The sequence below is a fragment of the Ruegeria sp. AA6 genome (genome assembly GCF_056542865.1).
Genome location: NZ_JBQGAN010000028.1, coordinates 1 through 46,422 on the forward strand (window position 1 = coordinate 1; position 46,422 = coordinate 46,422).

Below are 46,422 nucleotides of genomic sequence, written 5' to 3' on the forward strand. Positions count from 1 at the left end.
AACGCTGTAGTTTTCATAGAAACCGGCATCCGCCGTTTCTATCTCTACATCCGTAAAGGGTTCGGGTACCGACATTCTTTCCTCCGTGTTGACGGTATGCGTTGGGTTGAGCCCGCCTAACGGCAGGATCCCAATTCTGGTCTTTCCTTCGACCCGATCCTTGGTGTAGCGCACCATTCCTCCGTCGGAGCAGGTCCCTGAAAGCTATACCGAGCATTGCACTCGGCATGCCGCAACAACACGGCATCTGTTGGTTTGCTTGCCTATACTGACGATTTCACGTTGATCAGGTCAGAACCGACGCATTCTGTAAAATTACGACACTGCCTAATAAACGTGCGCGCCAAATACACCTTCTGCGCATCCCGCGCGGCCTTCAACCGCATAGTCCTAACACTCAGATGAGCCACACTCACCTGCAGCAGACGGCAACTCTCGAACCATCATTTCCAGACACCGTTGCAACCGCCCGCCACTACCCACTTTGTCTGCTTTTGAAACTGCCGCGTCGCGTCTGAGCCTCAAAACCGCCGCCGAAAAACTTTTGGTCGCGGCGAGCGAAGTCGTCCCGCGAATCTACACACTTTAGGGCGCCCTTGATAGCACGCTATCATCCGTACTGGCCAAAGTGACCGTCGCCAACGGCCAGCAGATCAAGCGCAAAAAAGTCCTGCCATGCTTGCCAAGAAAAAGCGGTCGGGGTTTTACGCCGACTGGATCGATGACTTGTTCAGTAGGGATGTGCCCGAGGAGGTCGTTGCGAAGCCAGTCGACTTTTTGGGCACGCGCCCGTTGATTTTGCTCGGCAAAGACGCGAAATTCGGTGCCCACCAATACATCTGCGTCACCGCGGGATGATACCGACTGACACCTCACGCTCGATCGGTGACGCAATTCATCGCCCCTATCAAAGCTTGTGCCAGAGCCTGATGGGGGCGCCGCGCGCCATTCCTGCAGTGCGCGCTAACCTTCACGAATTTGGATATACGTGCCAGTGTTTCCACGGACAACTTCAGATGACGATCTTCGCAAAGAAGACTTGTCGCAACGGTTCGGACAAGGACGTCAATACGCAAGGGACAACTGCGCTTGGCGACCACGCATGGTATTCAAGTATGAAGATGGCATGGCCCAGCCCTGCCTCGAACACTACTAACCTGTGACCACCTATGGCGGAGTCCGCGAAGATGACCACAATTTTAACCCTCACCCTGTTGGTCCTCGCCCTTATTGCAGGCATGAACCTGTGGACCCGGAAACTGACCCGCCAAGGCCTCGAACGGGTGCCACAATTAGGAAGCGTCGTCCCGGTCAATGGCGGTAGCATCCACTACGTGCAGAAGGGGGATCCATCGAAACAGGCCATCGTCATGATCCACGGTCTGACTGGGCAGTTACAGCACTTCACCTATGCGTTGGTCGATTTGCTGGCCGATGACTACCACGTCATAGCCGTCGATCGCCCCGGATGCGGTTACTCAACCCGCGACAGTGCCGAATTGGGCCGCCTGCCGGGGCAGGCTCGGATGATTCAGGAATTTCTGGATATCAAGGGTGTCGAAGATGCGGTATTGGTTGGGCATTCGCTAGGGGGCGCAGTCGCGCTCGCTATGGCGCTGGACCATCCTGAAAAGACCAAGGCGCTGGCCCTGCTGTCACCTTTGACGCAAGAGTTGCCCTCCACACCGCAAGTTTTCAAACCGTTGGAGATTCGATCAGAGTGGCTGCGAAGCATGATCGCGAACACACTCGCTGTTCCCCTGGCTGCTAAAACCGCACCGTACGCCTTGGGTGCCGTTTTCGATCCGGAACCGGCACCCGCGGACTTTTTGGACCGCGCTGGTGGCGCACTCGGTCTAAGACCCTCTGCCTTCATTGCCGGCTCACAGGATGTTGTAGGTGTCGATGCCTCCATCGCAGCGCAAGTGGCGCGCTATGACCGGTTGAGCGTGCCCGGTGGAATTCTTTTCGGCTCACAGGACGCGATCCTGCCCCCAGACCTGCAGGGCGATCCCATGCAACAGTTCGGACTTACCAACGAGCTGCTTGTGGGGGCTGGCCACATGATATTGATCACCGCTCCGGACGCCTGTGCCGCCTTCATCCGCCGTGTGGCCGAAGCCGACAACCCCAAGCCCGCGACGGCCTAATTCCCGCGCAAAATAATCTGCCTTTGACCGTCTTTTCCCTCTTGACCCGCCCCAGCCCCTCCCTTAAATCGCCTCTCACTCATGGCGGAGTAGCTCAGTTGGTTAGAGCAGCGGAATCATAATCCGCGTGTCGGGGGTTCAAGTCCCTCCTCCGCTACCACCCCCCCAAACAATGACAGATTTGATCTCTAGTTCGACCAGAGCTGATGCGTTTTGCTTTGGATGCTGAGCTTTCGCAATCGATAACAGCGCACAGTGATGTCGCTGACACCAGTCTAACTAGAATGGGAGATCTGGCGCATCGCGAGTGGCATCATGTGTCCGCACTCCGGTGGTGTGATCAAGACGGATCATAAGCTTTTCGGCTTTTGGAAAGTGGTCGAAATACGCAAGGCGGATTGCCTCGACAACTTCCACATTTTGGCACTCAATTTGATAATCAGCCAGAAATTCGGCGTGATATTCTTGATCTGCTTCCGTTCCTTGCCCCAAACCTTCGGTCTGCATCGTAACGTTTGCAGCCGTCGTCAGACACGCCGCCTCTTCGGGTAGCAGAAATAGGTCAAGAGGTTTGGACAAATCGGAAATCGCTCTGGCAACCAAAGTCCGGTCCTCATCGCTGTCCGCAGGTTTTTCAAAGCCAAGGATATCCACAGCAGGTACAGCCAGCGACAAAGAAAGCGAAGCCTCGGAAACCAGGACATCCAGGCGCCCTGTTCCATGCACATGCGCGATTTCTTTTTCTGTTTGGGACAATACGCCCCCCGGGATCAGGATCAATGCGAGGGCCGCGCGTCTCATCAACAAGAATTGCCTACTGGGAATCATCTTTCATATTTTAAAGGGATTCGATTCCCGCGCAATCGCTGTACCAGACGGCTCCCCCCCACCAATAATGGGGAGGAACAGCGCCGCAATATTTCCCGACTATAAAACTCAGGTTGACATAATTGAGTAATTCACTCAGTTATTTGCCATAAGCGTCGTGCCGACGGCGCCTGTAAATAGTTTCTGACAGGAAAGCGTCACCTAAATGACCAACTACTTTGCCGCTACCAGCGTCCTTACCTTGGGCATCGCAACCTCCGCTATTGCGGGTGATGTCCCTTCAAAAGCGGATGTTCTGAACACCTATGCGAACATTGCCGAAGCGAAATACGATGACAGCCTGATCGCAGCGAAGGCGCTGCAAGACGCTGTAAATGCTCTGATCACCGAGCCTTCAGACGCCACTCTGAACGCAGCTCGCTCTGCGTGGATCGCTGCGCGTGTGCCCTACCAACAGACCGAGGTCTACCGCTTCGGCAATGCCATCGTTGACGACTGGGAGGGCAAAGTGAACGCTTGGCCGCTGGACGAAGGTCTCATCGACTATGTCGACGCGACGTACGGCGGTCCGACCGATGAAAACGAATTCGCAGCGCTGAACGTCATCGCCAACCCAAGCTTCGATCTGTCGAGGAAGACCATCGACGCCAGCGAAATCACGCCGGAACTGCTGGGTGAAACCCTGCACGAGGCCGACGGAATTGAAGCCAACGTCGCCACCGGATACCACGCCATTGAATTCCTGCTGTGGGGTCAGGACTTGAATGGCCACAGATCAGGCGCGGGCAGCCGTCCTTACTCCGACTATGTTCAGGGCGATGACTGCACCAACGGCAATTGCGACCGCCGCGCCCAATACCTGAGCGCCGCGACAGCGTTGCTGATCAACGATCTGGAATGGATGGCCGATCAGTGGAAAGACGGCGGCGAGGCACGCGCTGCCTTGACCGCGGATGAGACCGCAGGTGTCAGCGCCATTCTGACTGGCATGGGATCGCTGTCCTATGGCGAACAGGCGGGCGAGCGCATGCGCCTGGGCCTAATGCTGAATGACCCCGAGGAAGAGCATGACTGCTTCTCGGACAACACCCACAACAGCCACTATTACGATGGTTTGGGTATTCAGAATGTCTATCTGGGTAGCTACACCCGTATTGACGGCACCCCGGTTTCCGGCGCATCGCTGTCGGACCTGGTCATCGCAACGGACCCGTCGCTGGACGTCGAGATGAAGGTCAAACTGGCCAACACCATGCAGGCCCTGGGTCGCTTAAAATCCACCGCCGAGGCCGGTTTCGCCTATGACCAGATGCTGGAACGCGGCAACGAAGGTGGCGAACTTCTGATCATGGGCGGTGTAAACGGCTTGGTTGACCAGACCAAAACCATCGAACGCATCGTAACCGCGCTGGACCTAGATCAGATATACTTTGAAGGGTCCGACAGCCTGGATAACCCTGACGCTGTCTTCCATTAAGCAAAAACGAGGCCGGAGGCGTGCGCAATTTCACGCCTCTGGCAAGCTTGATTGCGCCGAATTTTGACTATTGGCTGGACCTGATCAAAATAACCAACTAAATAAGTAGGAAATCTATCGAGTATCGAATCGCCATGATCGTCTGCCACTGCACAAACATAACGGACCATGATATCCGCGCCGTAATCGACTGGATACGAACATCGGATTCACAAGCGATCGTCACCCCCGGCAAGATTTACCATGCCCTTGGAAAATCAGCGGATTGTGGCGGATGCATGCCTCTTTTTCTGGACACAATGAGATCGAACGATAATCTGGAAGTACCCATGCAGCTCCGTGCGTTACGCACCGGAGAAACTCAGGAGAAAGCAGATGAAGGGCGATCCCAAGGTCATCGAATATCTCAACAAATCTCTGCGGCATGAGCTGACGGCCGTCAGCCAGTATTGGCTTCACTACCGCTTGCAAGAGGACTGGGGCCTGGCCCATATGGCCAAGAAAAGCCGCGAGGAAAGCATCGAGGAGATGGGCCACGCGGACAAGCTGATCGAGCGGATCATTTTTCTGGAAGGCCACCCCAACCTGCAAAAACTCGATCCACTGAGAATTGGTCAGAACCCCAAGGAAACACTCGAATGCGATCTGGCGGCGGAAATAGACGCGCGCACGCTGTACGTCGAAGCCCGGGAATACTGCCGCGAGGCTGGCGACTATGTCTCGATGTCGCTGTTTGAGGAATTGATCAGCGATGAAGAAGGCCATATCGACTTCCTCGAAACGCAGCTTGATCTGTATGAAAGGATTGGCGAAGCCAATTATGCGCAACTCAACGCCGCGAAAATGGACGCCGAGGAATAACCTTCTGGCGCTCATGGTGGCCACATGTGTGGCCACCCCCTCCCTGTCAGATGAACTGCAGGACCTGCATCTTCACATAACCCCTCGCACCGACGATGAACGTGCCCGTGTTACGGCCGTGACCGCTGTGCCTCTGGATTTCAGCGCACCTCAGCCGTTCGAAGAGTTGTCTGCCGGGGCAGCCACCGTTCGGGTACGCAACGACGCGGATGCGTTTTCGCAGCCCTCGGGCAACCTGAGTTTCGAGCAGGAATTGGATTTCAAGGTCGGCAACGGCTTGTTCAAGAAAATTTGGGTATCTTCTCCGGCTTCGACATTGGCCTCAGACGGTCTTGGGCCGCTCTATAACGCACGCTCATGCCAACGCTGCCACATTAAGGACGGGCGCGGGCATACACCCAACGGGCCGGATGACAACGCGATCTCGATGTTTCTTCGGGTCTCGATCCCCGTTGGCGAAGGGTATGATGAGATCGAGGACTACATCGCAACCCAGCCCGACCCGAATTACGGAGGCCAGATGCAGGATCTGGCGCTGCCAGGTCATCCGGCAGAATACCGGCTGGACATCGCGTACGAAGACGTACGGGTCGCCCTTTCGGGCGGTGAAACTGTCACCCTGCGCAGACCGACATACGCTGCAACTGACCTTGGCTACGGGCCACTACACCCGGACGCCATGCTCAGCCCGCGCGTGGCACCGCAGATGATTGGCCTTGGCTTGCTTGAAGCGATCCCGGTCGAGGATCTTTTGGCCAACGCGGACCCCGACGATACGGACGGTGACGGCATTTCTGGCCGTCCGAACATTGTATGGGCGATAGAACATGGCGCACCGATGATGGGCCGGTTCGGGCACAAGGCCGGAATGCCCACGATCATGGAGCAATCAGCAGCAGCCTTTGCGGGCGATATTGGCATCTCAAGTCCGCTTTACCCTGCGGCCCACGGTGACTGCACCCAGGCGCAGACTGATTGTGTAAACGCCCCGCATGGCGACGGCGATGACCGAGTGTTCGAGATCGACCAGATCGGCATGGACCTTGTTGCCTTCTACAGCCGCAATCTAGGCGTTCCGGCGCGGCGCGATGTTGACGACCCACAGGTCCTGCGCGGCAAACAGGTGTTCCACGACACTGGCTGCGCCTCGTGCCACACGCCGTCGTTTGTCACCCACCGCATGCAGGATCGGCCAGAGCACAGTTTTCAACTGATCTGGCCATATTCTGACCTTTTGCTGCATGACATGGGCGAAGGGCTGGCCGACAATCGCCCCGAAGCCCGCGCAACCGGGCGCGAATGGCGCACACCGCCGCTATGGGGGATTGGGCTGACCGAACAAGTCTCGGGCCATACGCAATTTCTGCACGACGGTCGCGCGCAATCGCTGTTGGAAGCCGTCCTCTGGCACGGCGGCGAAGCGCAGGCGGTCCGCGATACCGTCGTTGCCATGCCCAAGCCGGATCGGGACGCTTTGATCCGTTTTCTGGAAAGTCTCTGATTTATGCGTACCCTTGCCTATGCCGTTGCTTTGACCCTGCCATTCTTTGCGCTGGCGCAAGACCGCGAACCAATCCTGTCGGATGCTGTCGAAAAGCACATCCTGCCCGGTTTCGCCGCCCTGTCTGACGCGACCAAAGCTTTAAGGCAGGCCGCGCAATCCGAATGCACCGCTGGCTCGCCCGAGTTGCGTGCGGCCTATCATGCGGCCTTTGACGACTGGATTTCGGTTAGCCACCTACGCTTTGGCCCGTCCGAGGTTGATGACCGCGCATTTGCACTGGCCTTCTGGCCGGATACCAAAGGCTTCACCTCCAAGGCGCTGACCGGCATGCTTGCAGCCGAAGACGCGGCCGTCGAATCCCCAGAAGAATTTGCCGAGACATCCATCGCAAGTCGGGGCTTCTTTGCGCTGGAACAGATGCTTTACGAACCGCGCTTTGCGGATCAGGGCAGCGCTACCTATCGCTGCGCTTTGATACAGGCCATGACTGTTGATATTGACGGGAACGCGCGTGCGATGGACGCGGATTGGCGAACCTATGCGCTGGCTCTGACACAACCGGGTGAGAACAGCCCCTATCGGTCCGGCGACGAAGCCATTCAGGAACTTTACAAAGCCCTGATAACCGGGCTGGAATTCACCGGTGACACACGCCTTGGCCGTCCGATGGGCACGCTCGACCGCCCCCGCCCCAATCGGGCCGAGGCGCGGCGCTCCGAACGCTCGATGCACCATGTGGAATTGTCCCTGATCGCCCTGCGCGATCTGGCGGCGCACCTGTCGGCGAACCACCCCGAAATTGCCACCGATCTGGATACCGCCTTCGACAAGGCCATCACACGGGCACGGTCACTGGACGATCCGACACTGGCTGGCGTAGCCACGCCCGAGGGCCGGTTCCGGGTCGAAGCTCTGCAACAGTCGATCAACGATATCCGCATGATTGCCGCGACCAAGCTTGGGCCGACGCTGGGCATCAGCGCCGGTTTCAACTCGCTTGACGGAGACTGACCCATGCCCAGCCGCCGCCAGTTTCTGACCGGCCTGTTTGCCGCCAGCCTTACTCCTGTACGAGGCTGGGCAGCGGTTGGTGCGCCGGACTATCTTGCAGCGGCCCTGTTCCCCGATGGCAGCTACCGGCTGGCAGGACTGACCGCGGGTGGTGACATCCTGTTTTCACGCCCCTTGCCCGCCCGTGGTCACGCGGCGGCAGCCCATCCCCATCTTGCGCAGGCCGTGGCCTTTGCCCGTCGACCCGGCACTTTCGCGACGGTCATTGACTGCGCAACGGGGACCGAGATCAAACGGTTAGACGCCCCCGAGGGCCGTCACTTCTATGGCCACGGCGTGTTTTCTTCCGATGGCACACGGCTGTTTACAACCGAAAACGACTATGAGGCCGGGGACGGCGTGATCGGCGTTTGGGACACAACCAATTACTCACGTCTGGGCGAGTTTCCTTCGGGCGGAATTGGTCCCCATGACATGCGAGTGATGCCCGATGGTCAGTCTCTGATCATCGCCAATGGAGGGATCGAAACCCACCCCGACATGGGCCGCACCAAGCTGAACCTGCCAACGATGCAACCGCGCCTGTCTTATCTGGATTTGACAGGCAAGGTTCTGGAACAGGTGGAACTGCCGCACAGCCTGCACAAGAACTCGATCCGCCATCTGGCCGTGCGTCCCGACGGGCTGATAGCGTTCGCAATGCAATGGCAAGGAGAAAAGTCGCAACACCCACCTCTGATGGGTCTGCACCACAGGGGAAAAACCCCGCGCTTACTGTCTGCGCCGGACGTTGAACAGAGCACCCTGCAAGGCTATGCAGGCAGCATCGCCTTTTCCGGTGAGGGAACCTCCGTCGCGATCACCTGCCCGCGTGGCAATGCGCTGCACCGGTTCGACGTTGCAGATGGGCGATGGACAGGCGTTTTCCAACTTGAAGACGTCTGCGGTCTGGCCTCTGGACCCAATGGCTTCGTCTTTACCACCGGCACCGGGGTTGTCGGCGAACTGGCCCCAAAGGCGCGCGTTTCCGCCCGACCGGACTGCCAGTGGGACAATCATCTAATCCCAATTCATACTTTTGTATAAATTCGGCAATCCCCGTCACATAGATTACACTTGGAAGAATCAAACTGCTGCCGTATTTGCGGGCGCTAAACTGGCACCCCTACGTTAAGGACTGACTTGATTGAAACAGACGCCCGACGCACCGCATTCCATCTACGGGGTTGAGAAATGGGGCAAAGGCCTCGTTGAGGTGACGGAGCAGGGCGAGATCGGTCTGCGCAATCCTCTGGTGCCAGAGGCGGCGGCAATCAGCCTGCCGGGCATCCTCAGCGATCTGGATGACCGGGGCATCAAGGCCCCGATGGTCTTGCGGGTGACATCCTACCTGGAACACGAGATTGCCCACCTGAACGAAAGCTTCGCCGATGCCATCGCGCGCGTGGGCTACAAAGGCCCCTATCGCGGTGTTTTTCCGATCAAGGTGAACCAGCAGGCGCAGGTGGTTGACCGTATCGTCGAGTTCGGGAAGAAGTACAACTACGGGCTTGAGGCCGGATCGAAACCCGAACTGGTGGTCGCCTTGGCCCACCGTTTGGCCCCCGAAGCGCTGATCGTCTGCAATGGCGTCAAGGATGCCGAGTTCATTCAGCTCGCTATCCTTAGCCGCAAGATCGGCTTCAACACCGTCATCGTGCTGGAAAGCCCGAAAGAGGCCGACACGGTGATCGAGGTTTATAACGAGCTGGGCATCGAACCCCTGATCGGCGTGCGGGTGAAACTGACCAACCAGATCAGCGGCAAATGGGAAGAAAGCTCAGGCGACCGTTCAGCCTTTGGCATGAACACCGACCAACTGGTCGCGACAGTGGACAAATTGCAGGCGGCAGGGTTGTTGCATTGTCTCAAGCTTCAGCATTCGCATCTGGGCAGCCAGGTACAGGACGTCAACGATGTGCGCCGCGCGGTCGGCGAGGCTTGCCGGTACTATACCGAACTCACCCGTGAAGGCGTACCGCTGACCCACCTGGACCTCGGCGGTGGCATGGGGGTGGACTACACGGGTGAAAAAAAGGCGGCAGAAAACTCGATCAACTACACAGTCGAAGAGTACTGCGCCAACGTGGTCGAAACCGTGGCCTACGCCATGGATGAGGCCGAGATCGACCACCCCACGCTGGTAACCGAAAGCGGGCGCGCCGTGGTAGCGACCTCTTCGATGCTCGTGTTCAACGTGCTCGAAAGCACCCTCTATGATGCGCCCGACGCCCCCGAGGTTGAACCCGACGATCACCATTTGGTTTCAGACCTCGCCGCGGTCAACGGGTACCTCTCCAGCGACCGCCTGCAGGAATGCTGGAACGACGCCACGTTCTACCGAAACGAGCTACGCGCCCTATTCCGCCGAGGTTACGTAGACCTGCGCCAGATGGCCCGCGCCGAGCGCATCTACCTGTCGCTCATGGCCCGTCTCAAGGCACTGGCTGCAAGCGATGAGCTGGACACAGATGTCGACGAGCAGCTTGAGAAGGTGGCCGATATCTACCACTGCAACTTTTCATTGTTCCAATCCCTGCCCGATGTCTGGGCCATTGACCAGTTGCATCCCATCGTGCCGCTACAGGGGCTGAACCAGACCCCCGACCGCCGCGCGGTGCTGTCTGACATAACCTGTGACAGCGACGGCAAGATCGACCGGTTCATTCTGGCCGATGGCGTCTCGCCCAGCCTGCCGGTACATTCCCTGCCCGAAGACCAGGAATACCTGATGGGCGTCTTCTTCGTCGGCGCCTATCAGGAAACGCTGGGGGATCTTCACAACCTGTTCGGCGACACCAACGTGGTCACCATCGACCTGCGCGCCGATGGCGGCTTTGACCTGCTGCACGAACAAGAGGGCGACACGATTTCTGAAGTCCTGTCTTACGTGGAATTCGACCCGCAGGATTGCGTCGCCGCCTTCCGCAAAATGGTGGACGAGGCGATTTCGACCGGTACTCTGCAAGCCAAAGACCGCAAAACCCTGATGAGCGCTTATCGCGACTCGATCAACGGCTACACCTATTACGAATAACCCCAGAGAGGAGATTACCCCCATGGGAACTTTGAGTGGCAAAACACTGGTTGTCGGCGCGGGCGGCGTATCCCACGCTGCCGTGCACAAGATGGCAATGAATTCGGACATATTCACCGAAATCACCCTGGCCAGCCGGACGAAATCGAAATGCGACGCCATCGCCAAAGCGGTGAAAGAGCGTGTAGGTGTTGATATCGCCACAGCCGAACTCGATGCCTATAAGGTCGAAGACACAGTCAAGCTGATCAAGGAAACAGGAGCGGAGATCCTAGTGAACCTCGCTCTACCTTATCAGGATCTGGTGCTGATGGATGCGTGCCTTGAGGCGGGTATTCACTACCTCGACACCGCAAACTACGAGCCCGAGGACGAGGCCAAGTTCGAATACCACTGGCAGTGGGCTTATCAGGAGCGGTTCAAAGAGGCTGGCCTGACAGCCATCCTCGGCTCGGGCTTTGACCCGGGCGTGACCAGCGTCTTCGCCAAATGGCTGAAGAAGCACAAGCTGGACACGATCCGACAGATCGACGTGTTGGACGCAAATGGCGGCAGCAACGATCAGGAATTCGCCACCAACTTCAACCCGGAAATCAACCTGCGCGAAGTGCTGGCAGAAGTGCGCCACTGGGAAGGTGGCGAGTGGAAACACTCCCCCGCCATGACCCATAAGGTCGAGTTCGACTTCCCCGCCATCGGCCCCAAGAACATGTACCTGATGTATCACGAGGAACTGGAGTCGCTCAGCACCCACTTCCCCGAGATCGAGCGCGCCCGCTTCTGGATGACCTTCGGCGACGCCTATATCACCCACGCCAAGGTGCTGGAGAATGTGGGCATGACCCGCATCGACCCGGTGATGCATGACGGCAAGGAAATCATCCCGATCCAGTTCCTTAAAACCCTGCTGCCTGATCCCGGTGATCTGGGCGCGGAAACCAAGGGCAAAGCTTGCATCGGCGACATCGCCACGGGTCAGGCCAAGGACGGCTCAGGCGAGAAGACCTATTACATCTACAACATCTGCGACCACGAAGAATGCTACGCCGAGGTCGGCAGCCAAGCTGTCAGCTACACCACCGGCGTCCCTGCGATGATCGGCGCGGCACAGGTGCTGAAAGGCAATTGGACTGAGCCGGGTGTGTGGAACATGGAACAGCTGGACCCGGATGACTTCATGGACATGCTGAACACCCACGGCCTGCCGTGGCAGGTCCACGAACTCGACGGTCCGGTCGAATTCTGATCCGCTTTAGCTTCATCTGGCTATAAATACCTCGGGGGTCCGGGGGCAGAGCCCCCGGCCTCTCCACTAAACGGAGACGCCGGTATGTCCGACATGATGACCACACAAGCTGGCGACGCCGGAGCCTTCCGCGACTTCGACCTGAGCCGCGTGCCAACCCCTTGCTTCTTGGTCGATGAAAAATCGGTCGAGCGCAACCTGACAATCCTTGCTGACATCGGCACCCGATCCGGGGCGCATGTGCTCAGCGCGCTCAAGGCGTTTTCGATGTTCTCGCTGGCCCCATTGGTACGCCAGCACCTCGGCGGCACCTGCGCCAGTGGCATCTACGAGGCCCGGCTTGGCCGCGAAGAATATGGTGGTGAGGTCGCCACCTTCTGCGCAGGGTACAAAGACTCCGACATGGACGAAATTCTGTCTCTGTCCGACCACATCATCTTCAATTCGCCCGCCCAAAAGGATCGCTTCCTCACCAAAGCCCAAGCCGCGGGCGTACAAGTCGGCCTGCGTATCAACCCGGAACATTCCGAAGGCGAAGTTGCCAAATACGACCCCTGCGCTCCGTGCTCGCGCCTTGGCACACCCGTAAGCCAACTGACCGCCGAGGCTCTGACCGGCGTGGACGGGTTGCATATGCACACCCTTTGCGAACAAGGGTTCGAACCCCTTCACCGCACATGGGAAGCTGTCGAACCAAAGCTCAAACCTTTCATAGGCCAGCTGAAGTGGCTGAACTTTGGTGGGGGGCATCACATCACCCGCGACGATTACGACCGCGACGGTCTCGTGTCCTTCATCAAAACCATCCGCGAAACATACGGCATCGATGTCTATCTCGAACCCGGTGAAGCCGTTGCTCTGGACGCAGGTATTCTGGTCGGCGAAATCCTCGACCTGCCCACCAATGGCATGAACCTCGCCATCACTGATATCTCTGCCACCTGCCATATGCCTGACGTGATCGAAGCCCCCTATCGCCCCGCCCTGATGGACGAGGCCGAGGCCGGCCATACCTATCGCCTTGGCGGCCCGTCCTGTCTGGCCGGTGACGTGATCGGCGACTACACATGGGACCAGCCGCTTGAGATCGGCCAGCGCTTCGCTTTCCTCGATCAAGCACATTACTCGATGGTCAAAACCAACACGTTCAACGGTGTCCCCCTGCCCACCATCGCCCTGTGGAACAGCGAAACAGACGAGCTGAAAATCATCAAACAGTTCAGCTATGACGACTTTAAGGACAGACTCTCATGAGCATATTCCTCGACAGTGAACTGACGGCTGCTGAGCGGACCGAAGACGCCCGGTTCCGCGTGATCCCCGTGCCGCTGGAACGCACCGTTTCATATGGGTCTGGCACCGCCAAGGGCCCCGAGGCGATCATCGCGGCCAGCAACGAGCTGGAACGCATCACCGGGCACGCTGAACCTTGCGTCGAAGGCATCTTTACCGAAGAACCCTTGGATTGTGACGCCGCATTGCCTGAAATCATGGAACGCCTTGCCCAACGCACCGAGGCCGCTGTGCGTGCAGGCAAAGTACCTGTGACCTTAGGCGGCGAACACTCACTCAGTTATGGCGCGGTGATGGGTGTAGCACGCGCCTTGAACCAACCGATTGGCATCGTCCAGATTGACGCCCATGCCGACCTGCGCAACGCCTATCAGGGCGAAAAACACTCGCACGCGTCGGTCATGCACCTGTTAGCTGAAGAAGGCGTTCGCCTCGCCCAATTCGGCGTTCGTGCGTTTTCTACAGAAGAAGCCAAAAGCCGCCTGAGAAACCACGTCTTCCACGTGGATGCCGAGGAACTGGTAACCGGCAACATCCACGCCGTCGACCTGCCCGAGAATTTCCCCGAGCTGGTCTATGTCAGCTTTGACGTCGACGGTCTGGACCCGTCCCAAATGCCCGCCACCGGCACTCCGGTGCCCGGCGGGCTGGGCTATTATCAGGCGCTGCGGCTGGTGGAGCATGCGTTAAAGGGCCGCAAATGCGTGGGCTTCGACGTGGTTGAACTGGCCCCGGACGGCAATGCCGCCTGGGACTTTACCGCCGCGCAGATCGTCTATCGCCTGATGGCCGCCTGTTAAACTTCGGAGGTTTCGTTCAGTTCCATGTGGCCTTCGCCCTTGTTCAGAACTCGGCGCAGCATGGGCTCAAAGAACGCAAGAGGTTTGGTCGGATAATCCGGGTCGAACGCCTTCTGATCGTATTCATGGCAGAAATAGCGGCAGTCTTCCCAATAGGGGCTGTCGCGGTACTTATAGCGGGCGTTGCGGTCGCCGCCCAGATGGTGGTTGTAGTAGTAGCCCTGAAACACGCAGTGATGTTTCAAGATCCAATATGTCTTTTCGCTGACATAGGGTTTCATCATCGCCGCCGACAGCTCACCGTGGTTATAGGGCGACAGGATATCGCCGGTGTCGTGGATCAGCGCAGCAACCACCAATTCCTCATCCGCGCCATCCTCATATGCGCGCGTGGCGGCCTGCAAGCTGTGCTGGTAGCGATTGACCGGATAGGGCGTCCAGTCCTCATCCAAGGACCGGATTGCGTCCAGAATCCGGTCGGGCAGAGCGGCGTTGTACGCCTCTTCGTACTCCATAACGGCGTCCCAGTCGGCCTTTGTGGCTTCTTCAAAACTGGTCCAGGTGGGTTTGTGGCTTTTGTCCAGCATGGCGCGATCCTTTGGCTAAGCGGTTGGCCACAGACTAAAGCAACTCCGATGGTCAAAAAAATGAATTGATTTTATCATAACAATCAAAAAATACTTTCGATATGCAGATCAAAGCAATCGAGACATTTCTTTGTGTAGCCGAAACCGGAGGGTTCCACGCCGCCGCGCGCCAACTCAACGTGACCCAAACAGCGGTCAGCGCTCGCATTCGCTTGATCGAGGAGGAGACCGGCAGATCGCTGTTCACGCGCGGCGCCGGAGGCACCAGTCTGACCGAATTTGGTCGACAATTCCGCCCCTATGCCGAACAGATGTTGTCGCTGTGGTCCTTTGCCTCACGTGATCTTCCAGCGCAAACGCAGAATCGGGTTGCCCTGCGCCTTGGCGCGCAGCTCAGCATCTGGGATCCCCTGCTCGTCGATCTTGCTGTACAGTTTGAACAGCGCTTTGGTCAGTTGCTGCTGACGCTGAACTATGATCACGACCTGAATATGGTCGATGCGGTTGCCACCCATGTTCTGGATGCAGCCCTAACCCATGAACAGCCCAAAGACCCGCGCATACAGTCACATGAGTTGAACGCGGAACGATTGGTACTTGTTGAAACCCTAGCGTCGGACGATCCGGTCTTTGTCAATCTGGAGTTAGGAGAGCTTTATCAGGACCACGTCCGTTCCACCGCGCGGCAAGCGGCAGGACAGACAGTGTTTCTGGGTAACTGCCTGATGGCGCTGCGCTATGTTCTACGGCGGGGTGGGACTGGATACTTTCCGGAATATGTCATTCGCGATCACCTGCAATCCGGCGATTTGGTCCCGGTGGACGGAGCAATCGATCTGATGTTGCCGTTGTACCTGGTGACCCGCAAGGGCACCGCCACATCCGACGATATTTTGACCTGCGTGACTGATCTGCGCGCGGCGGATTAGGCTTGCGGTAACGCGTTCGTCGCACCGCGGTTCCGTCTACCCATCAAAGGTCGTCCGGCGACCAGAAGGAACAGCCCCGAGATTGCAATGCCGATAGTTGCTGGGAGGTATAGCAGCACCCAAAGCTTAGGATCGGCGATCACAACCGGGGAAACAAAACCGCGCACACCCTCAAGCAGGATCAGTATCGTAAAAGCGCCCAATATCTGCGGCCACAAACCAAAACGAGAAAAGCTGCCCAACATCAGTGTTGAGAACCCGGCCAAAGCCACCGCGATGCAAATCGCGATCCAGGAAAAGCGCTGATGCAATTCGTCGGTCAGTTCCCCTACGGTAAAGCCGTCGGCCGCACTGATGGCATCCCGATCCCGCAGCAATTCGATCGTGGGAATGGCTTCAAGGCTTCGCTCTGCGATAGTGCCCGTATCTGTGAGCGCAGAAATGTCATAGGACGCATCCGCAAAAAGGGTCGAAGACAGCGTTCTGCCTTGCTGATCCAAACGCAATGCAACCCCGTCCAACATCACAAGATGAACGCCTGTCTCATTATTGACCAGATAGGCCGTCGCCGAAGAGTAGCTGACCGGGTTTAGGTTATCCCGACGGTCCGACACAAATACCTCTGATAACGTGCCGTCCAGATCGATATCGCCGATATAGACCGTAACTTCGTCGGCAGGATGCAGAAACTCTCCTTCGTTCAGCAGCTGCGCGGTCACGTCTCCGGCCACCTCAGCCTGGCGTTGTTCAAGCTGTTCAACCGAAGCCGGGCGCAAAAAGACGCTTATGACTGCCATCATCAGACCAGCCACAAGCCCGAACAGGAAGACGGCGCGCGACAATCGCCACGGGCTGGAACCGGTTGCCAACATCACAGTCATCTCGCTTTCCCGGCTCAGGCGATTGGTGGCGTAGACTGCCGCAGCGAACACCGCCATCGGCATCACCGTACGGATCAGCGTCGGCAGAGTCAGCGCGGTAAATTCCAGAAAAACCATGGCTGATTGGCCGCCGCTGATAACCCGGTCAAACAGGCTGACGGACCGCGTGATCCAGAACACGCCGACCAGAACCAGGGTGAAAAAGCCGAACAGAATCAGCAATTGCCGCAGGAAGTATCCATCAAAGCGCGACATGTGTCCTCTTACGCGTGTCCGTGGTGAGCCGGACATTATGTCATTCCGTCGCCTTAGGAAACCAAGCTTTCACCAAATCGGCCCATCGCTGATCCGGATCAGGCCTAAAGAAACCTTAACTTCACGCTCAGGCGGGGTTCAGTCGCACTACCAATCTCTCCTTTAGAAACAGCCGATCAAGCAAAGGAGGGTGCTATGATGGCCTATGCAGACTACATCACCGGGAAGGGTCTCTTTTCCAATCTCTTTGCGTCCGCCGAGGACCGGAAGGCAAAACGCGAAAAGAAAGCGCTGTACAAAAGACAGCAACGTGAAATCGACATGATGTCCGAGCGAGAGCTCAAAGAACTCGGTTATTGCCGGGGGGATTTGCAAGAGATGGTCTACCGGCATCACTTTGGCGGTTAAGCTCTGAACCCTGTGCAATGATGCGCCCGTCATGACATCCTCAAATAAGCGTCATGATCGGGCGCAACCTACGTTCGGCCACCAAGATTGGCCACTCAATCCGGCAGGATGTGGATCGCCAGATAGCACAGCAGCTGAAATCCACCCTGCACCATATGGTTTTCTTCCAGATCAAAATTCATGACCACCTGATCCGACAAAAAGAAAGCAAGCCAGAGGCCTAATGATACGACGAAAGCGATATCCATACGCTTCATCCAAACGTCTTTTTGCGTATAGGGCGTGATCGCGGTGAAAAAAAACAGTGCTGCGGATAGCAAAGCCCACAGGATGATTCCAACAAACAACGCGATATCGACTGCGGTGGTTGCGCCGAATGGCTCCAGCGTCTTTTCAAGAAACGGATAGTTGTGACCGTCAAACCAAGGGGTTGAGGTCCAACCCAATAATTCCAGCCCACCAATGAAATCCGTTAAAAATGCAATGGCCCACCACAAGCACCAGAACGCTACTAAACCCTGCTTGAACAAAATGCGCATTGATCACCCCGGGCAAATCTCAAAAACTTTTTACGTCAGAGCATTATGATACGCATGTTCCGAAAAAACTAAAATCCTGGTTAGGCAACGCGGAATGCCAAGGACGCAATCCACGTGTTCGGTACTGATTTCCTGGAGAATGGCAGGGGCAGCAGGGTTCGAACCCGCGACCTACGGTTTTGGAGTTCGTGGGTCTTAAATATCCGAGGATACATCTACATATGTAATCATATGTAATTGAAAGAATTATTTAACCCAGTATATTCGGAAGTATCACCACCTAACGCACAAAACGCACAAAAAACGCACAAAAAACGCACGAAAAAATGAAGATCCGATTGAACGAACGCAAAGCGGCAGACCTTAAGGCCAAGGACAAGGGGTACGAGGTACGCGACGAAATTGTGCGGGGGTTGGTGCTGCGGGTAGGCAAGCGGGGACAAAAAGTCTGGGAGGTTGTGATTTCACGTGGCAAGCGCCGCCAGAGAGAGCGACTAGGCACGTTTCCACATGTTCCCGTGAAGGAAGCGCGAAAGCTGGCAGAGGAAGCTAAAGAGCAAGCCCATACGATGCGCTTTGACGCCGGTGTGAAAACGGTGGCCGACCTGTTTGACGCCTACAAGGCTGCTCGCGAAGATGAGCTGCGCACGTGGCACGACATACAATCTGTCTGGGATATCTGGGTAAAGGATCGCGTCGGCCAAGTCCGAGCAGCGGACCTTTCGTTTCAGCATGGGCGAGACCTTAGAACCTACGTCAGCAAGAATTCATCCCCTATCCGCGCTGGCGCAGTGGTGAGCTATATGCGCCCGTTCTTGGCATGGTGCGCCGAGGAACAGATGATAAAGGGCAATCCTTGGGAAAAGCTCAAGGTTGGCGCGAAGGCCGGTTCTCGGGATCGCGTTCTTTCAATTGATGAATGGGCAGCACTCTATGCCACGGCATGTGAAATGCCCTATCCGTTCGGTCCATTTACGCAAGCACTAATGCTTAGCGCTCAGCGGATCAGCAATGTCGCACAAATGCGCTACGACGAGATACATGGCGATGTTTGGACCATTCCGAGGGATAAGATAAAGGCCACGCGTACGGCCAGCGCGACGTCCCATGAGGTTCCGCTGTCAAAATCCCTCGCGGCGCTGATATCCAGTATAAAGCGGCGTGGTGATTATGTGTTCACCACGACCGGGGAAAAACCAATCTGGCCCGGGTCGAAGCTGAAGACAAAGTTGCAGAAAGCCTCCGGTACTTCTGATTGGCGATTTCACGATATCAGGCGAACGGCGGCCACGCTTATGACAACTGGCAACGAAGTCGGAAAGGCAAATCGTTTCATCGTTGAGCGTGTATTGGGTCACTCTGACAGTAGCGTCACGGCAATCTATGACCGCGCGACATATCGTAGTGAAAAAAGTGATGCACTCGAGGTCCTCGCAGCGTCGACTAATAACCACCTAGTACGGGCAGAGATTGCAGCGCGTGTTCACGAAAGGAAGGCATAAGTGCTTATTTTGGTAGAAGCAGATACTCCGGACTACTGCTATCTTTCGGAAGCAATTGAATGGGTTGCCTTTGGGCGATTGCCAATCGCTCACAACGACAAACACGGTGAGGATAGTCGATTTGCCTCAATAGAAGGGCTATTGACACAACCTAATGCCCCACCCCCGCACCGAAGCTGGATCACGGAAAGCGAAGCTCAATGCCACAATGTCAGTTATTCTTCTGAATACCAAGACGCGGTAACAGAGATGCCGGAATGGGATCCCTATGAAAAATTACAGAAAGTCCGGCGCGAGATTGAAGAACTACCCGACCGTAAAGAAGAACTGGCGCGACTAGACACCGCTCTTAAACAAATTGAACAGAGGAAAAGAACGGTAACTGACTTTGAATCGCAGTTCGAATACGTTTGGGACAACGCATGGGCTCAAGTTTATCAGAAAGTCGCCGCGGGCCTACTCCTGATTGAGGGGCGGAGCAAAGAAGATTACGATAAGTATCTAGAAAGTCTGAGTCCTGGCCAAAAACTTAGTGGATTTATGGAGGCTACCCCATTTCAGCCCATCGACCCTAAAGAAATTCCACTAATGATGGATTGGCGATCCAACCAGACACCCGCAAAAAATGGATGGTATAGTCTGCGGACCCGATTAAACGAAGTAATCGGGATTACTCCGCTTGGTGAACCTCGACCACTCCACGTCACACGGTTTGGTTCGTCCTTCATAGTCGATAATGACAGAGCAGTAGGCAACGTTTCCAAGAGACTGGGTCGACCGCCTGCCGCCGATTGGAAAGAACTTTCCGACTATGTGCTTGCAAAGCATGCCGCAGGCGAGAGCTTACCTAACGAAGACAAAGCGGCGTATGACGTCATCGCTTATGTCGAAAGCACTGGAAAAAAGGCACCAAGCGTCAGTAGCGTGAAGCGGAATCTGGCCGCTGTGTTCAAAGTTTGCATTCGTTAGATGTTGTAAGCGGCAGAGACTTACCAAAATAGTTTCCAAAAAGATTCACCAATAAAGTTTGCCACAACCCCAATACAGTTCGGGGGCTTTTGGAAACTTATCTATCTGTTAAATATAGATATTCCGTGATTTCCTGATGGTGCCAAAGATGTACCACCAACTCGAAGGAGCAGGAAATGGCGATTGACCCCAATACACTTTATTCGCCCAACTCGCCCGAACTTGAGGGCATAGCAAAGCGTCAAACGCTCGCGCAATGGCGCAGCAGTGGCAAAGGCCCGGCATACATCAAGTCTGGCAGCCGTATCCTATACAGCGGCAAAGACTTAATTGATTGGCTAAGCGCAAACCGGGTCGAACCGAGCGCCGCCTAAATGAAACCTCCACCCGCAACTGGCACGGGCAGAGGTCAATTCTTCTAGTTTAGCAACCCAAGAATAGTCCGAACCCCGTTGCCTTTCAACCTGAAAGGAAATGCGGAAATGAATACTTTAAGTATCAACAAACTAAACGCTGAACGCCCGCCAAAAAACACGCGTTGGGTACTGAAATGGATGGACCTGCCTCACCGGATCGAAACGGCGGCATATGAGGTCAAAGACGACAGCGGCGAAACCCGCACCATTCACGTTGCTAAGAACAAGCGCCGCATCTTGGATGGTTTAATTGAGCGCCCCATGTATTGCGCCAGCCCTTGCCGGTTGTCGCACTATGCGATGGAACTGCGCGATGAACAGGGCCTCAACATCGAGACCGAATGGTACAGCAATGACCCCACGACCGGGCGCGCGCGCTACGGCGTCTATGTGCTGAAGGACAAAGTGACCCGTATCGAAAGGCAGGAGGTGCGCTCATGAGAACCCGTGACCTCCAGATACTCGCCCTGCGCCGCAAGCATGGCCTCTCAGAGGCCGCAGCTCGCCTAATAGCTGCCCTGCACTACGGGGAGGCCCAGTCATGAGTGTTGTGGTTCAGAAAAACGCCCAAGAGGAAATCCACGTATCTCGTGGAGAGTACATGGGCCGCGACGTTGTCAATCTCCGCGTCTGGTATCTTGCGAAAGACGGAGAAAAGCATCCGACACAAAAGGGGGTGGCGTTCAACGCCGCCCTTCTCCCCGACATTCTAACCGCGCTTGCCGAGCTTGCGCAAAAAGGGGAGTCAAATGGGGCGTGACAGGCAAAATGAGAGACGTGTCGAGCACTGGACCAAGCTAGTCCGCAATATGATGGAGGAACCCGCCTGGCGTGCCCTCTCGTCAACGGCGCAGGCACTCTACCCTTGGCTGAGGCTGGAATGGCGTGGAGTGGATAACAATAACAATGGTAAGATATGCTTGAGCGTAAGACAGGCCGCAGAACGCCTGGGCGTCTCGTACAACACCGCTGCTAAAGGGTTCCGCGAGTTACAGGCAAAGGGCTTCATAGTTGTGGCGCGTCCGCCCAAACTCGGCACTAGTGGCGTCGCATCATCTCCGCTTTTCGAACTAACTGAAATTTCGTTGCCAACCGCACACGGGGCGGCTGGCCGCAGGTTGTACAAGCAGTGGTCAAGAGGCTCAGATTTCCCTGTTGTGAAAGCCCCGGTTCACAACCCAACAGGCAAAGGCGGAAAAACAAAACCCTGTCTCAAAAACCGCGACGAGACCGTCGTAGATTTTGCGACGAGAAAGACGGAGGCGACGCAATAAATGCGACGGGCCGTATCAATATTTGCGACGAAAACATCCAATATCAGCAAGTCTCCCGTCGCAATATTTAAGACATCCTTAATCTACCAGGGGGTCTGGGGGAAAAGGGCACCTTCTACACCAACAATCCAGCAAGCGAGGTATGAGCAATGACGGATGGCTCCGACCGAAAAAACGGAACGAATGCGGACAATGGATGCAATGTTTCTCAAAGTAATGACGCGCGGACACCAGAGGTTAAAATGGAGGGATCGGCATCAGAAGGGCACAAAGTGGTTATGTCGCGAGAAGATTCCCTGCGAAAGATTTTTGGCACGGACGATGAAATTCAGGCGAGTGCTTTTCTATCGCACTGCCTAAAGGCATTGAACAGGTCAGAGGCTGGAGACGATGGCGACGCCAACGACGAGCGAGGGTTTATGCTCTCTATCGTAAGTGACACAAAACCACGCGACGCGTTTGAGCGAATGCTGGCAGTCCAGATGGCGGCAACCCATGTCGCGACAATTCGGGCGGCTCGATGGCTGGCAACCTGCGACAACCTTCCGCAATGCCAAGCCCATTATACCGGGTTCAACAAGCTCACGCGCACTTTTGCCGCGCAGATGGAAGCACTTCGCAAATACCGAAACGGCGGCAAACAGACGGTCACCGTTCAGCACGTGAACGTTGAAGATGGCGGCCAAGCTATTGTTGGCAACGTCGAGACGGGGGGAGGCAAGAAATGAAAGATGCCTCCAACCCCATGCAAAGGGCGCATGCCGCTCCGCGATGTACAGCGAAGTCAAAACGCACGGGCCTGCCTTGTAAAAACCCGGCGGTGAAAGGCTGGACGGTGTGCCGGATGCACGGCGCTCGTGGCGGTCATGGTCCAGGCAAGGTAAACCCAGTGTACAAGCACGGTATGCGTAGCAGAGAGGCGCAAGAGATGCGGAAAGCCGTCAATGAGCATGTACGGCTGATGCGTTCAATCGAGCGCTTTGTTGAAAGCGAGGGTTAACTACTTTGTGCTTTGTGGTTGGCAAGTTCTCAATGCTAACTCACTCGCACGGGGTGGCCAAAACCATCACCCAAGTACGGCCTGCCGCCTCATACACGGCGAACTCCTGAGCCTCTTGTGCCAGCAGGTTAGCTCTATGTCCCAGCGATTGCGCCCAGGCCGACATCACGGCGTCCAGACCGTTCTGGCCTTGGGCGATGTTTTCAGCCACGAAACACCATTTATAGCCTGCCTTGCGAACCCGTTCGCCCACATCAGACCCGTTCGAGCCAGTATGCGAAAAGAAACCCTTCGTCGCCATTTCCTCGGCATGAGATTTAGCGACTTTCTCCAACTTCCGGCTATAGACTAATTCTTGAAGACCCTGGCTTTTGCGAAACTTATTGAGTTCGTCCGTTGCTATAGGATTTGCCACGAGCGGTGCAGGCATCAAGAACGCAATCAGCGCGACTGTTCTCAATTCCCTGTTTCCCCAATCCTAGTGTCGCCGCATTGCGATATAGACGTCGACAACCCCGATTCTCAAAATAGTGACTGATTACTTAGCAGTATGGTACACTAAGTCGTTTAGATGTGACTTGGGGGTTTGCCGTGTCTGGTATATATTATAAAATTTTACTGAGTTTTGACACTTACGCCCAGGCAAATCCCAGTTTCGATACTGAACCTTTAAGAAACTCGGCCGGCGAAATTCTACCAGCACTTTGGAGTTGGTATCCCGGACAACCTTGGATGCAGGATGCAGCGTGGGCAACGGTTACCCAAGCTGTTCCGACTGACGGACACCCGAACTTAGGTACTGCCGATTTCTGCAGTTTCGACGGAACCTGTTGGCTGATTACCTCAATTGAAACTCTAGTTTATAATTGGGAGGTAGCTGCGGAACTCACCGAAGAGGAATTTGCGCTAATTGATGAGCCGACGGTTGGCGAACTGCAATCCTGGCAACGCACAGATTGGCAAGGATTTAGCTACTACTATGAGCAACCGACTTATCGCTGGTACTTCGTCGACTATCCCGACTATTTAGAGTTTACTCATAGCTCAGACGAAATCAATTTTAACGCGGTTGCTCTTTACGGCATCAATTGGAGAGGCAGCCCATACTCTGCTTCTTCGGGCAACGACAATGTCGTTCTTCCTTCGGACGAGAACCGTGAAAAAGTGCAAACAGAGTCGGGTGAAAAGGTCTTTTCCTCTTCTGTCATTGAGTTCTTCGCAGGTGCGGGAAACGACACCGTAGATGCTAGTTTTGTTGAGGAGAGCTTTGTCATTCTCTGGGGAGGTGCCGACAACGATACCCTCATCGGTTCATCCGGTGACGATATTCTGCGTGGCGGAACTGGCGACGACTCAATCGATGGCGGTGACGGAGACGACGAGTTCCTTGGCGGCAAAGGAGAAGACACACTTATCGGTGGTGACTTTACCACTGATGGGGATACCGATGATTTCGATTCATATTTAATGGAAGGTGCGCGTTCTGACTACAGGTTCAAGGATTTTTCCGGCACTCGGACCGAGTGGTACAATGACAAGACCGGGGAAACGGATGTTGTCGAAGGCTTCGAGAAAGTCTCCTTCAAGAAGGATTTCGCTGGACCCAACATAATAGACTTCAATCTGGTGTTGGAGTTGGCCAAAGCCCAGCTTGCCGCCTACGGGATTGACTTCCTGCCAGGCCAAGACTGGCGACCAATCCATGCGAATTCCCTAGGCCTACCCTCTGTCAGTGACGAAGCCGCAGACCACCAGTATGTGTTTAAAAACGGTGTATACGAAGATTACGACGGTGTGGCCGTTGCTCATGTCGGTGAAGCAATGGTGGCCGGAGAGCATAGTGTAATTTTATCTTTCAGAGGAACAGATAGCTTTCCATCCGACCCAATATCGGGTTGGGGACCTCAGGTTCTAACCGACCATTGGCCCAGGTTCCAACCCCTGATTGAAGGCTTGAAGGTCTACCTGGCTGATGCGGATATCGAGCAGATATATGTTACCGGACACAGCTTGGGAGGCATTATCGCGCAACTTTTTATGGAAGAGATTCGAGATTATTCCGAAGCGAGAGCAATCACGTTTGGGTCCCCAGGCGCGCCATCTTCGGCGACTTCTGTAGATAGCCGCGTTCTCCACATTGAACATAGTGAGGACATTGTTGCGGTATCTAGTAATGCGCAATTGGATGCATTTGGTTATGAAATTGCGTTCACCAAGTCGGGCGAGCAGCTTCAAATTCCATTGGATGATTTAACCACTTCAAATGACGACGGGATAGACAACTTTGAGGGGCTTTCACCTTATGAGCATTCCTCCGTTCGATATCTGGAAAGCACTGAAGCGCTTATCGCTGTTAATCACCCGTCACTGTCGAAGGCAATTTACGATGTAGGCCAAAGCTCCTACGCACGTGCCGGAACTGACGGGAATGACATCTTTGGTGGCGACAACGGCACCGCATTCGTCGGCTCGATACCAAATCCTCTGTATTATTCGGACGAAGAGCTCTGGGGTCGAAAAGGCAATGACGTAATCATGGGGCGGGCAGGAAACGATACAATATGGGGCGGTGGGGGTGATGACAAACTGTATGGTGATGCAGGAAAAGCATTGTCGCTTGGAACGCTGCCATCGTTTGTCGGAACAGACCACGATTACGTTTCAGGTGGCTGGGGCAAAGACGTTATTGCCGGGGCGCGTGGGCGCGACACGTTAATCGGTGATGGGGGTGCCGACACAATCTATGGCGGATCAGGCCGAGACGAATTGTACGGCGGAGCAGGGAGAGACGTGCTTTATGGCGGAGACGGGAAGGATACGCTTCGCGGAGGAAGTGAGAACGACTATTTTGTCGGGGGAGCTAGGAACGATGTGATTTACGGAGATGCTGGACTAGACACTGTTGAGTATTTTCTTGACGTTGCTCAGTACAGTGTCATCAAAACCGGATCGAAGGGTTGGCAGATTTCACACCTTGCCTCTGGCGACACCGACCAGCTTTGGAACATTGAGACGGTCATTTTCAATGACGACGTATTGTTTGCCTAGTGGTACGAATGAAGGGTTTTTGGCCGCGTCAAGCTCAGTTGTTGGCACAACTTCAAAAAAGTGGCGAGTAAGTGTTCTTAATTTGGGTAATTGCCTTGCATTGGCAACTTCGCGAAAATGCTTGGCAGAAGCTCGCAATCTTAAATCGCCGCCAAACACCAAATCACCTGAACCTATTTTGTTCAGGAGATTGAGAATGAATTACCACTTGGCCGAAAGCGCGTTGTATCCGGCAAGCATCCTTACGGAGTGCTTCAAATCGAACGTTGGCGACCACCCTTGGATACAAGCCAATCCCGAAGTCGCCATTGCGGTGGAAAAGGCTATTCGGGCAATGGAAGAAGCGTGTGAGGCAATCCGGCAAAAGCAATCGGGCGCTCAGAGCGATACAGGTTCAACGCAACGCCTAACTGGATAATCCCACAAGCAGATTTGGCTCTCCGCCAATAAATCATGGAAAACCTATACGCCAATTAAGTGCCATTGCTGGTCAAGCTTACCTGTATAATCCATCTGACGAGTGACAGCATTCGCCACATTCGACCCCTTGCTCGCACTGGATGACAAACACAAGCCGCTGTGTCGGTTCCGAATTACGAAGGGACCATTTGCGGAATCTGCGGAGGTAGGAAACTCCAGATGCCACTCTTGCTGGCGATTGTCGCCAGTTCCTTGTGTCCAGATTCCGATTTCCTGGCCAATGTTGTACCCTCGGCCAGGGTTCTCCAAAACGTGTTTGGGTGATGCTGCACATCTGAAGATGAAAAACTCGTTATCCTTTCCAACAATCCAGTCGAGATTGGTAGAGTTTGCGTCGCGGGTCGTTTCTACCTTTTCGCCGTTTTCTGTTCCACGGTATCGAAGCCACAAACCGGTTTTGAAGTTTTGGATCCGGTAGGTTTTGCCTGGCTCAATTGTCCTTCGATCCCAAATGGTTCCAAGGCTGTTACCAACCATTTGCGCGTGGCAGATTGAGGAAAAGCTAGTAGCACCATATCCTCCGTAAGGTTTCTCACGGCCCTTGATGCTTTCAGGTGAACCGGCATCAAAAGCATATGCACCGCACCCTTCATAGAACATCTGTAGTTTTTTGCTGAGTTTTATCACGGATGGAGACCAGATTGCGCCTTCATCTATCGAACCGGCTGGACCTCGCATCAAAATTGGATTTTGTGAATATTCCTCCCATGGTTTCGAGGCCACCTCTTTGATTTCCTGCCGCCAAAGTCCCACGCCTTCAGGGTAGTCTTTGTGAACACCACCGCCCGGAATAAATGCATAAACGTGGTCGCCTTCGACATACATGCGCGCCGTAACCCAGCTTTCATCGTCAAAGTCGTTGTCCAAAATAGTGTCGGGCATTGGAAAGGCCTGGTCGTATCGCTCCGTCCAATTCAATCCGTCGAAAGACGTCCGAACAACGGTCCCGAATCCGAATCCATCTGTGTCTAGCGCCGCTGACAGCATCACAAACTTTTCACCGTCGTGGGTGACTCCCATGCCTCCGGTATGAATTGTGTTGGTGTAACCGTCAGTGGCGTCTTTCAGCAGCCCGATTTGAGTAAAGTTCAACCCATCGCTCGACTTCCAAAGCAAAGTCGGTGGCCAAGCGTTTATGCCGTGACCAGTTCCTTTAGCACCCTTTAGAATGGTGTATAGATACACTTCGTTGTTATAGACGCAGGCCTCAGGATTGGACAAACGGCGCGCAGACTTTCCCCAAGCCGTTCCTGTATCTGAAAAATCGACGTCGTCTGGGTGCAAGATGTAATTTGGCTCCTCCTCCCACTGGGAATACGGGTCAAAAGCAGAGGTACCGTGTCGCCAAAGGCCAACTGCGTGCACGTTATCGTCGGTACCAACGTGCCCACGGAAATACAGATGGACCTTTCCGTCGTACTCAACGACGCCGGTGTTAAGCAGGCTTGAACCATACCAGTTAAGTTTATTGGGCGACTGTCCACCAAGGATTATGGCCTTGCGAGATTGGCGGCTAAATCGAATCATGAACTTACCCCAATACCAAGTTCAGTTTGGCAACAAGAATTGTGAGATGCCGACTTGCTAAACTCCAAATAGCCTACCAGGCGGGTAAGTTCAGGGCACGACGTGCATCAGTCACTTATTTCTGATGCTAATGACAATAACTCGCGCGTCGAGTTCTCGATTTGGCAGCAGATCCTTCTAGGTGTTGGTACCGTTCACCTGAATACCTATGGCAATCCAAAGCGTGACCAGCCGCGATTACAGCTGCCCCGATAACCTGTCCATCGGCATAACAAGCCCCAACCCAACGGTGTGTGTGCGTTGGTCGTTGAGTTTGCATTCAATGGACTTGCCGCGAAGAAATTCACCATTCAGCACTTGGCATTTTTGTCCTGAACTTGTGCCGAGTTCGGGCGCATCTATGCCGTACTGCTTAAGTACTTTCCCATCAGGGTGCGTGTTCGGGTTATCGCGCTGCAGGTATTGTTGCTCTGACTCAGAAAATAAAATCTGACTCTTGCAGCGAATTCGAACTTACACCGTTCAGTTGCATCGAGTTGCCAACACCATCGACAATCAGTGCGTTCACTGCGCCGGACAGATGGTTGGCTTTCAAGTCAGCAAAATCGACTATCGACGCAACACCACTGAGGTCAATGAAATCTCGCGGCCCGAAGCCAATCACTAGGTCAGCCCCTTCGGAGAACACGAAGGTGTCCGCTCCAGCTCCACCGCGCAGGGTATCGTTGCCCGCGCCCCCGTCCAGCAGATCCGCTTCGTCACCACCACGCAGGTCATCATTTCCGGCAAATCCCAACAGCGTGTCATTCCCAGCGTACCCATCCGCGCGGTCGTTTCCTGCACCTGTCCAAAGTGCGTCGTCACCCGCACCGCCGCCAACAGTGTCGCTTCCACCACCGGCATAGACTACGTCGTCATTACCCCCGGCAAAAATACTGTCATTGCCAGCGTCACCAAAGATGGTATCGTCACCGCGACCTCCCCAAACAGTATCGCGACCATCTCCGCCCCAAACACTATCGTTACCGTTGCCGCTGCGAATTTCGTCGTTTGATCCGCCGCCGCCAACGGAGTCATTGCCTGCACCAGCTTGGATAGTGTCCTTCCCTATTCCACCGTAGAGGTCGTCGTTCCCGCCGAAGGCCAAAATAAAGTCATTGCCGTCACCGCCCAGCACAAGATTGTTACCCTGGTCTGCGTACAAGCCGTCGTTGCCCTCTCCGCCGAGCAACTTGTCATTTCCAAACCCACCAACGAGGATATCGTTACCTTCTTCCCCAAAAAGTGTGTCGTTTCCTCCAAACCCGTAGGCCAAATCGTTTCCTGCGCCTAGCTGAAGACGTTCATTTTCGCTACCCAGCATCACGCGGGTCGAGTGGTCATCTTGGGGAATCTCACTCAAGTCACTTGTTAGACCGGCGGATCTGTCGGAATGTCTAGTCCAAAGATAATATTGCTTCAAACCTGGCAAATCTAACTGGTCGTTTGCAAGCTCATGAAGGTTTTGCTCAATTTCTTCTTCCCGAGGGCGCTGAGGCGGTCTGCCTTTGTCGAAATCATCGATTGTGTCGCTCAGAACATCAATATTTTTCTTTCCAAAGTCAAAGAATGATTTAATTTGTTCCCAGCCATCTTTTGTTCTTGAATAGAGATTTTGCCACTTAAGGTCGACATTATTTAGGCTGGTTTCCAAAGTTTGATATATTGCGGACAAAATCCCTTTGTTTACATAATTTCTATATTCCTCTTCACTATTTCCTGTTTTTGTTGAACCATTTGGGTTTTGAATTTCCCATGAATCACCATCAAAAACCGCTTCTGGCGATTTGAATGAAAAATCACCATCTTCATTAAAGTTTGCCTGCCAGCCATATTCGTCGCCATCGAGTATCGATTGGACCTCCAAAAACAACTTATCGACGTCAGCGGGGTCATTGGAATCTTCGGGATAAGGTATATCAAACCCGTAAACCTCGATGTGCACGTTGGCAGAGTCGGTGTTCCCATCACCGTCCTGAACGGTGTACGTGAGTGTTTCTACTCCTGCAAATGTGGGGAAATCTGACGAAGGCCCGTAGGATATTGAGCCGTCCGCCTCTAATACCGCATTACCAAACAATGCCCCTGAGACAGAAATTACTTCCAATCCAGCACCGACTGCATCGATATCATTGCTCAATACATTTATTGAAATAATATCCCCGGAATCCAAATATACGAAGTCATCCTGAGCATCAGGCAATAAGTTGTCATCATTATCCGAAGAACCATCAAGACTGGCCAGTACTTCGCTGACGAGCATGCTATCGGGATACGGTTCATACGCCACTAAAACGTCTTGGAATATTGAAACAAAATTCTCGCCATTTGTTGCGAGTGCTTCTTCGAGAAGGCTCCGCGCGTCAGGAGTAAGAATATCTGCATACGCTGGATCGTCCAAAAGAATGGCCACGACGGACCAATCAATGCTCCTTACCGCAGAAATTCCCTCGTTGATAATGGCGCGAAATTCGCCAACGGTCATACCGAGTACTTCTTCCTCGCTCAAAGGTGAGGATCCTGTAAAACCGCTTACTAAAGAGTATTGATTAGAGAAGTTATTTGTATAGCTGCACACCTCACAAGCTACAGGCGTTCCCCCACTCATCGAAAAAACCTCCCAAAAAATCGCTTTTGGAAAAAGATAAATCCTAAAGCCACGTATTAATTGCTTGTTCCACGGCGTGCAGCCAAATTAGTAAGGTAGACGCCGGCCTACTTCACATAAAGACGCGTTCCACTACGGGAATGTTCCCCACTCTGCGAAAGTCCGTCCAACTCCAACATCCGTCGTGTTGCCTAAATATCTCTTAGGACGTGTCGCAATATTGATAATAAAGCAAAATGCTCCAAATCCACGCTACCCCTAAATTGGGGTGATTACGTAGAGCAGCAGAAGTGAATTCGAACCTTCAACCCCATCCGATTTCCAGGAAGGGGAGTTGGGCATGAAAAGAGAAAATAGCATGCTCCTGCTGCCGAAACTGGGTTTTCCTCTGATTGCTGCGCAACGAACCCTTTGTTAGTCCGGGGGGACAATTGGTGGCTATGAGGCTAGCCGCGCAGCTACTTTAACGAAATCAGAATGTGACGTCTCTCTTCTACCCCTGAGTGGAGGCAATCTCGAAAGCCTGCACCTTCCCCTGTGACGCTTGTGAATAAATCAACGGAAATTGGGTGTGATCCGGCCCTGAACTGATTGTGTTTTGCTTAGAATGTATAAGGGCGCACCCACCCCCGGTCAGCACGCCCTAGCCCTTTTGAAGCATCGCTTCGACCAATATTGAAGCAAGTTCGCGGGACACAACCAACATGCCAAACGCTTATACGAGACCAAAGTTGCCCAAGCTTTCAACAATTATGGAAAGAAATGCCGCAGGGCTTTTCCACAACGATGGAAAGAATTGAAGACTGAATCATGCACTTTTTCAGAATAACGCACAAAAAAACGCACAAAATGCGCTACGCGTTGACCAAATTTTTCTCGTAAGTGTTTGATTTTAATGGCAGGGGCAGCAGGGTTCGAACCCGCGACCTACGGTTTTGGAGACCGTCGCTCTACCAACTGAGCTATACCCCTAAGGTGCGCCCCAGATATGCCAGCCGCGCGGCGGACTCAAGAGGCTTTTTCAGATTCCACACGACTAATGCACCCGACAAACAAGTTGCACGCGGCGTTGAGTTCTATAAGACACGGTTTGGTCAGTATGAGGGACCCCGTCAGTGAGTATCCGTAAAAAGATCGCCGACAGTGAAGCCGTTCTGAACTGGGTGGCGCGCCGAATTGCGAGTTACATCCGTTTGGTCAATCGTAACACAAAATGGCAACGTATCGGATACGAAGAGTTGGACCAGTTGGCCGAGCAAGGCGAACCGGTCATCGTCGTCCTGTGGCATCAACGGCTGGCGCAGTCGCCATATTTTTTCCCGTTGGACAAGGCGCAGATCTGCTCAATTACCTCCTCCGCGCGCGCGGGTAGCATGGTGGGTCGGGTGCAAAAGTTGTTCGGCATGGACACGATCGCCATGGCCAGCAAACACAAGAGCAACGTTGCCGTGTCTCGCGAAGTGTTCGGCAAGATCAAGCAAGGGATTTCCATCGGCATCGCCGCCGACGGTCCGCGCGGGCCGGAACGTGTACTGTCCACGGTGCCCCTGGTTTGGGCGCGCACCTCGGGCAAGCGGGTGTTCGGAATCACCTTTTCGACACGGCACGGCAGCGAAGCAGGTACGTGGGACCGGCTGCTGCTGCCACGCGTTTGGCGAAACGAGGGTGTGTTCCTGTGTCGCGAATGGACCGAAACGGTTCCACGTAAGGCCAGCGAGGAACAGATCGAAGAACTGCGTCTCAGCCTTGAGCAGCACATGAACGACATCACCGCCGAAGCCGACCGCATGGTTGGCCGCGAGCCGTGGTCGCCCGAGGCTTAACCGCCCCTCAGCCGCTGCATCAGATAGATTTCGCTGCCTTCAGGGATCGGTTCCGTCAGGCCGCTTGCAATGACGCGGCCATCAATGGCGATGGACAAGCCCGCGTCAATCGGGGCCTGCAACTGTGGATGCGCCTGCACCAGCGCACGCAGCAACTCACCGGTGGTTTTGGCCTCAACCTCCACCACTTGCTGGCCCCCGGTCAAAGACCGGAGGCCGGACCAGAGGTGGACCTCAACCATTGTCCTTCAGCGCCGCCAGAATGCGCGGCGGTGACATCGGCAGTTGCTTCATCCGCACGCCTGCCGCATGCGACACCGCGTTTGCGATGGCTGCCAGAGGCGGCACGATGCCGGTTTCACCTACACCGCGCACTCCAAACGGGTGGCCGGGGTTGGGCACTTCGACAATCACCGTGTCGATCATTGGCAGGTCACTGGCGACCGGGATGCGATAGTCTAGGAAGATTGAGTTCTGCAGGCGGCCGTCGTCGCCATAGATATATTCCTCGTTCAGCGCCCAGCCGATGCCTTGTGCGGCACCGCCCTGATACTGACCTTCCACATAGGTCGGGTGAATCGCCTTACCGGCGTCCTGAATCACCGTATAACGGGTGATCGAGGTTTTGCCGGTTTCCGGGTCAACCTCGGCATCTACGATATGGGTGCCAAAGGACACGCCCGCGCCTTCGGGCGTGGCTTCGAAATGGCCCGAGATCGGACCACCGGTCTGCCCCATATGCGCGGTGATGTCAGCCAGCGGGCGCGGATCGAAATCGCCTGCATTTGGACCCGATGGCACAGCACAGCCGTTTTCCCATTTCACCGCATCCGCCGGAATGCCCCAGCTTGCCGCCGCACGGGCACACAGCTGTTCCACCGCGTGGCGCGCTGCCTTGATGGTCGCCAGCCCCGACGCATAGGTCACGCGCGAACCGTGGCTGACGTCGTTGTAGCCCAACGTTGCCGTATCGGCGATGGTCACGCGGATATTTTCGTAAGGAATGCCCAGAACCTCTGCTGCCATCAGCGCCATTGACGCGCGCGACCCACCGATATCTGGCGTGCCCACCATCAACTGGGCCGAGCCATCTTCGGACAACGCCAGCGACACCGACGTCTCACCGCCGTGGTTGAACCAGAAGCCACAGGAAATCCCGCGCCCCTGCCCCGGTTTCAGCGGGGCCGAGTAATGCGGATGCGCCTTAGCAGCTTCCAGCGTTTCAACCAGCCCGATCCGTTCATAGGTCGGGCCATAGCTGGCTTTGGTGCCTTCGTGCGCCGCGTTTTTCAGACGAACGTCCACCGGATCGAGACCCAGCTTCTTGCACAGCTCGTCAATCACGGACTCGACGGCAAAGGCCCCCATCGGTGCGCCCGGCGCGCGGTAGGCGGCCTGTTTCGGACGGTTCGACATAACGTCGTAACCCACCTGATGCACATTGGTCAGGTTGTAGGGCGCAAAGGCACACATAGCCGTCATGTCACCCGGAGCCCCCGGAAACGCCCCGCCCTGCAGACGGAACACGCCCTGAGCGGCCGAAATCGTGCCGTCCTTCTTCATCCCGATCTTAACGTCCATCGACGCTGACGAGGTCGGACCAGTAGCGCGGAAAACCTCGGACCGTGACATGACGATCTTGACTGGACGGTTGGCTTTGCGGCTGAGCGCCAGCGAGACAGGTTCGATAAACACAGTTGTCTTGCCGCCGAAACCACCGCCGATCTCGGACGCGGTCACGCGCAGTTGCGAGGTTTCGATGCCCAGCAGTGCGGCACAGGTCTTCTGCGCAATCCAGTGGCCTTGGGTGGTACACCACAGCTCACCTTTGCCGTCATTGCCCAGCATGCCCAGACAGGCGTGCGGCTCGATGTAACCCTGATGGGTTGCTTCGGTGACGAAACTGTCTTCGATGACCAGATCCGCCTCGGCAAATCCAGCCTCAACGTCGCCGTGCCCACTTTCGTGATAGCGCACGACGTTCGGGTGCATACCCGCTGGCACGGAGTAATCCGCCGCGCCTTCACGAATGACCGGAGCGTCGGGGGCCATCGCCTTGTCCACGTCGGTGACGTGCGGCAGCACTTCGTATTCGACCTCGATCAGCTTGAGCGCATCACGCGCTGCCAGTGCCGACGTGGCCGCAACCGCGGCGACCGCATGCCCGTCATAGAGGGCTTTCTCGCCTGCCATGACATTCTCCAGCACATTCCAGAATTCGCCTTCCAGACCGGGCTTGAACGGTACATCCGCAAAATCTGCACGGGTCACGACGGCTTTGACGTCCTTATGCGCCTCGGCCTTTGACGTGTCGATCCTGACGATCCGCGCATGCGCATGAGGTGAGCGCAGGATCGCTCCGTGCAGCATGCCGGGCGCCGACATATCCGCACCAAACTTGGCACGGCCCGTGACTTTGTCCAGCCCGTCAGGGCGGTTTGGGCGGGTGCCAACGAAGGTGAAGTTCGATTTTTGTTCGTCGAGTGCCATTACGAAGCCTCCCGCAGCTCTTCCGCGGTTTCCATCACGGCGCGGATGATCTTGTCATAACCGGTGCAGCGGCAAAGATTGCCTGCCAGCCAGTACCGGGTTTCTTCCTCGGTCGGGTTGGGGTTCTTCTCCAGCAGAGATTTGGCCGCAACCAGAATACCCGGCGTGCAAATTCCGCACTGCAGGGCAGCGTGTTCGATGAACTTCTTCTGCAACGGGTGCAGAACGTCACCGTCGGCAATGCCTTCGACGGTCTCGATTTGCTTGCCGTCCGCCTCGACGCCCAGCATCAGGCAGGAACACACCAAACGGCCATCGACGGTGACCGAGCACGCGCCGCAATCGCCGGTGCCACAGCCCTCTTTCGCGCCGGTCAGGTTCAGCTTGTCGCGCAGACAGTCCAACAGGGTTTCGCGAGGGTCACACAGGTACTCGACCGTGTCCCCGTTCACGGTGGTGGATACGTGGAGCTTGCTCATGCGTCTTCTCCCTTGGCGCGGGCATAAGCGATTTTCGCGGCGCGCTTGGCCAGCACGCCAGCGACCTCGGTGCGGAACGCGATAGTGCCGCGTTTATCGTCGATCGGGTTGCAGGCAGCGGATGCAGCCTGGGCCAGGGCATCCAGCGCAGCCTCGTCCAACGTGCTTCCGATGATGGCCTTCGCGCAATCCTCGACCAACAGAACGGTCGGGGCGACAGCGCCCAAGGAAACACGCGCATCGGTGATCGTGTCGCCGTCCAGACGCAGGCTGACGCCGACGCCCACGACGGCAATGTCCATCTCGGTGCGCGGGATAAAGCGCAGATACGCGTCGCCGCCATTCTCGCCCCGCGCGGGGATGTGGACGGCCGAGATCAGCTCTCCCTTCGCCAAGGACGTCTTGCCCGGACCGGTGGGAATATCCTCGACAGCCATTTCACGGTCGCCTTCCGGGCCGGTCACAGTAACTGTAACACCTGCCGCCACCATGGCTGGAACCGAATCCGCCGCCGGAGAGCCGTTGCACAGGTTTCCGGTCAGCGTCGCGCGGCCCTGCACCTGAGTTGAGCCGATCAGGTCCATCGCCTCAACCACGCCGGGCCAATCGCGGCCCAAATCAGTATGTTCGCTCATCTCCGCACCAGTGGCAGCGATGCCTAACGTCCAACTGCCATCAGCGTTTTGATTTATGTCGCGCACACCGTCGATCTTCTTGATGTCGATCAGCGTATCGGGCGTCACCAGTTCCGAACGCAGTTGCACCAGCACATCGGTGCCGCCTGCCAGAAACCGTGTGATGCCCGTCGCGTTCGCGGCCAGAGCCGAAGCCTCGGCAAAGCTGGCGGGGCTGTGATAATCCATGAAATACCTCGCACCTGTTGATCAGGGTTCACTGGGGTTCGCAGGGGACGTTAGTGCAGCGGCAAGCCTGCGTCCATGGCTGGAACGACCAATTTTTGCGTTATCTGATGTCGTTTCCAGACCTCTATTCACAGGTCGATCTCAATCACCCCGTCAGGTTGCACCGCGCGGCTTTGGCAAAGGATCATCGCCCGCTCGCGTTGCTTGTTCGAGAGGACGAAATCTCGGTGCTCGACATCGCCGGAAATCACGGCGCATTTGCAGACACCACAGATCCCATCGGAACATTTCACATCCACGTGAATGCCTGCCTCGTTCAGCGCCTGCGCGGCGTCCTTGTTCTTTGGCACGGCCACTTCGCGGCCAGATTGCACCAGCTTCAAAGTGAAAGGATGATTCTCATACTCGGGCTGTTCGGGAACCGAGAAATACTCCAGATGCCGCGCGTTTTCGGGAAATCCTTGCCATTCCGCCGCTTGGATAACACCTTCCATAAATCGGTCTGGACCACAGGTATAAACGTGCCAACCGTCCTGATAACCCGAAAGTATGGCGCCAAAATCGGCGCGCGTGGCCTCATCCGAGAAATGATAGTGCACGCAATCCGCCCAAGGCATTGCGGCCAGATCGTCCAGATACCCAGCCCCGGAGCGCGTACTGGCGGAATAGTGCAGTTCGAACGGCGCGCCCAGAGCGTGCAGGCGATGGGCAAAGGCGATCATCGGGGTGATGCCGATACCTCCACCCATTAGGAAGGTCCTCGTCGCGGTCTCATCCAATTCAAAATGGTTGATCGGCTTCGATATGAAGACTTTGCGCCCTTCGTTGAAGATGCGATGCAACAGGGCCGACCCGCCACGTCCCTCATCCTCGCGCAGCACGCCGATCTGATAGGTGGACCTATCCGAAGGATCACCGGACATGGAATATTGCCGCAGGAATTCAGGCGCGACCAGCACGTCCAAATGCGCGCCCGCGGTCCAATCGGGCAAGGGGGCACCGTCCAGAGCCGCGAACTCGTACTTGGTCACATCCGCCGTCATCTTGTCGACCTTGGTAAGCGCGACCCGCATTACCGGCACGTCGCCCGCGATGGAGTAGCGGTGGATTACCGTCATATCCCCTGCAGCCTTGCGAGCTTGGTATTCCGCAGCCGTCACCATCGCCTGATAAGCGGCAATCCCGGCCTCACGGTCCATGGCAAAGGGATAGGGCCAGGGATGCGGGGCCAGATAGGCGGGGTAGACCGCGAGGGTTTGATCCTCGTATTTCAGGTCCAGATCGGTTTGCAGCCCGCGCCGGTTCAGCGGATGCTCGGTCGGGCGATAAGCTCCGTCGGACTGCAGCTCCAGATCCCACCACCATTTCTTGATCTCGTTCAGCCCGCCATTTCCGACAGTATCGTCCAATTTCGCCAATGCAGGTGCTGCGGACGGGATGTTCATCGCCGCCCAGCGGAACGGGCGTTCCTTAAAGATTCCTTCCAGATTCCACGGACAGGTTTTCATGCAACGCCCACACATCGCACCACCCGGCGTGGTCACGCGATAAGTGGCGCATTTCTGACTGTCGGACTTCCAGATTTCATAGCCGTTGAACATCAGTTTCGGTCCGGCGGTGATCGCGCCCGAGGGACATTCGCGCGCGCATTTGTTGCAGCTTTCGCAAAATGCCTGCAGGCCGAAATCAATGGGTTTGTCGTGGGTCATCGGCATATCAGTCGTCACCGCACCGGATTTCAGGCGCGGACCAAGATAGGGGTTCAGGATGACCTCTCCAATCCGGCTCACTTCTCCCAACCCGGACAATAACAGCAACGGAGGCTGCAACACCTCTCCATCCATCACCGTATGTGCCCGCGCTTTGTAGCCGACGTTGCGGATTTGTTGCGCGATCACGCCACCCAGCAGCGAAAATCGCAAATAGGCACGCATGGATTGGGCAACGCTAATCCAATCGTCACCACTGGCGCCTTCCATCGTTTCATAGCCCTGGTCGATGATCATGCTAATGGCCTGATCGTGGGGCGGCGTGATCTCCTGACCGGTCGCATCGTGGGAATACCACGCCCAATCTGGGCAACGGCTGAGACCCACCGCATCAACGCCAAGAAAATAGCTGGCGGCCTTGATATTCGCCGAATTGCGTACTGCATCGGTTGGCGGCGCGACCTCCGCACTCTCACCATCCTGCAACAACACAAACGCGCCCAGCGCGCGGCGTTGTGCGCTGCTGGGGGCGGCCTTGCGCACGTAATACCCGCCCTTGGCGGCGTCCTGCAGCGGTTTGCCCATGTCTCCGAACTGCGCCCGCGCGAACATGTCAGCACGTTTAGGAACGCGAGCGACGTTGTCTTCGTCGATGTATGTGGTTGGTGTCTCGACCCGTTTGAGCTTTTCGAACGGGTGCGCCCCGTCCACATAGCGCCGCTTGGCATACCGATCGCGATTCAGAGCGTTCTTGGCGAACCCAGTTCCCAGCCACCACGCCGGACCCTGCGTGCGAAACCAAGGTTGCTGCGCCATGGGTCGCAGAGGCTGATCATGAGCGATGTCCAATTCGGTTGTCACTGCAGCCAGACCGAACCGCTTGCCCAGCCAAGGGGCCACGATGTCGCCACCTTCGACCGAGGCCAAACCTGCCGCGACGGCCAACCTGCCCAGATCAACCTCGGACGACATCACGGAATGCGCCCGCGCATCAAAGCCCAGCAGGCGAATATAGTTGGCGATCACCACAGCGTTCTCGGTCGCCAAAAGGCAAGCGCGATGATCCTGCGCGCCCATGATCCAATCCGCGCCGGGTTCGTCCGGGTTGGGGTCGCGGTTGTGTTCATAGAGGAAAACGATGGCATGGCGATGCGTGCCCATCGGTCTGGGCGCAGCCTCCATACTTTCTTTAAGGTCGGCCATGATCAGGTCGATCCCCGAGGCCAAAGTCTTGGTCTGCCGCGTTTTCAGCGCATGGGCCAGACGATCAATATCAGGATTTCGCCGAGGTTCAGACAGCAACGCTTCTGGCGGAAGTGGGCCGCAACCCATTATGGACGCATCGATGAAGTAACCGAATGCCTTGAGGTGATTGGCACGCTCAACCGGGTCCGCAGGAATCTCCGAGATAACGGGGTTCACGAACCCATCGCGGATGGTGTCCAACATCGCCTGAAACTCACCCATTGCGTTGACGATGCTTTCGGGCTGTTTCGGTCGGTGGAAGCTCAGTTCGGACATGGGCGGGACCAAAGACAGGTCCGGCATGTCAGACTGCCGCGCCAACCGCTCTAACGGATAAGGACCCATATGGACCGGTCGGTTCTTGTCCGAGAAAAAGCGGATTCCCATCGCGCGCCTCCTGTTTCTCAGTGTCACCTAATGCGCCGTAGACAGCAAATCCATTCATGAATAGTCATAGATGATATGAGCAAAAATGATTTCACCGAGCTGGATGGCAAAGTCCTGCGTACGTTTCTGACAATCCTCGAAGAAAGCTCGGTCTCAAAAGCCGCCGACCGGCTCGGGGTAACGCAATCGGCGATCAGCCACACGCTGGCCAAGTTGCGGCAAGTGCTGGGCGATCCGCTGTTCGTGCGCTCGGGTCAGGGCCTGACGCCAACTGAACGCGCCTTGTCTCTGAAAGAGCCGGTTCAACGCGTATTGGACGGGATGCGGGCGCTGACCGATGGCCGCCCGTTTGACCCGCTGGCCGAAGAGATCAGCATCCAGATTGCGACAAACGACATGCCACGCGAGTTGATCTTCCCACCGCTGCTGCGCACCCTTCGGTCCGAAGGTGTGCGTCTGCGGTTGGGTTTCATCCCGTCCGGCGTTCCCGACCCGGACCTGTTGCGCAGCGATCGGTGCCAGTTGATGCTGACCCCCCTACCCCCGGACGGGCCGGATATTTTTCAAAAACGCGTGCTGACCAGTCCGCTGATGATCTTCTACGACGCAGACCAGCGCGACCCGCCCGACAGTTGGCAAAGCTATTGCCAGACCGAGCATGTCGAGGTGCGCTTTGCCGACGGGCGCAGTTCACGCGTGGTGATACGCGGCGTGGATCAGAGCCAGATCAGACCACCCATTGTGACCTTGCCCCATTTCAACGCCATTCCGTCTTTCGTCACAGGCAGCAACCTCATCTCAACCGACACCGCGCTGATGAAGAAGGGGCCTCTGGCAACGTTGGATTGCGCACCGCTACCGTTCAAATGTGAGCCTGTTTCAATCTACATGGTGTGGCATCAGCGATTGGCCAATGATCCGGCCCATCGCTGGCTGCGCGCACGGATTGAGGCCACCGCTGCGACTTTGCAATATTAACCAGTAAAACCCTCAGAACCGCGCCTTGATGAGGTGCGTCAGCGCGGCGCCTGTTTCAAAATAAGCACGGCGCAACCCGGTCCAGCTTTCGTGGTGCGAAGAAACCGCTGAGACAGGCAGCAGAGACGGATCTTCGTTCAACAGGCTTTCGGCCATTAACCGACCGAATACAGTCCCCGGCCCAATGCCCCGACCGGAATAGCCGTATACCGAAAGGGCGTTTGGGCCGATCTGTGTGATCTTGGGAATGTGGTCCGAGGTCATCGCGATCCGACCGTGCCACCCCTCGATCAGCGGTTGATCGGCAAGCTGCGGATAAAGCTCGGCCAGTTTGCGCTTGATCCAGGCCGTGTGGACCGCGCGGCCCGCCTGTCCCAGATCACCCATTGCACCGATGATAAGCCGTCCTTCAGCATCCATGCGGAACGAGGTCATGATCAGGCCCGTATCCCAGCACCCCTCTTGATCCGGCAGAATGCTTGCACGCAAGTTCTCTGACAGGGGGGCAGTAGAGAACTGAAAGTAGTAGACAGGCACGTAGTCCGGCGCCGAAGCGGGAAGTCCCTGATGATAGGCATTTGTGGCCTGGATCACCGATCTCGCGCGAACCGTTGCATTGTGTGTCTTCAGCGTCCAAACCCCATCGGCAAATTGCATGGTTTCTACCGGACACTGGCAAGCAACCCGCGCCCCGGCCTCAGCAGCCGCACGGGCCAGACCTCGGACATAACCCAGCGGCTGGATCGTTCCCGCGCGCGGATCGAGCAAAGCGCCGTGGAACGCTGTGCTTCCCGTCCGTTTGGATACCTGCGAGGCGGTCAGCAATTCAACTGGGGCTCCGGTGGCAGTCAATTGTGCATGGCGTGCCTGCAAATCGCGCAGCCCTGATGCAGAATGCGCGCAATGCAATGTCCCGTTGCGCACTGGTTGGCACTCAATACCGTGCCGCTCAATCAGATCGAACACATCTGCGGGGGCCTGTGCCAAAAGAAAGATCAACCGATCCCCCGTTTCCTTGCCCAGATGCGCGCGGATTTCGTCAGGCGGCAACCAAAGCCCGGCATTCGCCAACCCCACATTGCGGCCTGATCCGCCGTACCCGATCTCATGCGCCTCAAGCAGGCAAACCGATGTCCCGGCCTTCGCCGCCGTCAGCGCGGCAGAACACCCTGTATAGCCACCGCCGATGACTGCAAGATCAACACTTGTCTCTTCAGCCAGGGGGCGCGCCTCGACTTGCTCACAGCATGTTTTCAGCCAAAGGGACTTATTGTGATCGCTCATACCGGGTTTCCTGAATCTGCGCGGATCATTGGCGCGCGCTCAACCAGTTGCAAGCGCCCTTTGGTCCTCTCGTCCCATAGCGACCAAAATTGGCTGCGCCTCTTGTTGCGCCTGAAACGCTGCCTTGTCCGATAGGCCCTTCCAATCCGCCAAAACCAGAGATTGCGCCACCGCCCCACCCAAAGTCGCACCGGGACCGGTCACGATGAACAGGTCGGGCGCAAACTCGCGCGCTGCGGTTTGAATGGCGCGAGTGAAGTCGTAGGTCTCGGTCACCTGATGGCCCAGCGTATAATCCCACAGCGCCTGCGTGTCTGTTGCACCCGGCCACCAGATTTTGCCACGCCCGTCAATCAAAGGACGCTCGGGCTGGCCAAACATGTCCGGGCTGAGTCTCGCCCGCCCTTCTGCAGCGACCGGGGCCTGTAATGACGTGTGAAACGCGGCATGGTTTGCCAAGCGCATCGGGAACCGCTCTTGAACAATGGGCTGAGACGCTTCGAAAGCCGCCAACCCCGCCTCGTTCCCGGCAAGCACCAGCATCCCACCCAGATCAATGGACAGCGCCAGATCACACCCTTCAGCCGCGTTGATCCGCGTCACATCTGCCAGCAGCTCTGCCTTTCGGGTGGCATCGTTCTGCCAATCGTCACCCACAAACGGATAAACCAACTGACCGCCGATCAGCTGTTCCTGCATCAACGCGCCCATCGTGTTTACGACCCGGAACCCGTGCTGCGGCGACAGCGCCCCTCCGGCGGCCAAGGCGATGTACCATCCCATCGAATTACCGGTGACCGCGACCACTTCAATATCGTCGGCCAAAGCCTGTGCATCCGCCAACGAAGCCGAATAGATCAAGGGCGAGGAGACATCTCCTCGCGAGTATTTGCTCATCGTGTAGCGACTGGCGCCATCCAACGCGGTCACAGCTTTCTGCCCCGCTTCGGCACGGATGGCATCAAAGCTGTGGAACAAGTCCATTCGTTGCCCATGATGGCGGTGCAGATAGCCCAGTTCGGGTTTGTTATAGGTGCCCCGTCCGGGGCAGATCAGAACTGCGGTGCGGGTCATGAGCGGCCTCCGGTCAGTTTCAGCGCGGCGGCAACGATGCCGTCTTTGGAAGGCAGTGGCGCAGCATAGGCCGGCCCAGTGGCGATAAAGCTATCCTCGGCCACCACACGCGCGGTCGGGGTTGAGGGGTTTTCCTCTGCGAAGAACGCCATCAACGCCTCGGACTGGCTGCCGGTACGGCGACATTCATCAACGACCAGAACATGCGCACAGGATTTGGTGACCTCACGCAGAGCATCGACAGGCAGGGGCGCCAACCATCGCATGTCGATGATCCGGGTTTTGACACCAGCCGCTTCCAACTCGGGAAGCGCCTGTTGCGACAGGTAATGCCCGTTGCCATAGGTCACGATCGCCAGATCGGTGCCGTCTCCGTCCACGCCAACCTTGCCCAGCGCAATTCGCTGGTCAGGCGAGGGATAGGTGGTCATCCACCCTCCATCCTGCGCCTCATGCAGATCGCGCATCGGATACAGGGCGATGGGTTCCAGAAACACCACCACGCGCTGCTCTTCCCGCGCCAGCCGCACACATTCCCGCATCATCTTCGCCGCGTCCGAGCCGTTCGAAGGGCATGCGATGATCACGCCTGGAATATCCCGCAGCACGGCCAGAGAATTGTCGTTGTGGAAATGCCCGCCGAACCCTTTTTGATAGCCCAGCCCCGCAATCCGCAGCACCATCGGGTTCGAAAACTGCCCGTTCGAGAAAAACGGCAGGGTCGCGGCCTCACCCCGGATCTGGTCCTCGGCATTGTGCAGATAGGCAAGGAACTGAATCTCGGGGATCGGGATAAATCCGTTGTGACCCATGCCAATCGCCAGCCCCAGAATGGATTGCTCGTCCAGCAGAGTGTCAATCACCCGGTCCGGTCCAAGCCGTTGCTGCAGTTTCTGGGTCACGCCATAGACGCCGCCCTTTCGACCTACGTCCTCGCCCATACACACGATTTCACCATGTTCCAGCATCAGATCGGTCAGTGCCCAGTTTATCAGTCGGCTCATGGGCTGAGGATCATTCATCGCACGTGCATCGCCACCGAAGACTTTGGCACGCGCCTCGGCGCTGGGGCCGTTCGTGGGTTTACAGGTGCGCTTCGGCGGGATCAGGCTTGCCATCACTTCGGATGCGTTGGCCAAATGTGGGCGTGTTGCCGCCTCGGTCGCAATGCGATCCGTGCGCGCGCAGGTTTCGGTGTAAATCTTCAACGCCTGATCCGGGGACAGCGCGCCTGCATCGTCCAGCAAGCGTACCGTATGCAACAAAGGATCGTTGGCCTCGTCGGCCTCGACCTCGGCTTTTGGAAGGTACGTGGTTGGAACGTCCGCCCCTGCGTGACCGTAAAGGCGCACTGTTTTCAAATGCAGAAAAGCGGGTTTGCGGCGGGTTCGAACGTATTCGGCGGCTTCCTGTGCCACCGCAAATGTCTCGTAAATATCCAAACCATTGGCTTGGAAATACTTGATGCCCGGACGATGCTCCATCGACGCCTGTATCCAGCCTTTTGGCGTTTTGACTGAAATACCGATGCCGTTATCCTCACACACAAACAACAAGGGCAGAGGCGTCGACTGCACGCTGGTCCACCCTGCGGTGTTGATCGCGCCCTGTGCGGTTGAATGGTTGGCCGAGGCATCCCCAAAGGAACACATCGCAATGCCATCCTCGGGCAATTCCCGATGTTCGGGATCATGCCGCCGGGCCGCGCCCAAGCTGTAGGCCGCGCCGACCGCCTTGGGCAGATGGCTTGCGATGGTCGAGGTTTGCGGCGGGATCATCAGCGCCCTGGACCCCAGCACCTTGTGCCGCCCGCCCGAGGTAGGATCTTCTTTCGAACAGGCAAAGCTCAGCAACATGTCCCAGGCGATCTGTTGACCCGGCACCTGTTCGGCGCGCGCGATCTGAAACGCCGCATCGCGGTAGTGCAGAAACGCAATATCGGTCGGGCGCAGCGCATGGGCGACCGCAGCCATCCCCTCATGCCCGGACGACCCGATGGTGTAAAACCCCTGCCCAGCTTTCTGCATTGCGCGGCTGGTGCGGTCCAGCGCGCGGCTCAGTACCTGTGACCGAAACAAGGATACAGCTTCACTGTTGGTCAGTCCCGGTCGCGGCGCTGCGCCGTCGGGAAAATCGCGCCGAGCTACGCGGGACAGGAAATTCTCGTGAACGATCTGAGCGCGATCCATAGCCTGTTCTCTGATCCTCTGTCATAGCAGTCTGGCAATGACGCAAAGGCGGCACACCCTTTTTTGCAGGCTTTGGCAACCGGAGGCAAACAAAGCTGCACCCTTCTGCAAAACCTGGTTTTGTATCGGGCTGGCGCACGTCAAATGCCAGTGATATTCCATCCGAAAGGTATGAGGATATGTCATATGATTGCCCCGCGTCGGTTCTTACCCTCGATCCCATCGTTGCTTGCGCTTGAGGCCGTCGACCGCCTTGGTAGTGCGTCGGCCGCTGCCGAAGAATTGTCGCTAACGCAAAGCGCCATCAGCCGTCAGCTCAAGTCGATGGAGGAGCAATTGGGCGTTGACCTCATTCAGCGCAGCCAAATGAGGCTGCACCTGACGCCCGCCGCAAAGGAATACGTTCAGGTCGCGCGCACGGCTTTGAACCAACTGGCGCAGGCATCGCTGAAACTCAAGGCCAATCCGACCGGTGGATCACTGAACCTGTCCATATTACCTGCCTTCGGCATGCACTGGCTGGCCCCACGACTGCAGGACTTCGCGCGCCGCCACCCCGAAGTCACCGTGAACTTAAACACACGTCTACGCCCGTTTGATTTCGACTCCGAGCCGTTCGACGCCGCGATTCACTTTGGCCAGCGGGATTGGGCTGGCGTCAATTACCTCCCCATCATGCGCGAAGATGTGCTGCCGGTTTGCGCCCCCAGCTTGCTGCCCGCGAATGCCGACGATATCGAATGGCTGACACAAGCCCCCCTGCTGCATCTGGAAACTCGGCCCGATGCTTGGGAAAGATGGTTCGCGGCCCAAGGTCACGAGGCCAAAGGCATTCGGGGGATGCTGTTTGATCAGTTTTCGACCATGGGCCAGGCGACGATCCACGGTCTTGGCGTGGCATTGCTGCCCAGCTACTTGATTGAAGACGATCTGAAAGCGGGACGATTGGTTCCGGCTTGGCGCGGTCCGGGCGTAAGCCTTGGGGAGTTCTTCCTTGTGTGGCCGCAATCCCGCGCGGAATCAGAACCGCTTAAGTCGTTTCGGGCATGGCTGCAGAAGCAGATTTAGCACGTGCACATCAGGTGTCCTGCCAAAGCACCTGCGCGGCCTTCGGCCTTGCGTCCTGCGGACGGCAGGACGGCCAGGCAGGCGCGGGCTATCTTCCGACCAACATCGAAAAATTAAGTGCAAAT

Annotated in this window: 43 protein-coding genes and 2 tRNA genes; 29 read left to right on the forward strand and 16 right to left on the reverse strand. The window is 56.3% G+C overall.

What is annotated here, in order from left to right; translation table 11 throughout:
- Positions 1-675: 675 nt before the first annotated feature.
- The 4 genes from ACR0LN_RS20550 to ACR0LN_RS20565 all read left to right on the forward strand — a co-directional run bounded on the left by ACR0LN_RS20550 (position 676) and on the right by ACR0LN_RS20565 (position 2,310).
- Positions 676-858: a hypothetical protein gene (locus tag ACR0LN_RS20550; RefSeq protein WP_480432331.1), complete on the forward strand. Its 183-nt coding sequence runs from the start codon at positions 676-678 to the stop codon at positions 856-858.
- Between the two features lie 158 nt (positions 859-1,016).
- The gene (locus ACR0LN_RS20555) at positions 1,017-1,163 is read left to right on the forward strand and encodes a hypothetical protein (protein ID WP_480432333.1); all 147 of its coding nucleotides are present in this window, start codon (positions 1,017-1,019) and stop codon (positions 1,161-1,163) included.
- A 24-nt stretch (positions 1,164-1,187) separates the two neighbouring features.
- Positions 1,188-2,150: an alpha/beta fold hydrolase gene (locus ACR0LN_RS20560; RefSeq protein WP_480432334.1), complete on the forward strand. Its 963-nt coding sequence runs from the start codon at positions 1,188-1,190 to the stop codon at positions 2,148-2,150.
- Between the two features lie 83 nt (positions 2,151-2,233).
- Positions 2,234-2,310: transfer RNA gene (locus ACR0LN_RS20565), tRNA-Met, on the forward strand.
- Positions 2,311-2,429: 119 nt separating this feature from the next.
- Here the strand turns inward: ACR0LN_RS20565 and ACR0LN_RS20570 are convergent.
- On the reverse strand, positions 2,430-2,951 hold the full coding sequence (locus ACR0LN_RS20570) for a ZrgA family zinc uptake protein (protein WP_480432335.1): 522 nt from the start codon (positions 2,949-2,951) through the stop codon (positions 2,430-2,432).
- A 232-nt stretch (positions 2,952-3,183) separates the two neighbouring features.
- On the opposite strand from ACR0LN_RS20570, the gene ACR0LN_RS20575 reads away from it, so the two are divergent.
- The 10 genes from ACR0LN_RS20575 (at position 3,184) to speB (ending at position 14,246) form a co-directional block, all read left to right on the forward strand.
- Entirely contained in the window at positions 3,184-4,455 is a 1,272-nt protein-coding gene (locus ACR0LN_RS20575) for an imelysin family protein (RefSeq protein ID WP_480432336.1), read from the forward strand.
- Positions 4,456-4,589: 134 nt separating this feature from the next.
- On the forward strand, positions 4,590-4,883 hold the full coding sequence (locus ACR0LN_RS20580; RefSeq protein WP_480432337.1) for a (2Fe-2S)-binding protein: 294 nt from the start codon (positions 4,590-4,592) through the stop codon (positions 4,881-4,883).
- A complete protein-coding gene (gene bfr / locus ACR0LN_RS20585; RefSeq protein ID WP_480432339.1) occupies positions 4,831-5,316 on the forward strand; it encodes a bacterioferritin in 486 nt (161 codons plus the stop codon). Before ACR0LN_RS20580 ends, bfr begins: the two co-directional genes overlap by 53 nt.
- A gap of 13 nt (positions 5,317-5,329) precedes the next feature.
- Complete coding sequence (locus ACR0LN_RS20590) at positions 5,330-6,817, forward strand: di-heme oxidoreductase family protein (protein ID WP_480432396.1); 1,488 nt, start codon at positions 5,330-5,332, stop codon at positions 6,815-6,817.
- A 3-nt stretch (positions 6,818-6,820) separates the two neighbouring features.
- A complete protein-coding gene (locus ACR0LN_RS20595) occupies positions 6,821-7,831 on the forward strand; it encodes an imelysin family protein (RefSeq protein WP_480432341.1) in 1,011 nt (336 codons plus the stop codon).
- Positions 7,832-7,834: 3 nt separating this feature from the next.
- Positions 7,835-8,917 carry a DUF1513 domain-containing protein gene (locus ACR0LN_RS20600; RefSeq protein ID WP_480432343.1) on the forward strand — a complete coding sequence of 361 codons (1,083 nt, stop codon included), beginning with the start codon at positions 7,835-7,837 and terminating at the stop codon, positions 8,915-8,917.
- Between the two features lie 100 nt (positions 8,918-9,017).
- Positions 9,018-10,907, forward strand: coding sequence for a biosynthetic arginine decarboxylase (gene speA / locus ACR0LN_RS20605; RefSeq protein WP_480432345.1), 1,890 nt, complete (start codon positions 9,018-9,020; stop codon positions 10,905-10,907).
- Positions 10,908-10,929: 22 nt separating this feature from the next.
- Positions 10,930-12,153 (forward strand): saccharopine dehydrogenase family protein, encoded by a 1,224-nt coding sequence (locus ACR0LN_RS20610; RefSeq protein ID WP_480432346.1) that lies wholly within the window; start codon positions 10,930-10,932, stop codon positions 12,151-12,153.
- A gap of 84 nt (positions 12,154-12,237) precedes the next feature.
- Positions 12,238-13,407 carry a carboxynorspermidine decarboxylase gene (gene nspC / locus ACR0LN_RS20615; protein WP_480432348.1) on the forward strand — a complete coding sequence of 390 codons (1,170 nt, stop codon included), beginning with the start codon at positions 12,238-12,240 and terminating at the stop codon, positions 13,405-13,407.
- Positions 13,404-14,246, forward strand: coding sequence for an agmatinase (gene speB / locus ACR0LN_RS20620; protein WP_480432350.1), 843 nt, complete (start codon positions 13,404-13,406; stop codon positions 14,244-14,246). The genes nspC and speB overlap by 4 nt, the downstream gene beginning before the upstream one ends.
- Here the strand turns inward: speB and ACR0LN_RS20625 are convergent.
- Entirely contained in the window at positions 14,243-14,833 is a 591-nt protein-coding gene (locus tag ACR0LN_RS20625) for an HD domain-containing protein (RefSeq protein ID WP_480432351.1), read from the reverse strand. The genes speB and ACR0LN_RS20625 overlap by 4 nt on opposite strands.
- A gap of 101 nt (positions 14,834-14,934) precedes the next feature.
- On the opposite strand from ACR0LN_RS20625, the gene ACR0LN_RS20630 reads away from it, so the two are divergent.
- Positions 14,935-15,762: a LysR family transcriptional regulator gene (locus tag ACR0LN_RS20630; RefSeq protein ID WP_480432353.1), complete on the forward strand. Its 828-nt coding sequence runs from the start codon at positions 14,935-14,937 to the stop codon at positions 15,760-15,762.
- On the opposite strand, the gene lptF is transcribed toward ACR0LN_RS20630, so the two are convergent.
- Entirely contained in the window at positions 15,759-16,898 is a 1,140-nt protein-coding gene (lptF, locus tag ACR0LN_RS20635; RefSeq protein WP_480432355.1) for an LPS export ABC transporter permease LptF, read from the reverse strand. The two genes, ACR0LN_RS20630 and lptF, sit on opposite strands and share 4 nt — an antisense overlap.
- Before the next feature lie 195 nt (positions 16,899-17,093).
- Here lptF and ACR0LN_RS20640 point away from each other — a divergent pair, with 195 nt between their 5' ends.
- Complete coding sequence (locus ACR0LN_RS20640; RefSeq protein ID WP_480432357.1) at positions 17,094-17,306, forward strand: hypothetical protein; 213 nt, start codon at positions 17,094-17,096, stop codon at positions 17,304-17,306.
- 95 nt (positions 17,307-17,401) lie between these two features.
- On the opposite strand, the gene ACR0LN_RS20645 is transcribed toward ACR0LN_RS20640, so the two are convergent.
- Positions 17,402-17,845, reverse strand: a complete 444-nt coding sequence (locus ACR0LN_RS20645; RefSeq protein WP_480432359.1) for a hypothetical protein — start codon at positions 17,843-17,845, stop codon at positions 17,402-17,404.
- A gap of 338 nt (positions 17,846-18,183) precedes the next feature.
- On the opposite strand from ACR0LN_RS20645, the gene ACR0LN_RS20650 reads away from it, so the two are divergent.
- The 8 genes from ACR0LN_RS20650 (at position 18,184) to ACR0LN_RS20685 (ending at position 23,006) form a co-directional block, all read left to right on the forward strand.
- Positions 18,184-19,347: a tyrosine-type recombinase/integrase gene (locus ACR0LN_RS20650; RefSeq protein ID WP_480432361.1), complete on the forward strand. Its 1,164-nt coding sequence runs from the start codon at positions 18,184-18,186 to the stop codon at positions 19,345-19,347.
- Entirely contained in the window at positions 19,348-20,316 is a 969-nt protein-coding gene (locus tag ACR0LN_RS20655; RefSeq protein ID WP_480432362.1) for a hypothetical protein, read from the forward strand.
- Between the two features lie 176 nt (positions 20,317-20,492).
- Positions 20,493-20,690 carry a helix-turn-helix domain-containing protein gene (locus ACR0LN_RS20660; RefSeq protein WP_480432364.1) on the forward strand — a complete coding sequence of 66 codons (198 nt, stop codon included), beginning with the start codon at positions 20,493-20,495 and terminating at the stop codon, positions 20,688-20,690.
- A 108-nt stretch (positions 20,691-20,798) separates the two neighbouring features.
- Complete coding sequence (locus tag ACR0LN_RS20665; protein ID WP_480432365.1) at positions 20,799-21,173, forward strand: hypothetical protein; 375 nt, start codon at positions 20,799-20,801, stop codon at positions 21,171-21,173.
- Positions 21,174-21,273: 100 nt separating this feature from the next.
- Positions 21,274-21,492: a transcriptional coactivator p15/PC4 family protein gene (locus ACR0LN_RS20670; RefSeq protein WP_480432366.1), complete on the forward strand. Its 219-nt coding sequence runs from the start codon at positions 21,274-21,276 to the stop codon at positions 21,490-21,492.
- Entirely contained in the window at positions 21,482-22,006 is a 525-nt protein-coding gene (locus ACR0LN_RS20675; RefSeq protein ID WP_480432368.1) for a hypothetical protein, read from the forward strand. The genes ACR0LN_RS20670 and ACR0LN_RS20675 overlap by 11 nt, the downstream gene beginning before the upstream one ends.
- Positions 22,007-22,248: 242 nt before the next feature.
- Positions 22,249-22,734, forward strand: coding sequence for a hypothetical protein (locus ACR0LN_RS20680; protein ID WP_480432369.1), 486 nt, complete (start codon positions 22,249-22,251; stop codon positions 22,732-22,734).
- The gene (locus ACR0LN_RS20685; RefSeq protein ID WP_480432371.1) at positions 22,731-23,006 is read left to right on the forward strand and encodes a hypothetical protein; all 276 of its coding nucleotides are present in this window, start codon (positions 22,731-22,733) and stop codon (positions 23,004-23,006) included. Before ACR0LN_RS20680 ends, ACR0LN_RS20685 begins: the two co-directional genes overlap by 4 nt.
- 40 nt (positions 23,007-23,046) lie before the next feature.
- Here the strand turns inward: ACR0LN_RS20685 and ACR0LN_RS20690 are convergent, their stop codons facing one another.
- Positions 23,047-23,436: a CAP domain-containing protein gene (locus ACR0LN_RS20690; RefSeq protein WP_480432398.1), complete on the reverse strand. Its 390-nt coding sequence runs from the start codon at positions 23,434-23,436 to the stop codon at positions 23,047-23,049.
- Between the two features lie 161 nt (positions 23,437-23,597).
- Here ACR0LN_RS20690 and ACR0LN_RS20695 point away from each other — a divergent pair, with 161 nt between their 5' ends.
- Entirely contained in the window at positions 23,598-26,054 is a 2,457-nt protein-coding gene (locus tag ACR0LN_RS20695) for an alpha/beta hydrolase family protein (RefSeq protein ID WP_480432373.1), read from the forward strand.
- 196 nt (positions 26,055-26,250) lie between these two features.
- Positions 26,251-26,472: a hypothetical protein gene (locus ACR0LN_RS20700; protein WP_480432374.1), complete on the forward strand. Its 222-nt coding sequence runs from the start codon at positions 26,251-26,253 to the stop codon at positions 26,470-26,472.
- A 44-nt stretch (positions 26,473-26,516) separates the two neighbouring features.
- Here the strand turns inward: ACR0LN_RS20700 and ACR0LN_RS20705 are convergent, their stop codons facing one another.
- The 3 genes from ACR0LN_RS20705 to ACR0LN_RS20715 all read right to left on the reverse strand — a co-directional run bounded on the left by ACR0LN_RS20705 (position 26,517) and on the right by ACR0LN_RS20715 (position 31,680).
- Complete coding sequence (locus tag ACR0LN_RS20705; RefSeq protein ID WP_480432375.1) at positions 26,517-28,061, reverse strand: RICIN domain-containing protein; 1,545 nt, start codon at positions 28,059-28,061, stop codon at positions 26,517-26,519.
- A 475-nt stretch (positions 28,062-28,536) separates the two neighbouring features.
- On the reverse strand, positions 28,537-30,609 hold the full coding sequence (locus ACR0LN_RS20710; RefSeq protein WP_480432377.1) for an Ig-like domain-containing protein: 2,073 nt from the start codon (positions 30,607-30,609) through the stop codon (positions 28,537-28,539).
- Positions 30,610-31,604: 995 nt separating this feature from the next.
- Positions 31,605-31,680, reverse strand: a tRNA-Trp gene (locus ACR0LN_RS20715).
- A 143-nt stretch (positions 31,681-31,823) separates the two neighbouring features.
- Here ACR0LN_RS20715 and ACR0LN_RS20720 point away from each other — a divergent pair.
- Positions 31,824-32,531, forward strand: a complete 708-nt coding sequence (locus ACR0LN_RS20720; protein ID WP_480432379.1) for a lysophospholipid acyltransferase family protein — start codon at positions 31,824-31,826, stop codon at positions 32,529-32,531.
- Here the strand turns inward: ACR0LN_RS20720 and ACR0LN_RS20725 are convergent.
- The 5 genes from ACR0LN_RS20725 to ACR0LN_RS20745 form a co-directional block, all read right to left on the reverse strand.
- The gene (locus ACR0LN_RS20725) at positions 32,528-32,773 is read right to left on the reverse strand and encodes a MoaD/ThiS family protein (protein WP_480432381.1); all 246 of its coding nucleotides are present in this window, start codon (positions 32,771-32,773) and stop codon (positions 32,528-32,530) included. The two genes, ACR0LN_RS20720 and ACR0LN_RS20725, sit on opposite strands and share 4 nt — an antisense overlap.
- Complete coding sequence (locus tag ACR0LN_RS20730; protein WP_480432383.1) at positions 32,766-35,021, reverse strand: xanthine dehydrogenase family protein molybdopterin-binding subunit; 2,256 nt, start codon at positions 35,019-35,021, stop codon at positions 32,766-32,768. Before ACR0LN_RS20730 ends, ACR0LN_RS20725 begins: the two co-directional genes overlap by 8 nt.
- Positions 35,021-35,500 (reverse strand): (2Fe-2S)-binding protein, encoded by a 480-nt coding sequence (locus ACR0LN_RS20735; protein WP_480432384.1) that lies wholly within the window; start codon positions 35,498-35,500, stop codon positions 35,021-35,023. The genes ACR0LN_RS20730 and ACR0LN_RS20735 overlap by 1 nt, the downstream gene beginning before the upstream one ends.
- Positions 35,497-36,363, reverse strand: a complete 867-nt coding sequence (locus ACR0LN_RS20740) for an FAD binding domain-containing protein (protein ID WP_480432386.1) — start codon at positions 36,361-36,363, stop codon at positions 35,497-35,499. The genes ACR0LN_RS20735 and ACR0LN_RS20740 overlap by 4 nt, the downstream gene beginning before the upstream one ends.
- A gap of 128 nt (positions 36,364-36,491) precedes the next feature.
- Positions 36,492-39,704, reverse strand: a complete 3,213-nt coding sequence (locus ACR0LN_RS20745) for a reductive dehalogenase (RefSeq protein WP_480432387.1) — start codon at positions 39,702-39,704, stop codon at positions 36,492-36,494.
- 75 nt (positions 39,705-39,779) lie between these two features.
- Between ACR0LN_RS20745 and ACR0LN_RS20750 the strand changes: the two genes are divergently transcribed.
- Positions 39,780-40,682: a LysR family transcriptional regulator gene (locus tag ACR0LN_RS20750; RefSeq protein ID WP_480432389.1), complete on the forward strand. Its 903-nt coding sequence runs from the start codon at positions 39,780-39,782 to the stop codon at positions 40,680-40,682.
- A gap of 12 nt (positions 40,683-40,694) precedes the next feature.
- Here the strand turns inward: ACR0LN_RS20750 and ACR0LN_RS20755 are convergent, their stop codons facing one another.
- Genes ACR0LN_RS20755 through ACR0LN_RS20765 form a run of 3 tightly spaced genes read right to left on the reverse strand, consistent with a single transcriptional unit; the run spans position 40,695 to position 45,229 of the window.
- Complete coding sequence (locus tag ACR0LN_RS20755; RefSeq protein WP_480432390.1) at positions 40,695-41,966, reverse strand: NAD(P)/FAD-dependent oxidoreductase; 1,272 nt, start codon at positions 41,964-41,966, stop codon at positions 40,695-40,697.
- 39 nt (positions 41,967-42,005) lie between these two features.
- Positions 42,006-43,040: an ACP S-malonyltransferase gene (locus ACR0LN_RS20760; protein WP_480432392.1), complete on the reverse strand. Its 1,035-nt coding sequence runs from the start codon at positions 43,038-43,040 to the stop codon at positions 42,006-42,008.
- On the reverse strand, positions 43,037-45,229 hold the full coding sequence (locus tag ACR0LN_RS20765; protein ID WP_480432393.1) for a dehydrogenase E1 component subunit alpha/beta: 2,193 nt from the start codon (positions 45,227-45,229) through the stop codon (positions 43,037-43,039). The genes ACR0LN_RS20760 and ACR0LN_RS20765 overlap by 4 nt, the downstream gene beginning before the upstream one ends.
- 186 nt (positions 45,230-45,415) lie before the next feature.
- Between ACR0LN_RS20765 and ACR0LN_RS20770 the strand changes: the two genes are divergently transcribed.
- Positions 45,416-46,297, forward strand: a complete 882-nt coding sequence (locus ACR0LN_RS20770) for a LysR substrate-binding domain-containing protein (RefSeq protein ID WP_480432394.1) — start codon at positions 45,416-45,418, stop codon at positions 46,295-46,297.
- The last annotated feature ends 125 nt before the right edge of the window (positions 46,298-46,422 follow it).

Bases quoted from the DNA above. Each gene is read 5' to 3' on its own strand.
- ACR0LN_RS20550 (WP_480432331.1), top strand. From the start codon at position 676: ATGCTTGCCAAGAAAAAGCGGTCGGGGTTTTACGCCGACTGGATCGAT.
- ACR0LN_RS20555 (WP_480432333.1), top strand. From the start codon at position 1,017: ATGACGATCTTCGCAAAGAAGACTTGTCGCAACGGTTCGGACAAGGAC.
- ACR0LN_RS20560 (WP_480432334.1), top strand. From the start codon at position 1,188: ATGACCACAATTTTAACCCTCACCCTGTTGGTCCTCGCCCTTATTGCA.
- ACR0LN_RS20570 (WP_480432335.1), bottom strand. From the start codon at position 2,951: ATGAGACGCGCGGCCCTCGCATTGATCCTGATCCCGGGGGGCGTATTG.
- ACR0LN_RS20575 (WP_480432336.1), top strand. From the start codon at position 3,184: ATGACCAACTACTTTGCCGCTACCAGCGTCCTTACCTTGGGCATCGCA.
- ACR0LN_RS20580 (WP_480432337.1), top strand. From the start codon at position 4,590: ATGATCGTCTGCCACTGCACAAACATAACGGACCATGATATCCGCGCC.
- bfr (WP_480432339.1), top strand. From the start codon at position 4,831: ATGAAGGGCGATCCCAAGGTCATCGAATATCTCAACAAATCTCTGCGG.
- ACR0LN_RS20590 (WP_480432396.1), top strand. From the start codon at position 5,330: ATGGTGGCCACATGTGTGGCCACCCCCTCCCTGTCAGATGAACTGCAG.
- ACR0LN_RS20595 (WP_480432341.1), top strand. From the start codon at position 6,821: ATGCGTACCCTTGCCTATGCCGTTGCTTTGACCCTGCCATTCTTTGCG.
- ACR0LN_RS20600 (WP_480432343.1), top strand. From the start codon at position 7,835: ATGCCCAGCCGCCGCCAGTTTCTGACCGGCCTGTTTGCCGCCAGCCTT.
- ACR0LN_RS20610 (WP_480432346.1), top strand. From the start codon at position 10,930: ATGGGAACTTTGAGTGGCAAAACACTGGTTGTCGGCGCGGGCGGCGTA.
- nspC (WP_480432348.1), top strand. From the start codon at position 12,238: ATGTCCGACATGATGACCACACAAGCTGGCGACGCCGGAGCCTTCCGC.
- speB (WP_480432350.1), top strand. From the start codon at position 13,404: ATGAGCATATTCCTCGACAGTGAACTGACGGCTGCTGAGCGGACCGAA.
- ACR0LN_RS20625 (WP_480432351.1), bottom strand. From the start codon at position 14,833: ATGCTGGACAAAAGCCACAAACCCACCTGGACCAGTTTTGAAGAAGCC.
- ACR0LN_RS20630 (WP_480432353.1), top strand. From the start codon at position 14,935: ATGCAGATCAAAGCAATCGAGACATTTCTTTGTGTAGCCGAAACCGGA.
- lptF (WP_480432355.1), bottom strand. From the start codon at position 16,898: ATGTCGCGCTTTGATGGATACTTCCTGCGGCAATTGCTGATTCTGTTC.
- ACR0LN_RS20640 (WP_480432357.1), top strand. From the start codon at position 17,094: ATGATGGCCTATGCAGACTACATCACCGGGAAGGGTCTCTTTTCCAAT.
- ACR0LN_RS20645 (WP_480432359.1), bottom strand. From the start codon at position 17,845: ATGCGCATTTTGTTCAAGCAGGGTTTAGTAGCGTTCTGGTGCTTGTGG.
- ACR0LN_RS20660 (WP_480432364.1), top strand. From the start codon at position 20,493: ATGGCGATTGACCCCAATACACTTTATTCGCCCAACTCGCCCGAACTT.
- ACR0LN_RS20665 (WP_480432365.1), top strand. From the start codon at position 20,799: ATGAATACTTTAAGTATCAACAAACTAAACGCTGAACGCCCGCCAAAA.
- ACR0LN_RS20670 (WP_480432366.1), top strand. From the start codon at position 21,274: ATGAGTGTTGTGGTTCAGAAAAACGCCCAAGAGGAAATCCACGTATCT.
- ACR0LN_RS20675 (WP_480432368.1), top strand. From the start codon at position 21,482: ATGGGGCGTGACAGGCAAAATGAGAGACGTGTCGAGCACTGGACCAAG.
- ACR0LN_RS20680 (WP_480432369.1), top strand. From the start codon at position 22,249: ATGGAGGGATCGGCATCAGAAGGGCACAAAGTGGTTATGTCGCGAGAA.
- ACR0LN_RS20685 (WP_480432371.1), top strand. From the start codon at position 22,731: ATGAAAGATGCCTCCAACCCCATGCAAAGGGCGCATGCCGCTCCGCGA.
- ACR0LN_RS20690 (WP_480432398.1), bottom strand. From the start codon at position 23,436: ATGCCTGCACCGCTCGTGGCAAATCCTATAGCAACGGACGAACTCAAT.
- ACR0LN_RS20700 (WP_480432374.1), top strand. From the start codon at position 26,251: ATGAATTACCACTTGGCCGAAAGCGCGTTGTATCCGGCAAGCATCCTT.
- ACR0LN_RS20705 (WP_480432375.1), bottom strand. From the start codon at position 28,061: ATGATTCGATTTAGCCGCCAATCTCGCAAGGCCATAATCCTTGGTGGA.
- ACR0LN_RS20725 (WP_480432381.1), bottom strand. From the start codon at position 32,773: ATGGTTGAGGTCCACCTCTGGTCCGGCCTCCGGTCTTTGACCGGGGGC.
- ACR0LN_RS20730 (WP_480432383.1), bottom strand. From the start codon at position 35,021: ATGGCACTCGACGAACAAAAATCGAACTTCACCTTCGTTGGCACCCGC.
- ACR0LN_RS20735 (WP_480432384.1), bottom strand. From the start codon at position 35,500: ATGAGCAAGCTCCACGTATCCACCACCGTGAACGGGGACACGGTCGAG.
- ACR0LN_RS20740 (WP_480432386.1), bottom strand. From the start codon at position 36,363: ATGGATTATCACAGCCCCGCCAGCTTTGCCGAGGCTTCGGCTCTGGCC.
- ACR0LN_RS20745 (WP_480432387.1), bottom strand. From the start codon at position 39,704: ATGGGAATCCGCTTTTTCTCGGACAAGAACCGACCGGTCCATATGGGT.
- ACR0LN_RS20750 (WP_480432389.1), top strand. From the start codon at position 39,780: ATGAGCAAAAATGATTTCACCGAGCTGGATGGCAAAGTCCTGCGTACG.
- ACR0LN_RS20755 (WP_480432390.1), bottom strand. From the start codon at position 41,966: ATGAGCGATCACAATAAGTCCCTTTGGCTGAAAACATGCTGTGAGCAA.
- ACR0LN_RS20760 (WP_480432392.1), bottom strand. From the start codon at position 43,040: ATGACCCGCACCGCAGTTCTGATCTGCCCCGGACGGGGCACCTATAAC.
- ACR0LN_RS20765 (WP_480432393.1), bottom strand. From the start codon at position 45,229: ATGGATCGCGCTCAGATCGTTCACGAGAATTTCCTGTCCCGCGTAGCT.
- ACR0LN_RS20770 (WP_480432394.1), top strand. From the start codon at position 45,416: ATGATTGCCCCGCGTCGGTTCTTACCCTCGATCCCATCGTTGCTTGCG.